Here is a 56,280-nt window from a genome sequence, read left to right on the forward strand (position 1 = left end):
TGTTACCCCTGATCAGCTCGTCGAGCGCATCCCGGGTCTCGATCAGGCGCGCGATGTCGGCGTCGATCCGGTCGCGCTCGCGCGTCATCGTCGCGAACGCCAGCTCGACCACGCCAGGGTCACTGGGGGTCTCCACACACGGCAGGACGGTCGCGATCACCCGGCTGGACATGCCCGCGTCGAACAGCCGACGGATGAGCGACACGCGCTGGACCTCGGCGTCGGAATAGTGACGCTGCCCAGCGCCGGAGCGGGAGCTGGTCAGCAGGCCCTGCTCTTCGTAGTACCGCAGTGAGCGCGGACTCACGCCCGTGCGCTTGGACAGCTCGCCGATCCGCATTTTGAAAGCCTACGCCCGAATGCTCCACGTCCAGACCGCCGGCAAGTCATGGACGCTCGCGGATCCCGCCACGGCGGCAGGGATGCGTGAAGATGCGTCGTGATACCCAGTCTGGTCGCCATTTTCTTGTAACGGTTCGAAACGGCATCCGGCGGATACGACTTGTCGAGTTCTCCCCTCATACCGACGAAAACGTACGAGTCCTCGCTCCAGGCCACGCCCAGCTCCGCGTACATCGCCTGGCAGCGCCTCTTGTGCTCGCGCAGCAACACGGTCGTTTCCGTGTCGAGCGCGATGCGGCGCATCTGGTGGGTCTTCGTGTCCTTCTCCCTGTCTACGCCGCGCAGCGTCGTGTAGCTGCTGCGCACCTCGACAATGCCTTCGTCCAGATCGACCCGCGACCAGCGCAGCGCGCACACCTCTCCTCGGCGCATTCCGGTCGTCATCACGAGCCACACCAGCGTGCCCCACGCCTCATCCAGCTCGAACGCCTTCTCGACCAGCTTCGCCGCCTGCGCGGGTGACGGCGGATCGGGCTGCGGAGGTGCCTGCCGTGGCCGCTGCGCGACCTTCGCCGGGTTCGAGCTGTTCCAGTCCCAGCGCATCGCAGCGCCCAGCACACCGCTGATGATCGAGTTGAACCCGGTGCACCGACGACTGTGCCATCGGCTTGCACTCGTGCGGCTTGCACTTCGCCTTCTCGCAGTCGTGCTCGCCCTCGGCCCTGTGCTCGATAAACGGCGAGCCATCGCAGCGCGCGGCAGCCGCGCAGTTCGCCGTACAGCGTTTCGAGATTACGCGCGCTGAGCTTGCTCACCGGAACATCGCCAAGTGCGGGCCGGATCGTGCGGTCGATAACGTGGCGTCCATGGACAGAACCATGGACAAGTGATCTTGAATGGGCGGCCGACGAGATGCTTCGCCTGGTGAGAGGTAGTGGGCCGGGCGGGGCTCGAACCCGCGGCCAAGGGATTATGAGCCGTGTCGATCTTGACCGGCTCGCATATGCCCTGATCAGGGCCGATTCCGCTAGGGAGAGGGCAGGCGCCGCCTGCTGTCCCGTGACTGTCCCGCAGTCCCGAAACCCGCTCCCCTCCCCCACCCCGACAAGAAGCCTCGAACGCGGCCGGTGATGCCGTGTCAAGGGTCGTAGATCGCGCAGCGACGCGCCAGCGCCCTTGACGCGGTGTCACCGGCCGTTGTCACGATTCGGCGTCGGGGTGGAGCCATCGATAACGCGATGCTCACGGTGAGCGACGACGGAGGGTACATAGCTGAGCAAGGAGGCTGGCTCATGTTCCTCCTGGATTGGCGCGCCGCCGCCGAGCGGCGCTACCGGCCCACCACGCGGGCCGCGCCGCCCGGCCGGTGGGCGGAGCGGAGCGGCAGCCCGCCGTGCCGGGATGGATGCCGCCACGTACGCGACGGGACGGGCCGGGCGCGCCGCCGACGGCGGCGCGCCTTGATCCCATAGAGGCAAATTCGGCAACTGCAGCGCCACATCACACGAAAGCGGTGCACGCATATCGCACCTGCACCTCTCACTTTACGAGTGGATCTTTGATATGCGTAGCGCAATGAAACGAAGACGACAACGCCCGGAAGGTCGCACCATGTCGAATCTAGACAAGGGAACTTGGCTCGTAACACAACTCGATCAAATAATTGCAACCTTCCACTTGCCACTCGTGGAACCCTTGGGTTTGCCCGCCGGTCAGCCAATAGAGTCATATATAAATCTAAACAGTGACATGGTGCGTATCCTGGAAGAGGCACCATACGAACTAGCATATCAATCACTCGACAACAATCGGGGCCAAGTCATCCTGCAAAGCGAGAAGGCGCGCAAAAAACTTCGACGAAAAAAACGTAGGCAGGTCTGGTTTAACAAGAAGTCTTTATCTAGCTCTCTTTTGGTCCACCACGTAACAGCTGACCCAGTCTCCCGCTCAGGAATCGATACCGCAGCAGTTGTGGCAGAAATTGCATCAGGTGAACGGTTTCATGTTGATGCAGACACAAGATTTACAACCGGCAATTCTCTACCGGACCACATCCAGGAACGAATTCGCGAGGCAGCAGAATCGGGCATTGGAGAGGTAACAGTTATCGAAGCGGCCGTACCACTCAGATTGATCGGCGAAGTATCAACTATCGAGGAATTAATTAGCGATGACGCATATCTCGAAGGAAATGCAGATACAGATCTAAACATCGAACTATGGCCATTAGTCGAGTATGATCCAGATACGTTGAAGCGGAGACTATATTCCGCACTTGAAGTCGCCTTAAAAGACGTCAGAAACGTGCAGAAGTCCTACTATGCTATAACTAGACACCCAATCACTTTAGTGAACAAGGAACGCCTTCCTCACGGCTTGCCAATCACGCTACGACAACTTCGAGACGTGGGAGTTCCAGACAGAACGCGACAAGTTGTCATGGAGGTCAATCGAAATCTTTGGTCGCTAATGCGTCCTCGAACTCTTTCGCAAGAGCAAATCAGAGATATGGTCCGTATGCGAGGTCGGGTGGATCGCGGCACCTTTAGTTCCCATCTGGATCTGTACCGAGAGGCTGATGTCGCACTCTATCGCCAAGGGGACACCAGATCCGGCGTACTATTCTGGGCGCTTTCGGCAGAATCGTTACTAGACGAGCTGTTGTTCCACCTTTACTGGGAAGAGAAAATGACGCCGGAGACAGCGGCAGATCGATGGATCAACGGCCTTGAAACTCGCGTAAAGCGCGAGTATGCCAGTCGACTCGGAGGATCGTGGGACTTAACAACGAACGGACCATTAATGCAATGGAATAAAGGCGTTGCCGAGGTGCGGCATCGGATCGTTCACGCTGGCTATGTTCCCACTCTTCAAGAAGCTCAAGGTGCACGTCATGCCATTAATTCGCTTTGCGATTTTGTATGCAATCGACTCACTACATCTAGCACACTTGCGCGGTATCCCCGCACCGCTATCTCTCTAGTCGGGCGAGCAGGCCTTAAGTCTCGAGGTGTCTACTCCCGACGACTGCGAGAACTTCTGAAAGATGCCGACGAGCCAAGCTGGGATGACACCTTTGCTCGTTGGCGACAAGCAATGTCGCGATTGCGAACCGAACAGGTTGGTCAACGTCGCCAACCTGACGCGGAACGTTCGTCACTACTCGCAGTGTTTCATCCAGATGGCAACATCAAGTGGTGCCTCCATGACTATGAGGCGAATCTTGCTACTCCCATCGTCTTTGACGTGTCCAAACTCCCCATTGCACAGCAGCGAAACATAAAGAAGTTGCACGCAGAGTACATCGAAAACGGCAAGAAAATGCCGGAGTCGCTTGCAATTTACGGTTTCGATACGACCACTATTTCCATCAATAACGACTGGAGAGAAGAGTACCACTATGTTCCCCTGGCGGAAGTAATGGTCGACAGATCCGATTTTCAACAGACATAAAATAGCGGACTAGCTAAAGTGGCGGCCGGTGCGTTCGGGTCGTGGTAGTAGTCCCTGCGGGCCATGCTGCCTCCTAATAGGTGGCCAACCTCTATGCCTCGCTGTCGGGCCTGTTACTCGTTCAGGAGAGGACTTAGCTGGGTCCAGATGTGTTCGTTGACCGCGATGGTCTCTGTAGATCGTCTGGAGTGAGGCTGTCCTGCTGCGTCGGTCACCTGCGCTCCGCTTTCTCGTGCCACCACTGTCCCGGCTGCCATGTCCCAGGGTTTGTTGCTGAGGATGATGCAGGCGTCGGTGCGGCCTTCGGCTACCCAGGCGAGGTCGAGGGAGGCTGCGCCGATCATGCGGATGCGTTCGACGTTCTCGGCCAACTTCTTTGTGACGGCGAAGCGGCGTTGGTTCTTTTCTTCGGCTCCGGGGCCGGTGGCGTAGTCGCCGATGGTGACGATGGCGCGGTTGAGGTCGGTGGTGTTGCTGGCGTGGATGGGTTGGCCGTTGCAGTAGGCACCCCCGTCTTTGATTGCGTGGTAGCGCTGGTTGAGGAAGGGTGCGGTGATGACGCCGATGATGGGTTGGCCTCGGTGGACGAGGGCGAGTGAGGTGGCGCAGAGCGGGATGCCGTGGGCGAAGTTGGAGGTGCCGTCGATGGGGTCGAGCGCCCATACGTAGTCGGTAGTTTCATCGATCGCCCCGCCGCCTTCTTCTTCGCCGAGGAAGTCGAAATCGGGGGTCGCTTGGTGGAGGTGGTCGCGGATTTCGTGCTGTATCTGTAGGTCGAGGTCGCTGACGTAGTCGCGGTCGCCTTTCGCGCGCACGACTCCGGGGGCTGAGGTGGTCATCAGCTTGGCCCCGATTTCGACGGCTTCCTGGGCGACGCCGAGCAGGTGGTTGAGGTCGTTCACGCGGTGATCTCCTTGCTGCGCGCCCACATGGTGTCGAACACCTGGGAGAACGTGTCGAACAGTCCCGGCACGCCGGGTTTGCGTTCGGCGACGAGGGTGGGTGACTCGACTCCGCGTGCGTCGGGGAGGTAGGGCTGGATGACGCAGGTGGTGTCGTCGATGACGGTGATGTTGAACCGCACCGGCTCGTCGTAGGTGCGCAGCCGCAGGTTCCCGCGTGCCTCGGGGGAGAGTTTGCCGTGCAGGCGTTGCAGGGTCTGGATGTTGAGTGTGGTGAGGGTGGAGAGCACCCCGGCCGGGTGGGACTCTTCGCGCTCGCGTTCGGCGATGTTGTGCCCGTGCGGGTCGAGGAACAGGCACTCGACCACCGTGCCGGTTTCCAGCAGGTCCAGTAGCGACTTGTCGGGGTAGCTCTGGCACAGCATGTTCAGCGACAGCCCGACCATGCTGATCTTCTCGGCGTTGTCGAACAGCTTGTGCGGCGGGATCTCGTGGGAGAACGCGGGGCGGCTGGGGAACACGGCGGTCACGTCGGCCATGCCCTGCGTGCTTGGCAACGCCGGTTGCGCGGGCGGGGTGGCGGTGCCCTTCGCTGGGGGCTCGGGCACGAACTCGATACCGCCGGTGTGTTCCTGGAAGAGCTGTTCGGCGGTCCAGCCGGGGAACATCGCTTCCAAGATCCGGCAGTGGTGCGCGTACGGCAGCCCTTGCAGGTCCCGGGCCAGCCACCGGTAGAACTGCGCCTTGCTCGGCCAGCTCCCCACCAGCTCGGCGTCGATTTGCTTGGCGAGCTTGTCGTACTCCCGGCAGAACGTCCGGTGCCCCTGAAGATGCCGTTGCCGCAGCAACACCTTCAACACGATCGGCTTGTCGGCCATCCCTGTCGTCTCCCCCGGTTGCGGTCGGTCGGGAGACGACCCTACCACCAAGACGAGACACAGACGAGACTCGATGAGTACGGGAAGTTCGAGATGCGACACGCACGGTGTCGTGACTGGACAGCCATCCGACCGATTGTGGGGGTGTGCCGCCGCACAGGGCGGACAACAGGAGAAGAACCCACAGGAAAGGTCAACAACGATGGCGATCCCCAAGGGGTACCGGTTCCCGATCGAATTCGATGAGGCGTTCCCGCAGGGCTTGGTGATGGTGGGCGAAGTGTCGCCGGACACGGAGTACCAGTCCCGTGAGGACAAGGCGATGGGCAAGCCCGCCCGGCAGCGGGTGGACGAGGCCACCGGTAAGCGGCAGTGGAAGGTCACGGTCACCGACCCGGACCAGACCAACGCCAAGCGCGCCTCGTACGAGGTCACGTTCCTCGCGGATGTGCAGCCGGTGCCGACCACGGAGGAAGCGTTGCCGGGTATGCGGCCGATCGAGCTGGAGGGGCTGACGGCTGAGCCGAAGGTGGCGGGCAACGGCGAGTTCAAGTACCAGTCCTACGTCTTCCGCGCGACCGGGTTCAAGGCCCCGGCCAGTGCTGGCGGGCGCTCGACTCCCTCCGGCAAGTCTTCTGCCGCGTCCGGTGCGGGTGAGTCCACGGCCAAGGCCGCATGACGGCCGCCGAGTTGGACGCGGAGACGTCGTGATGGCAACCAAGAAGCAGGTCCGGGCCTGGGAAGAGGCTTACCGCCACTATGGCGCGACCTCGGAACTCGTGGCCCGGACCCGGCAGGTAGACGCGGCGACGGCTCAGGACATGGCTTCGGCCTCCTGGGCCGTCGCGGCCTCCTGGCGCGCCATCGCCGGGAACCCGGAGCTGCCGTGGTGGATGCTCGCCGCGCTCGAATCCGCCGCACAGGCCTTCGAGGAACAGGCCCGTCACTGGCAAGCCCGCTCCACCGACGGCATTTGCGGTGTCGCGTCGGTCCGATCCGGCACCCGGCGGCGCGCATGACCCTCACACACCGGAAGGGAGGTGACACGGTGAACCAGGACAAGTGGCGGGAGGCCCGGCAAGCCCGCACGTTGATGCAGGCCCACGACGCACTCAGCGCGCTACGCCCGAGCGAGGACGCGGCCCCGGCCGTGTGGCGGGAGTACTACCTGCGCAGCGCCCGCGTGTATGCCGAGATCGCGGAAGTCGACCGGGGCCACCACCACGAGGCGCTGTACTGGGCCGACCGTGAGCGACAGAAAGCCATGAAACCGCCGCCACAGAAGTAGCCCAAACAACAAGAGTCCACTGTAGATAGTCAACGCACGCTAGGTCGTGCGGCGATGAAGCACGTCCAGTTTCAGTGATTCAACGTCAGGCGCAGAAGCGGACCGGCGACCAACCTTGCCGCTCCTGCGCTGTCCACACCAGACGGAGTAGACAAGTGGCAACGATAGACAACGACAAGCGCTCAGCGCTAGAGGGGGTCCCCCGGACGCGCTGTGCCACGTGTAAGAAGTTCGCGCGCCTGCTGCCGGGCGACACCGAGTGCGCCACCTGCGCGGGACGTCTCGACCTGCCCCTTTCGCCTCGGCGTGCGGGTGGTGGTCGCTGATGCGGACCACGACGAATGGTTCCCGTTGGGTTGACCCGGCTCCGTTGGAGGTGGCCCGGCCTCGGCTGCCGTGGTGGACGATGCTGCCCACCTGGGTCAAGTGGATCGCGGCCCCGTTCGCGCTGGTGTGGGTGACCTGCTGGTTGCTGTTCCACCTGGTGCGGGTCATCTACCGCTACCCCCTGGTCATCATCACGGCCGTGCTCGTCGGCTGGCTCGACTGGAAGGCCGGACACTGGACACTCGCCTTCGTCCTGGCGGGCGTCGCCCTCGTCCTGCTGCTGTGGTGGCGGCTGCACCGCTCCTCGTTCGAGCGGTTCGCCCTGCCCGAGGCACGTACGGAGTACCGGCGCATGTCGGTCTACGCCTGCCAGTGGCGCACCGTCATGCGCCTGTCTGACTTGGCGAAGACCAGCCGGGGCAAGGAGTACCGGCCCAAGCTCGGACGCGTACGCTCGGAAGGCTGGCGCGACCGCGTCCGCGTGACGATGATCAAAGGTCAGGCACCCGAGCAGTGGGAACGCCACGCCTCCGGCCTCGCACACTCCTTCAAGGCCCAATCCTGCCGCGTCCGGGTCCGTCGCCCCGGCCGTCTTGAACTCGACCTCGTCCACCGTGACCCGCTCGTCCGCCCGTTCGGAGTCCCTGCGCTCACTGAGGACGCGACGGCGGTGGACCTCAAGCGCTTGACTGTCGGCCGCACCGAAACCGGCCGTCCCTGGCGCATCAAGCTACTGGGAACACACCTGCTGACCGTGGGTGCGACAGGTGCGGGCAAGGGCTCGCTGCTGTGGTCGATCATCTGGGCCCTGGCTCCCCTCGTGCGCTCGGGCGCTGTCCGTCTGGTGGGCATCGATCCCAAGGGCGGCATGGAACTCGGCCAAGCACCCGAGGTCTTCCAGCGGGTCGTCTATGACAACGGCCCGGATGCCGTGGCGCTGTTGGAAGAGATCGCCGCCACCGTCAAGGAACGGGCGTCCCGCTACCGGGGTCGGTTGCGGTCCTGGACCCCGGCGACCGGTGACCCGTTCATCCTGCTGGTGGTCGATGAGCTGGCCGACGTGATCGCCTACCAAAGCGACAAGCAGCTTCGGGAGCGTGCCTCTCGGGCGGTGCAGGCCATCACCAGCCAGGGCCGCGCACCCGGTGTCTGTGTCCTCGGGTTGTTGCAGGACCCGCGCAAGGAAGTGGTGTCGTTCCGGCACTTGTTCTCGACCCGTATCGCAATGCGTCTGGATGAGAAGGCGCAGGTGGACATGGTCCTTGGTGACGGTGTGCGGGAACGGGGTGCGACGGCGCAGGAGATTTCGGAGAACACACCGGGTGTGGCGTGGGTGAAGGAAGACGGTCGACGCGAACCCGTCCGCGCTCGTGCGTTCCACGTGACTGATGGGGACTTGGACGAGCTGGTCACCTATGTGACCGGTGTGCCGACACAGCGGGCGGACGTCCTGGCCTTTCCTGACCGTCGCGAGAACGAGCGGGAGGGAGGTGAGGTCGCATGACTGACCAGCACAACCAGACCCCGGCCCCCACCCCAACCGCCGGCACGCGGGCGGAGCGGATGCGGATGCCGCTGTCCACGGAGGTCATGAAGGCCACGGCCGAGAAGCACGGGGTATGTGTGCGGCCGTTCACCATGGAAGTGGGCGACCCCGACACCGGAGAGCTGCGGTATGTCGCGGTGCCGTGCGGCTCGACGGTCGAGTCGGTGTGTCTGCCGTGTGCGAAGAAGGCCAAAGCGCTCCGGCAGGCCCAGTGCCGTGAGGGCTGGCATATGGAGGAAGAACCGGACTTCACCCCGAAACCTCCGACCGATGAGCAGACGGAACTGCCGGCGTTCCGGGCGGATCTGGTAGCGGCGTATCGGGAGACGGCTGCTGTCGGGGATGAGGGCCAGGCCGACGAGCTACGGGAAGAGATCCGCTCGGTCGATGACGAGCTACGCGCCTCCGGCATGCGCGGACGACTCCCCTCCGTCGAACTGCCCGCGAAGAAGCCGACGAAGCGGTCCACGAAGCGACGTCAGGATGCCCCGAACCTCCCCCGGCGGCGGGTGGAGAAGCGCACTGTGGGACGTGAATACGCGGGCAAGTTCCGGCCCTCGATGTTCGTCACGCTGACCTGTGACACCTACGGCCGTGTCCGCGACGACGGGACGCCGGTTGACCCCTCGTCGTATGACTACCGCAGGGCAGCACGGGACGCGGTCCACTTCTCCGCGCTCATCGATCGGTGGTGGCAGAACCTGCGCCGGGTCGTCGGGTGAGACGTGCAGTACTTCGCCACGGTCGAACCGCAGAAGCGGGCCGCACCCCACCTGCACACCGCGATCCGTGGATCTGTGCCGCACGAGGTGATCCGGCAGGTCACCGCGGCTACCTATCACCAGGTCTGGTGGCCTGCCCATGACCAGCTCGTTTACGACGGGGATGCGGTGCCGGTGTGGGACATGCGCACTCGGGGCTTCGTTGACCCCGACACCCGCCAACCTCTGAGCACCTGGGATGACGCGGTGGAGGACGTGGACGAACCGGCGCACGTGGTGACCTTCGGACGTCAGGTGCACTCCAAAGGCATCCTCGGCGGCTCGGAAGAAGCCGGACGGCACATCGGCTACCTGACCAAATACCTCACCAAATCCACCGGTGAAGTCGTGGAAGCCAACTCCAACCGGCAACGGGACCACCACGACCGCCTGCACGCCGAGCTGGCCATTACCCCATGCTCGCCTCGCTGCGCGGTCTGGCTCCTGTACGGAGTCCAGCCACAAGGCGCGAACTCCAAGATGACTCCGGGCCACTGCAAGGGCCGTGCTCATCGGCGGGCCACCTTGGGGTTGCCGGGTCGGCGGGTGCTGGTGTCGCGGAAGTGGTCCGGCAAGTCCCTGGCCGATCACAAGGCGGATCGCAAGACGTTCGTGCGGGACATGCTCGCCGGGGTCGGCATCGAGAAACCGGAACGGGACACGTCACGGTTGATCTGGCGCAAGGTCGAATCCGGCGACCCCCACGTCCCACCCCGCGCACACCTGCTCATGCACGCCATATCGGAGCGGATCGCTTGGAAGGCCGAATACGACCGCGCACTACTCGCGGCGGCCGGACCGCCAGGCGGCCCAGAAACTTCGGCAATTGAGCAAGCGGCGGCCTGATGGGGAGGGGCGCAATGGCTGACAGAAAGACGGTGCGGCAGCTCGTGGAGCTGATGACGGTGCCCGAGATCCTGGACGCGCTGGGTATCTCGCGGGACACGTTCTACAAGTGGCGGCAGACCGGGAAGGGGCCGCGTTGCTTCCCGCTGCCCAACGGCGAGTTGCGGTGCAAGCGGAGTGACTTCCTGGACTGGCTGGATCGGATCTCGGAGGACGCGGCGTGAGCACCACGTTCAACGTGCGGTTCTGGGAGATTCAGAAGAAGGCGAAGCGGCGGCGGCCGTACGGGGTGCGGTGGGTGACCGACACGCAGGAGCATTCCGAGTGGTTCGCGAACAAGGCGCAGGCGAACTCCCGGCGTTCGGAGTTGATGCGTGCGGCCCGCACCGGTGAGCCGTTCGAGGTGCGCTCAGGTCTCCCACTCTCGGAGGTCAAGCGGCGTGACTCGTTATCGTTCCTGGAATTCGCACAGTCCTATATGGATATGAAGTGGCCTGCCGCTGCCGCGACCAGTCGGGCGGGCATCGTGGATGGGCTCTCGTCGGCCGGGGCTGCGTTCGTGAAGGACGGTCCCGGCCGACCGAGTGTGCGGGAGTTGCGGCGGGTGCTGTCGTGGTACCTGCTGCCTCCCCCGGCACGTGCCGCCGAGGTGCCCGAGCAGGACGCCGAGATCGTCTCGTGGTTGGTCCGCAACTCCCGGCCGCTGTACGAGCTGACCGAGACCCCGGTGATCCGGGACGTGCTCGACGCGCTCACGGTCAAGCTCGACGGCTCGCCGGTGTCGGAGAAGCTGTACCGGCGCAAGCGGTCGGCTCTGTACAACCTGCTGTCCTACGCGGTGGAACGGGAGTTGATCCCGGACAACCCGATCGTCCGCGTGAAGCACTCCGTGGCCAAAGGTGTCGATCAGGTGGACCCCGGTGTCGTGGCGAAACCGCGCCAAGTTCGGGAACTGCTGACGGCACTGACCTACGTGGGCGAGCGTGACCCGGATCGGGGTCGGCGGCTGGTCGCCTTCTTCGCCACGATCTACTACGCGGGCGCCAGACCGGGCGAGGTGATGGGCCTGCGCGATACCGACTGCACGCTTCCCGACGACGGACGGTGGGGCGAACTCGTGCTCGGTGAGACTCGGCCCGCTGCGGGCAAACGGTGGACGGATTCGGGTGAGGCACACGATCAGCGCGGGCTCAAGCACCGCTCCCCCAAGGAACGACGGCACGTCCCGATCCCGCCCGCGCTCGTCGCGATCCTGCGGCGGCACATCGACACCTACGGCACGTCCGAGGACGGTCGGTTGTTTCGATCGCCGCGCGGAGCTGCCGTGCAATCGTCCACTTACGGGCGGGTCTGGCAGGAAGCTCGGTTGTACGCGCTGACCGATGCGCAGCGGCGCTCCATGCTCGCGGCCGTGCCCTACGACCTGCGGCACGCCTGCGTCTCGCTCTGGCTGAACTCCGGCCTACCCGCGACCGAGGTCGCCGCCCGTGCGGGACACTCGGTGGACGTGCTGCTCAAGGTCTACGCCAAGTGCATCGACGGTCAGCGGGAGCGGATGAATTCCCTGATCGAGACCGCTTTGGAGGACCACTGATCTGTCCCGTGACTGTCCCGTGGAGGGTGGCAAACGGGGGCAAACGGCGGCAGAGCACAGCAGAAGCCATGATCGGAAATTATCGGCGTTTTGCCTGGTCAAGGGCCAGAAATGCAGGTGTGGCGGTGTGGGCCGGGCGGGGCTCGAACCCGCGGCCAAGGGATTATGAGTCCCCTGCTCTGACCAACTGAGCTACCGGCCCGGGAATCGTGGTGCCATCCGTCCGGCGGGCCCCGCGCTCCCTCCCTGGAGCTTAGCCAGCGACTTCGCGGCGACCGGCCGACCCCCAGTGAGGTGGAACTATAGCCGGTGGCGTGGGAGTAGTCTCCACCACGCCAGTCCACCGCCCGGGGAGCCCAGCCGATGACCGATGTCCTGCACTACGCCGCGTTCACCGACGATCCCGCGGGCGGCAACCCGGCGGGCGTGGTGCTGGACGCGGGCGCGCTCGGCGAGGCCGACATGCTGCGCATCGCCGCCGACGTGGGTTACTCGGAGACCGCCTTCGTCACCGCCGGGGACGACGAGACACGGCGGTACGACCTGCGGTACTTCACGCCCCGCATCGAGGTGGCCTTCTGCGGGCACGCGACGGTCGCCACGGCCGTGGCGCTCGCGCGGCGGCACGGGCCCGGCGCGCTGGTGTTCACGACCCCGGCCGGGGAGATCCCGCTGGACGTCACCGAGGACGGCGGCACGCTCCGGGCCACCCTGACCAGCGTCGCCACCCGCACGCGCCCGGCCGAGCCCGCGGAGCTGGCCGCCGCGCTGAAGGTGCTGCGCTGGGCCGACGACGACCTCGACCCCGCGTTCCCGCCGCACGTCGCCTTCGCGGGCAACGACCACCTGATGCTGGCCGCGCGCTCCCGCGAGCGGCTCGCCGACCTCGACTACGACTTCGACGGCCTCGCCGGGGTGATGCGCGAGCGCGGCTGGACGACCGTGCACCTGTTCTGGCGCGAGGACGACACGACCTTCCACGCGCGGGACCCGTTCCCGAACGGCGGTCTCGTCGAGGACCCCGCCACCGGCGCCGCGGCGGCCGCGTTCGGCGGCTACCTGCGCGCGCTGGGGCTCGCCCGGGCGGACCGGATCACCGTGCGCCAGGGCGAGGACATGGGCAGGCCCAGCCGGTTGCTGGTGACCCTCTCCGGGAACGACGACCGGGTGCGCGTCAGCGGGCAGGCGGTCGAGATCCCGCCGTCACCGCGCTGAACCGACCCCCCGCAGCAGCCCGGTGCGGGGGTGGCAGCCGAGGTACTCGAACCGCTGCTCCGCGGCCGCGGCGACGACCACCTCGTGGTGCAGCCGCAGCCGGGCACCGGCTCCGAGCGCGGACAGGTACCTCATCGCCTGGCCGAAGATCGCCTGGTGCGTGGGATGGTCCCTCGCCCACCGGTCGAGGTGGCCGAGGCTGCGCCACCAGCTCATCCCGAAGGTCTTGTCGACCGGCTCACCGTCCTCCCCGAGCAGCCGCGCGTACCGGTTCGCGTAGCAGCCCACGGCCTGGCCTTCGTCGCGCAGGAAGTCCATGCCCGCGCGCAGGACCGGCTCCACCTCGTCCAGGTACCTGCGTCGCTCGTCGCCGTCGGTGTCGGTCCAGTCCTGCCCGGACCGGATGAGGCAGAGATTGTGTTGTCCCCGCACCACCCGCAGGCCGCCGTCCCGCACGAGCGTGGGTGGCGCGCCCGGTTCGAGCGGATCGGTCTGCGCGACCGGCAGCCTGTCCCGGGCGCCGCCCCAGTAGCCGTGCTCGGCGATCTCCCCGCTGAGGCCGTCCGCCAGGCAGGCCACACCTTCGCGGCGGTCGTTCGACAAGAGCGTCTCGAACCGCGACACCGAGGGCCGCAGCGCCTCCACGAAGAACCCGGTGTCGCCGCCGGAGCGGCGCTCACCGAGCCACCGTGGCCGGAACCGGGCGAACCAGCGGTCGTACCGCCCGGGGTCGTCCCAGTAGCCGAGGCCGAGCACCGTCCGGTAGCCGGCCTCGTCGACGTACGCCGCGCGGTCCAGCCTGCCGGGGCCGTCGGGGTCCGCGCTCGCCTCGGCCAGTTCGGCGAGTGCGGCCCGCACGTCGGCCGGTTCGCTCGCGGTCCGGTGCTGCACGCCGAAACACACGATCGCCACGCTGGTCACCGCCGGTGCGAACCGGGCAACGTAGGACGGGTACGGCGGGCTCCAGCCGGGTTCCCGCCGGGCAGGCCGCGTCCGCGTGGTCGCCAGGTGCGCCGGGATCGCCGATTCCCGCACCGTCCCTCCTCACGCCGGGGCGGCGGCGGGCGCGGTCTCGGGGAACACCGGCTGCTCCTCGGGCGGCGCCTCCACCACCCGCGGCGTGCCGTTGCGGTTGACGAGCAGCCGCAGCACGTCGGGACGCGAGTAGTGGCCCACCGGGTCGGCGGCCGACTTGGCGATCGCGATGAGATCCGGGTCCAGGTCGGCGTAGAGGATGCCCTCCTCGGTCTCCGGCAGCGGTTCCGCCAGCGGCGATCCCTCCGGCCCGTAGATGCGCGCGAACCCGCCACCCGGGCGCAGCAGCTGCCGCTTGACCTCGCTGTCGCAGAACAGCTCCCGCGCGGCGGGACCGATGACCGCGCAGGGCGCGACCACGAACGTCTGCCCCTCCACCGCGTAGATCATGCTCGCCGCGGTGTTGACCTCGGGGCCGAGCGCGCGGGCGGCGCCGCGGTAGACCGAGAAGCTGGGCCACGACGCGACGTGGATCTCCTCCCCCAGGCTGTACAGCGCGTACTTGGTCAGCGGCTGCAGGTGCTCCCAGCAGTTCAGCGCCCCGAGCCTGCCCAGCGCGGTGTCGTGGACTTGCAGGTCGCTGCCGTCGCCCTCGCCGAACACGGAGCGTTCGACGTGTGTCGGCTTGAGCTTGCGGCGCACGGAGACGAGCTCGCCGGTGTCGGAGACGAAGGCCTGCGCCATGTAGAGGCTGCCGCCCGCCCGTTCGCTGAAGCCGAGCACGACGTGGATGCCGTGCCGCGCGGCCGCCTCCCGGATCCGGCGCATCTCGGCACCGTCGCGGGTCATCGAGTTGGCCGCGTACCGGGGAACGTAGGCCATGCCCGCCGCGGGCGAGTCGAGCCAGATCCACCACGGGTAGCCGGGCAGGAACGTCTCCGGGAACGCGACGAGCCGCGCGCCGCCCGCCGCGGCCTGCCCGATCAGGTCGAGGGTCCTGTCGACGCCGGCGACGAGATCGAGCCAGGCAGGCTCCGCCTGGACCGCCGCCGCGCGAACCGTGCCTTCCATGGTGACCTCCGGAACGGATCGTGGATGCCAGTGGTGACCACTCACCCTGCGGCGGGCGGGGCCGGTGCGGCTGACCGGCCGTGCCACGGTCACTGCCCGGTCGTGCCGTCCCGGTGCGCGCGGCGGTACTCGGCGGGCGCGTGGCCGGTGGCGGCGCGGAACGCACGGTGGAACCCGGATTCGCTGGCGAAGCCGCAGGCGGCCGCCACGCTGCCCACCGGCCGTCCGGGGTCGGCCAGCAGCAGCGCCCTGGCGCGTTCGATGCGCATCCGGCGGAGCTGCCCGGCGACCCCGTCGGCGCCGACGATCCGGTACAGCGTGCGCCGGGACACCGCGCAGGCCCCGGCCACGGTGTCGGCGTCCAGCGCGGGGTCGGCCAGGTTCCGCCGGAGGAACTCGAGGACACGCTCGCGTGCCCACGCCTCGGCGGCCGGTGGCGCCGGCGCGCTCCGGGCCGCGTGGGACGCCGCCGCGGACAGCAGGCCGACCGCGTGCGGCACCAGGCCGGTCAGTCCCTCGGTGCCGGACCTCGCGGTGTCCGACAGCGAACGGAAGAACGCCGACACGACGCCGCCCGGGGTGCCGCGGCCGAGCGTCCGAGCCGTCAGGCCCCGGCTGTCGCGGACCAGGAGCTCCCGCTTGGGCAGCTGCACGACGAGCTGATGGAACGGCTCGTCGAAGTGGAGTGTGTAGGGCCGGGTGCTGTCGTAGAAGGCCATGTCTCCCGCGGCGAGCGGCGCGACCCTGCCGTCCTGCTCGACCCGTCCGCGCCCCCGCAGCTGGATGCTGGCGAGCAGGAACTCGTCGGTGTCGCGGGCGATGAGGTCGCGCGTGCGGCGGACGTGCTGGCCGCCCGCGACGACGGTGGAGAGTTCGACGTCGCCCACCGGCACGTGTTCGATCCGGCCGCTGAACGAGCCCCCGGAGACGGGCTCGGCGGCGAGCCGCACGAACGTCGCGCAGATCATCTCCCGCCAGTAGGCGAACGCCTCCCGCGCCGCCACCTCGGCGGTGCTGAGCTGTGCGTACGCGTGGCGGTCGACGCTGGGCACGGGCGGAGTATCACCCCGGCGTCCCGGCCTGTCCAGCCCGGTTCCCCGCGGACGTAACGCCGAGCATGATCCACACGAATCGGGCATACGTGGAGATCAAGCGAAGGTCCCCGGCCGGTGCCGTGGTCGTGGCGGCGGTGATCGGTGTGCTCACCCCGATGCTCGGCGCCTGCGGCAGCCCGGACACCACCACCCCGGCGGCCGCGGAGCCGCCTGCCCTGACGCGGACCACGGCGCCCTCGCCCGCTCCCGTCTCCGACGACGGCTACCTCGACGCGCTCGCGGGCTCCGGCCAGTTCCCCGCCGACGTCGCCACCGGCGCGCGGGACCTCTGGCTCCAGACCGGCCGGATGGCCTGTGACCTGCTCGAAAGCACCAACGGCGACATCATCGCGACCCGCCGCGGGGTCGGTGAGTCGCTCATCAAGAACAGCGACGAGAGCTGGGCCACCCAGAACCTCACCGAGCGGTCGGAGACCATCGTCGAGGCCGCGAAGCGGCACCTGTGCCCGGAGTGGTCCGCACCGTAGCGGAACGGGCCACCAAACACGAAACCCCAGGCCGCCTGACCTGGGGTGATGCTCCCCCAGCTGGACTCGAACCAGCAACCCTTCGGTCGGGTGCCCAAGTCGGCCGAGATTTCCAACTCTTCGGCCCTGTCCGCCCGCATCGAGGTGACCGAGCGGTACCCGAGGATCGCCGGGTCAGTGGGGAGCACCGTTACCCTGGGAACCGATCCGCCTCAGTGGGGACCCGCTCACCGTGACCGTACACCCGCAAGCCGAGCATTAACGGAGGAGTCGCCGCGAAGCGCGGGGCCAGTGTTCAGCCCGGCTTTGATTTCGCACAGATCGTGTTTCCGCCATGATCCGCCAATCGTGAGCACTGTTCATACTTCTGCAGGATGGCGCCATGCTTAGCACGGATGGCGACGCGGTGTGCAGAACCGTACAGAAGGCCCTCACACGGTCGGAGGGCCCACATCATCCGCATGGAGGTATCATCGTTGTAATCTTCCCTGCAAATCTGTCTGCATGAGAGCTGCGACCAAGCGGAGAATTGGGCAGCTGTGGGGGTACCTGCTCTTGGGGGTTGTAGCCTACGGCTGGTTTGGTGCCAACTTCACACCAGTTTGGATAGCCAGCTTGTCCACGCTGGTTCTTATTTATACGCTGTTCCAGGCACCCATGTGGTGTTGTGCGGTCACACGTAATGAAGAACCGTGCAGAAACAACGCGCATGGGCTTCTTCTTGGATGCCACCTGCGTCAGCACAAGTGGCAAAAGCTCAATATGTCCATGCAGTTCAGCATGTGGGGCAAACTTACTGTTCGCGTACTGTCCAGCATCGGTGGCGTAGCGGCATCAATTTCTGCGGTCGCGGCTAGCGCGTCGGCCATAATCGCATTGGGCGCCTTGGTGATGAAATAGAACAAGCCCGGATGGCGAGGTCATCAGACTCGCGGAGCCTGTGAGCGACGCTTGCCGTGCGCACGCCAGAAAGCCATCGAACACACGCTTGATCGGCCATAGGCGGCATCGACCGCCAGCACCGGCTCTCGGGAGGCGTTGGCAGAGAAGCAATGGTGGCCAACACGTTAGCCAGGATCGTGCACCGAGACAGCGGCACCAGCCGCGTCGCGCGCGACGCCCTCAGTGGCGATCTGGTCCAGCGATGGATCCGCACGCCCGGGAGCGTCATCTCGAGTGCCTTTCGCACCTGCCTGCTCCCAGCTCCCCGCGGCGGTCACTTCTCCACCCAGAGGTGTGGCTGCTCACCTCGGCTGGGCGACCTCGCACGTATTCCGCAAGACGGGCGGCTTCCGTGCTGGCCGAGGCGGACCTGCCGCTGAGTGCGATCGCGGACCAGCTCGGCGGCACGCCCATCGTCACCGGGAAGCACTACCGGACGCGAGGTAGCCGACCAGGCCTCGGCGGAGGCGCTGGGAGGCATGTTCAGCGAGGACACCGGAGCGTGAAAGTGGCGGGCTTTCCGGCGGGCCGACCCGACCCGGGGCCACAAAACACGAACCCCAGGCCGCCTGACCTGGGGTGATGCTCCCCCAGCTGGACTCGAACCAGCAACCCTTCGGTTAACAGCCGAATGCTCTGCCAATTGAGCTATGGGGGAATGCTCGGTGTGCCCGGGCGGTGTTCCCGGCCAACGAGAGAGAACTCTAACGCATCGTTGATCGACGCCGCGCAGCACCCCCGCCCACCGCGTCCCGAGCGCCCCGCGCGTCGCTGGGGGACAATGGGGCGCAGCGACAGCCAGCCGGGAGGAGGCGAGACGAGCATGAAGACGTTCCTGCTTGGCGCGGCCGTGGGGTACGTGCTCGGGGCGCGGGCCGGGCGGGCGCGCTACGAGCAGATCGTGCGGACCTACCGCCGGATCGCCGACCACCCCGCGGTCCAGGGCGCCGCGGGGGTGGCGCGGGCGAAGGTGGGCGAGAAGCTCGGCGAGCGGGTGCCCGCGGTGGGGCGCCGGGTGGCCCCGTCGTACACCAGCGACGGGCAGGTGCGCTCGGCGTCCGAGCCGAGGACCCCTCAGGCCTGACCGACCCGGGCGACCGCGAACACCCTGCGGAACGGCAACCACGTCGTGCCGTCGGCGCGCCGCGGGTAGGCCCCGGCCAGCAGCGGGGCCAGTTGCGCGCGGAACCGCTGCCAGCCGCCCTCGTCCAGCCGGTCGCGGACCGGCCGCAGCGCCGTACCCGTGACCCAGTCGAGCACCGCGTCCTGGCCGGTCAGCCGCTGCACATAGGTCGTCTCCCACGCCTCCACCGCGCAGCCGGCATCGGCGAGCAGCTCGGCGTACCCGATCGGGTCGTCCACGGTGTCCCTGCCGCGCAGCACGCCGCCCAGCAGCGGCGCCCACTCCGCGCTCTCGGCGAGCTCGCGGATCAGCGTGTGTGACGGTGCGCCGAAGTTGCCCGGCAGCTGCACCGCCAGCCACGCGCCCTCGGGCAGGTCCGCGGCCCACCGCCGGAGCAGATCCCGGTGCCCGGGGACCCAGTGCAGGACGGCGTTGGACACCACCACGTCGGTGTCGGGTTCCGGCCGCCAGTTCCCGACGTCCGCCACGCGCGCGTCGATCCCGGCTTCCCGCGCGGCGGCCACCATGTCCGGCGAGCTGTCGATCGCCTCCAGCATCGCCCCGGGCCAGCGCCGCGCGAGCGCGGCCGTCAGGTTGCCCGGCCCGCACCCGAGGTCGGCGACCCGGCGGGGCGCCTCCGCGTCGATGCGCGCGACGAGCTCGAAGAACGGCCTGGCCCGCAGGTCGCCGAAGGCCAGGTAGCGCGCCGGATCCCACTTCACAGTACGATCGTACTGCTACAATTCGGGGTCCGCCAGTTTCCGCGCGGCCTCCTCGGCGATGGCCGCGACGACACCGGCGTCGGTGCCCGGATCGGGCCGCACCTGCAGCACCGAGCGGTCCTCCCCGGGGATCTTGCGCACGACGAACCACGCCCCGCCGCCGGACAGCTCCTTGCGGTACCGGTCCCGGATCGACCCCTCGACCCGCAGGCGCACCGTGTGCGGGATCCGGCCGGGCCGCGGCAGCACGAACCGCGCGGGCCGCCGGTCGGCGAGCAGCTCGGCCTGCCCGGCGTGCCCGGTGACCTCGGCCTCGACGACGGTGAGCACGTCACCCGCCCAGGTGGCCTTGCTGATCCGGTGCCAGCCGACGCGCCGCACGCCCTGGCCGCCGGGCACCCACAGCCCGAGAGCGGTGACCGCGACGTGTCCCCCGGTGCCGACCGGTCCGGACGCCACCACCTCCTCGCCGGGGTCGAGCGCACTCGCGATCGGCTCGGGCACGCCCCGGCCCAGCAGCCTGTGCAGCCAGTCCATCAGTCCATTCCGCTCACGGCCTGCTCCCGCAGCGCCTTCCGGTACTGCTCCAGCGCCACGAGGTCCCCGAACAGCGCACGGTAGTCGTCGGCGGCGTCGACCGGCGACAGCCGCTGCAGCTTCGACTTCAGCTCGCCGATCTGCCGCCCGACCAGGTGTTCCTGCACGGCGGCGAGCACGCTGGAGATGTAGCGGGTGTCCACCTCGCCCTTGGCCCGCAGCGGCTCGACCGCCAGCTCGGACAGCAGCGACCGCACCGTGCCCTCCGGGGTGTGCTGCGCGGTCGCGTCGATCAGCGCGGGACCGGCGAGCCCGGAACCCGTTCCCCCGGCGGCGAGCACCGCCCGGTGCACCGCGACGTACGCGGGATGGGTGAACGCGTCCTCGGGCAGCGCGTCGTACTCGGGTCCGGTGAGCGCCGGCTCCTGCAGAGCCGCCTTGAGCACCTCCCGCTGGGCGCGCAGCGCCGGGTGCCGGGGATCCGGCCGCTCCACGGTGTCCCGCGGCGCCGAACCGTTGGCGGAGCCGTTGCCGTTCTGCGTCCCCCGGCGCCTGCCACTCGCCTGCACCGGCACGCCGGAGCTCTCCCGCACCCGGCGGACCACCATGGCCTCGTCCTGCCAGCCGACCCACCACGCCAGCTTGGTGGCGTAACCGTCCCGCTTGGCCCGGTCCTTGATCTGCGCGACGAGCGGCACGGTGCGCTGCAGCGCGGCCACCTGGCCGTCCACCGAGTCCAGGTCGTAGTCGCGCAGGATGCTGCGGATGGCGAACTCGAACAGCGGGATCCGCCGCGCGACGAGGTCGCGCACGGCCGCGTCCCCCTTGGCCAGGCGCAGCTCGCACGGGTCCATCCCGTCCGGGGCGACGGCGATGTAGGTCTGGCCGGCGAAGGTCTGGTCCCCCTCGAACGCCTTGAGCGCGGCCTTCTGCCCGGCCTCGTCGCCGTCGAAGGTGAAGATCACCTCGCCACGGAAGGCGTCGTCGTCCATCATGAGCTGCCGCAGCACGCGCATGTGCTCGTCGCCGAAGGCGGTGCCCGAGGACGCGACGGCCGTCGGCACGCCCGCTTCGTGCATGGCCATCACGTCGGTGTAGCCCTCCACCACCACCACCTGGTGCCTGCGCGCGATCTCCCGCTTGGCCAGGTCCAGCCCGAACAGCACCTGCGACTTCTTGTAGATCTGGCTCTCGCTGGTGTTGAGGTACTTCGCCTGGATGGGGTCGTCGTCGAAGATGCGGCGCGCGCCGAAGCCGACGATGTCCCCGCCGCGGTCCTTGATCGGCCACACGAGGCGCCGGTGGAACCGGTCGATGGGGCCCTGCCTGCCCTCCTTGGAGATCTGCGACTTGTACAGCTCGGTCAGCTCGAAGCCCTTGTTGAGCAGGTACTTGGTGAGCCGGTCCCAGCCGGAGGGCGCGAACCCGCAGCCGAACTTCGCGGCGACGGCCTCGTCGAAGCCGCGCGCGGTGAGGAACTCGCGGGCCTGCTGGGCCTCGGGGGTGCGCAGCTGCTCGGCGTAGAACTGCTGGGCGACGCGGTGCACCTCCACGAGCCGGGCGCGGGTGCCGCGGTCGCGCTGCACGCTGCCCCCGCCGCCCTCGTAGGTCAGCTGCAGGCCGACCCGGTCGGCGAGCCGCTCGACCGACTCGACGAAGCCGAGGTGCTCGATCTGCATGACGAACTTGATGACGTCGCCGCCCTCGCCACAGCCGAAGCAGTGGAACGTGCCGTGGGTGGGGCGCACGTTGAACGACGGGGTCTTCTCCTCGTGGAAGGGACACAGCCCCTTCAGCGCACCGCCGCCTGCCCGGCGCAGCGCCACGTAGTCACCGACGACCTCGTCGATCCGATTGCGCTCACGCACCTGCGCGATGTCGCTCTCCCGGATCCGTCCCGCCACGGGGTTCACTGTAGGCCACCGGCTGTCACCGGGTTCGGCCATACTCTGCCCATGGCGTCGACCGACGAGGCACTGGCCGGGCTGTTCGCCGAGCACCGCACGCACCTGGTGGGGGTGGCGTACCGGCTGACCGGGTCCCTGGCCGACTCGGAGGACGCGGTGCAGGAGGCGTGGCTGCGGCTGGCCGGCCTGCCCGCGGCCGACCGGGAGCGGATCAGGGACGTGCGCGCGTGGCTGACCACGGTCGTGGGGCGGATCTGCCTCGACCGGCTGCGCTCGGCCGCCGTCCGCAGGGAGCGGTACGTCGGCGAGTGGCTGCCGGAGCCGATCGTCACGCCCGCCGACGGTGCGCCCGGCGAGGACCCGCTGGACGCCGTCGTGCGCGACGACGGCGTGCGGATGGCGGCGATGGTGGTGCTGGAGCGGCTCACCCCCGAGCAGCGGGTGGCGTTCGTGCTGCACGACGCGTTCGCGGTGCCCTTCGGCGAGATCGCGGCCACCCTGGGCTGCTCGGCGGCGGCCGCCCGCCAGCACGCGTCCCGGGGCAGGCGCGCGGTGGCCGACGCCGACCCGCCGCCGAGGGCCGACCTGGCCGCGCAGCGGGAGGTGCTGGAGCGGTTCGCCGCCGCGGTGCTGTCGGGCGACGTGCGGGCGGTGGCGGAGGCGCTGCACCCGGACGTGGTGCTGATCGGCGACTCCGACGGCAAGGGCCGCACGGCGCGGCGGGTCATCGCCGGCGCCGACAAGCTGGTGCGGTTCTTCCAGGGCCTGCTGCGCACGTACCGGCCGGGCGCGTTCGCCACGGCCCGGCCGGTACTGGTCAACGGCGACCTCGGGCTCTACGTCCCGGCCGCGCCCGGCGGCGACGGCTACCGCGACCTGGACACGCACGTGCAGACGCTGGCCCTCCGCGACGGCAGGGTGGTCGCGGTGTACGACGTGGTGAACCCCGACAAGCTCACCCGGCTACCCGCGTCCGTCGTGAGTGAGAAACGTGGTTAGAACCACGGGGAACACTCACGAGTCGACGTCGGATGGCACCGGGACCCGGCAGGCGTCGCCCGAGGTGAAGCCCTGGTCGGTGATGTCGAGCGCGCTGTTGATCCGCGCCCGCATGTTCTCCAGCCCGATCTGGTAGGTCAGCTCCACCACACCGGCCCGGCCGAACTCCGCCACCAGCTCCGCGACCTGCTCGTCGGTCACGGCCACCGGGGTCTCCGTCATGGCGTCGGCGTAGGCGAGCGCGAGGCGCTCCGGCCGGGAGAACTCCGGCGACGTGGCGTAGTCGTCGATGGCCTTCAGCCGCTCGATGTCGAGGCCCTCGTGCTTCTGCAGCATCGTGCCGAAGTCGACACACCACGAGCACCCCAGCCGCACCGCCGTGCGGTAGACGGCGAGCTCGCGGACGTTCGCGGGCAACGTGCGGCAGGCGCGCTCGGCCAGCAGCTCGTGCGCCGCCGAGGCCCGCAGCAGCCGCGGATGATGGGCGACCACGGTGAACGGCTCGGGCACCGCCCCGTAACGGCGGCGGGCGAAACGGTAGGCGAGCCGGACGAGCGGACCGGCGGCCTTGGTCGGAACTCCTGTGATACGTGGCATGACAGGGGGACGGGACAGCCGCGCGCGGTGTGACAGCGACCGGCTCACGCGCCGGTCAGCGCGCGCACGTCCCAGGCCCAGACGCCGCCGGTCAGCTCGCCCCGCCTGCCCAGCAGCAGCTCCACCGTCCGGCGGACCGGTTCCTCGGCCGCCTGCGCCCGCACGACGACGACGTCGGCCCGCCAGAACCGCAGATCCTCGCGCAGCCGCTCCCGGTCCTCCCCGGTCACCGGCGGCACCTCACCGCTGTCGTCCACGTCCTCCAGCAGCCGCGAGGTCGGCCTGCGGACGGCGCCGTAGGTGCCCCGGCCGTCGGTGCCGGGGCCGACGAAGTAGCCCTCGGCGAGCGGGAACGCCAGCCCCGACTCGATCTGCCAGTGCAGTGCCCGCGCGTTGCCGGTGTCCGGCAGCGGGGCCACGACGACCGAACCGCCCGGGTCGACATATCCACGCCAGGTGCCGCGCTCGAAGAACGCGGGCACCGGGTCCCGCTCCGACACCGGCAGCGGGGTGGGCGCGATCGGCAGCAACGCCATCGTGAGCGCGCCGAACCACAGGATGCGGAAGCCCAGCCGCTGTTCGGGGTCCCGGCCGATCCGCAGCGCCCGGTCGGTGGCCATCGCCAGCAGCACGCCGATGCACGGCACGCAGGCGAGCGCGAACCGCGACTCCAGCACCGAGTCGAACAGCGGCCGGTCGAACACGAGCAACCAGGGGCCCGGCACGGACGTGGCCGTGCCGTCGACCATCATCAGCACGCCCGCCGACAGCCACGCCATCGTGACCATGGCCACGGCGGTCGCCCTGGCCACCGGGCTGCGCCACAGCCAGGCGGTCACCAGCACCATGAGCACGACCAGCGGCCAGCCGAAGAACGCGTTCTCCTCCGTCCGATTCAGCGACAGCTCCCGCGCCGCCTCCGGGTCGCCCGCGAACGACTCGGTGGAGAACGCGGTGAACGCGGCCAGGTCGTTGCCGACGAAGCCGTGCTCCAGCGACGAGTAGCTCTGCGGGCCGAAGAACTGCCACCACAGCGGGTACGCCACGATCGCCAGCGTCACGGCGGCGGCCACCCCGACGCCCGCGGCGAGCGGGCGGGCCCGCTCCAGCGCGTCCTCCGGGTTCGCCAGCGCGTAGGCGATGCCGAACACCAGCAGCGTGATCGCCGCGATGAACAGCGGCTCCTCGCCGAGGAAGACCTGGAAGGCCAGCAGCAGGCCCAGCACCAGCCCGCCGCGCAGCGGCCGCTCGCCGTGCGCGAGCCGGATCAGCCACAGCACGATGAACGGCAGCACGAACAGCGCGGTGAAGTTCGGGTGCGCGTTGGCGTGCGACATGATCGGCGGCGCGAACGCGCACACGGCCCCGCCGGCCGCCGCGCCGGCACGGCTGCCGACGACGTGCCGGGACAGCACCCAGTACCAGCCCGCCGCGGTGCCGGCGAGGCCGCCGGTGAGGACGAGCGCCCACGTGACGGTCGGGCCGAAGGCCAGCGTGACCGGTGCCAGCGGCACCCCGATGCCCAGCATGACCGTGTTGGACATGAGGTTGACGCCGAGCGGGTAGTTCTGCAGGTCGCTGAACAGCGGGTTCTCCAGGCCCGCGACGGCCTTCGCCGTAACCGCGAAGAACCACTCCCACATGCGCTGGTCCTGCCCGCTGAACGTGAGGTACCCACGCTCGAGGTCCAGCCACAGTGGACGGTAGAGGAGGAACGCGGCGAGCGCGTAGCCGAGCAGGACCGCCACGTCGACGAGGTGGCGGCCACGACCCGCGGTGCCGCGCGGTGCGCCGGGAGCGGGCCGGGCGGCGGGCGCGCTCACCACCGGAGCGGGGCTCACGGCTCGACGATCCGGGCCAGGAAGTACACCGCTCCGGTGCCGCGGTGACGGACGAGGAACAGGAACGGCCGGTCCAGCTCCACGGTGACCGGCTCACCCGCGGGCATGGACACGAGCCGCATCATGGCGGCGGTGGCCGCCGCACCCTCCAGCCCGCTCTCGCCGACGCGGAGCACGGCCTGGTGCAGCACGCCGGAGACGAACATCCGGGCGTCCTCGGTGAGCGCGCCGAAGTCGGCGGCGCGGGTGAACATCGTCTCGACGCCGAGCGAGCGCAGCGCGCGGGTGAGCTCGCTGCGCACGTCCAGGGAGAACCGTGGCATCGCCAGGTCCACCTGGGTGGTGCGGCGGGCCGAGAGCAGCTCCCGCAGCAGGTCGGCGTCCAGTGTGGACTCCTGGTCGGCCAGCTCGCCCTCGGGCAGCAGCGCGACGGCCTCCACGTCGCCCTCGGCGGCGAGGCTCACCAGCCGCCAGCCGTGGCCCGCGGCGTAGCCGAGCTGCTCGGACTGCCGCATCATCGGCACCCGCCGGGTGCCCGACGGCGGGTGGAAGTCCGCCGGGGCGGTGTCGTCCTCGCGGAACGGGAACAGCCAGCCGGCCCGCAGGTAGAGGGCGTTGACCAGGCTCGCCACCGTGTCGTCGGCGACGTCGCCCGGCGAGAGCAGCTCGGGGATCAGGTCGCGGGTGGCCTTCGCGACATCGGCGTTGATCATGCCGCGCGCGGCCTCGGGGTCGCTGACGAACGGCGCGGTGGCCAGCGTGCCCCCTGGCCAGCGCGCGAGCTCGCCGGTGAACTCGTGCGCGATCCGCAGCTCCTCCCAGGCCCACAGCGTGTTGGACACGGCGAGCACGGCCCCGTCCTGGCCCTCGCTCGCGCCGGGCAGGGCGGCGGCCTCGCGGAGCAGCCGCGCCTGCTCGGGCACCCCGTCGGCCGAGCCGGCGAGCAGGGTCGCGACCTCGTCGCCGGTGGCGCCGCGGCCCGCGGTCGCGACCAGGCCGAGCGCGCTGGCGACCGAGTACGGCGAGTAGCAGGAGTCCCCCGAGCGCCCCGCGACCGCGCGGTGCACAGCGAGGGCGAACCGCAGGTGGGCTCGTTCGGTTGCGCTGGCAGCCATTCCCCGACGCTACCGTGAGCGGAGTTCGCGGACACTAGCGAGTGGTGACAAATCCCCGGCCCCCGGTGTGCCAGGCGTGCCACGCCTGCGCCTGCGCGTCGGTGAGGGAGGCGATCTGGTCGACGACGACGCGGGTGCGCGCCGCGTCGTCGGCCGCCCGCTCCCACGCCGGGCGGAACGTCGGGTCGAGGGCGTCCGGGGCGCGGCGGCCGAGCAGGTCGGCCAGCTCGGCGAGCAGCTGCCGCTGGCCCTCCTGTACCGCGAGGCGGCGCCGGTCGCTCATCACGTAGCGCAGGGCCAGCGCCTTGAGCAGCGCCACCTCGGCCGCGGCCTGCTCGGGCACGGCGAGGTCGGCGGCGTAGCGGGTGAGCGGACCCTCCCCGTGCGTGGCCCGCGTCCCGGTGACCGCGGCCGCCGCGAACCGGCCCACCAGCTCGCTGGTGAGCCGCTTCAGGGCGACGAGGGCACCCAGCGACGAGTCGTGGTCCGGCCGCGCCAGCTCGGCCACCACGGGCAGGTCCAGCAGCTCCCCCGCCGCGTCCTCCAATGTGGACACCGGTTTGGCCGAGAAGTGCTTGGCGGCGAGCTCGGCGACGGCGGCTCGCTCCTCGGCGTCGCGTAGCACGGACAGCGAGATCCGCCCGGCGAGCACCCCGTCCTCGACATCGTGCACCGAGTAGGCCACGTCGTCGGCCCAGTCCATGATCTGCGCCTCCAGGCACGGGCGGCGCGGCGGCGCGCCTGCACGCAGCCACGTGAAGGCCGGGACGTCGTCGGCGTAGACGCCGAACTTGGCGGTGCCCGCCTCCCGGGGCCACGGGTACTTGGTGGCCGCGTCGAGGCAGGCCCGGGTGAGGTTGAGGCCGAAGCTGGTGCCGTCGTCACCCAGCACCTTGGGTTCGAGCCGGGTGAGGATCCGCAAGGTCTGCGCGTTGCCCTCGAAACCGCCGCAGTCGCGGGCGACCTCGGCCAGCGCGCGCTCGCCGTTGTGCCCGAACGGCGGGTGCCCGATGTCGTGGGCGAGGCCCGCGGTGTCCACCAGGTCCGGGTCGGCGCCGAGGTCCTCGGCGATGCCGCGGCCGATCTGGGCCACCTCCAGGGAGTGCGTGAGGCGGGTACGCGGGACACCGCTGACCTCCGTACCCTCCCCCGGCCCGACGACCTGCGTCTTCCCGGCGAGCCTGCGCAGCGCGGCCGAGTGCAGCACGCGGGCCCGGTCGCGCGCGAACGGCGTCCTGGCATCCGCGCGGGAGCCGGGCAGCGCGGATCCCTTCGGCGGCTCGGGCAGCCTGCGTTCCCGGTCGTGCTCGCGGTACGGCGGCGGGACGGTCACCTTCGCCACCTTAGCCACCTCTGCCACCTTTGCCCGCCGCCCGGCGCGGAGCCGGAACTGCCCTGAGTGACCCGTTACCGGCGAAGAACGTCAGTAACGGGTCGCTCAGGGCATCCGGAGGTTCCGGGGCCGGACCGGGGTCAGCCGAGCCCGGTGCCGCCGATGTCGTCGGCGGGGTTCTTGGACAGCCGGTAGTACAGCAGGGCAGCGGTCTCCCGCAGGATGTAGCGGGCCTGCGTCTCGCGCGTCTGCACGACCGGCCCGCTGTGGGTGGGTGAGGTCCACGCGGTCAGCCCGATGTCCCTGGCCATCGTCGCCGCCCGCAGCGAGTGCCACGGGTCGCTGACGAGCACGGCGGTGTCCCAGCCGCGGGCGTGCACCTCGGCCGACACCGCGCGCAGTGTGCGCAGCGTGTCGCTGCCCTCGCCGACGGCGACCGTGGCCTCGGCGGGCACGCCGTTCTCCCGGAGCCAGTGGGCGCCTGCCTCCGCCTCGGTGTAGGTGTCGCCGACCTGGCCGCCGCCCGAGGTGACGATGCGCCGGGCCACCCCGGCGTCGTAGAGATCCCTGGCGTGCTCGAGCCGGGCCGCGAAGATCTTCGACGGGGTCCCGTTGTACTGGGCGGCGCCGAGCACCACGATCACGTCGGCGGGCGTGCGGTCGTCCCCGCGGGCGACGTACCAGACACGGAACGCCGTCCCGGCGACAATGAGCGCGCCGATGACCACCACGCCGACCACGGCACGGCCGAGCCAGCGCGCCAAACCCGTTCCCATACCGATCATTGTTCCAGGGCGGCGCCGACCCCGGGTCAGCAGCCGATGAGGCGCGCGGCGAGGTAGGACTCGAGCTTGTCGATGGCGATGCGCTCCTGCGCCATCGAGTCCCGCTCGCGCACGGTCACCGCGTGGTCGTCGAGCGAGTCGAAGTCGACGGTGACGCAGAACGGCGTGCCGATCTCCTCCTGGCGACGGTAGCGCTTGCCGATGGAACCCGCGTCGTCGAACTCGACGTTCCAGTGCTTGCGCAGCGCGGCCGCGATGTCGCGCGCCTTCGGCGTGAGGTCCGCGTTGCGGGACAGCGGCAGCACCGCCACCTTGTACGGCGCGAGCCGGTAGTCCAGCTTGAGCACGGTGCGCTTGTCCGTGCCGCCCTTGGCGTTGGGCACCTCGTCCTCGGTGTAGGCGTCCAGCAGGAACGCCATGAGCGGCCTGCCGACCCCGGCCGCGGGCTCGATCACGAACGGCCGGTAGCGCTGCCCGGTCGACTGGTCGAAGTAGGACAGGTCCACGCCGGAGTGGTTGGAGTGCGTGGTGAGGTCGAAGTCGGTGCGGTTGGCGATGCCCTCCAGCTCACCCCACTCCTGGCCGGAGGAGAAGCCGAAGCGGTACTCGATGTCCACGGTCCGCTTCGAGTAGTGGGACAGCTTCTCCTTCGGGTGCTCGTAGTGGCGCAGGTTCTCCCGCTTGATGCCGAGGTCGGTGTACCAGTCGGTGCGGACGTCGATCCAGTACTGGTGCCACTTCTCGTCCTCGCCCGGCTCGACGAAGTACTCCATCTCCATCTGCTCGAACTCGCGCGTGCGGAAGATGAAGTTGCCGGGCGTGATCTCGTTGCGGAACGACTTGCCGATCTGGCCGATGCCGAACGGCGGCTTCTTGCGCGAGGTCGTCTGCACGTTGAGGAAGTTGACGAAGATGCCCTGCGCCGTCTCCGGCCGCAGGTAGTGCAGGCCCTCGTCCGACTCGACCGGGCCGAGGTAGGTCTTGAGCAGCCCGTTGAACTCGCGCGGCTCGGTGTACTGGCCCCGGGTGCCGCAGTTGGGGCACGGCACCTCGGACAGGTCGGGGTTGTCGCCGTCCGGCGCGCCCTTGCCGGTGCGCTCGGCGTAGTCCTCGGCGAGCTGGTCGGCCCGGAACCGGCGGTGGCAGGACAGGCACTCCACGAGCGGGTCGACGAACGCGTCGACGTGCCCGGAGGCCACCCACACCTGGCGCGGCAGGATCACCGACGAGTCGAGGCCGACCACGTCGTCGCGGTTCTGCACCATGGTCTTCCACCACTGGCGCTTGATGTTGTCCTTGAGCTCGACGCCCAGGGGCCCGTAGTCCCACGCCGACCGGGTACCGCCGTAGATCTCCCCGCTCGGAAAGACGAAGCCACGACGCTTGCACAGGCTGACAACGGTCTCAATGGTGTTGGCGGGCACTCCACGCTCCGGGGCGAGTTGTTTATGACTATACCCGCCAGCCTATCCGGCAACTCTGAGATCACGGCCGCGGGGATGGCTGTTCACGGACGGGTGACCAGCTCCGCCGTGACGATCCGGTTGTCCTCGTAGCCATCGGTGCCGCCGACGTAGTCGCCGCCGCACGTGACCAGCACCAGCCGGTGCGGGCCGGTCGGCGAGAACAGCCGCTGCGCGTGCCGGGGCAGCTCGGTCTTGTGCAGGGTCACCACCTCGGTGACGCGGTAGACCCACTCGCCGCCCGCCGTGTCGACCACGCGGACCCGCTGGCCGGGACGGGAGCGCCACAGCTCGGCGAACGGTCCGCTGCGGCCCGCCCAGTTGACGTGCCCGGACAGCAACGCGGCGCCGCGCGGGGCGCCGAGTCGCGCGCCCCACCAGGTGGCCTCGTCCAGCCCGTCCGGGATGGGCAGCGTGCCGTCGGGGGTGAGCTCGCGGCGGACCAGCGTCGCCGTGCCGCCCTCGGGCAGGCGGACGGTGCCGGGTGGCTGCCCCGCCTGCCGTGCCGCCACCGTCGGTGTGGCCGGGCCGGTCGCCGCCGGGGACGACCCGGTCGCGGCCAGGGCGGGCCCGGTCGTGGCGGGCGGCCGGGTGGGCGCGGCATCCGGCGGTGTGCCCGCTCCGGAGGTCAGGACGAGCACCCCGGCGAGGACCGCGGCGGCGGCGAGCACGCCGAGCGCGGCCGCGACGAGAGGGCGCCGCACGGCGCTAGTCCCCGGCCGGGACCCGGCGGCGCAGGGCGACGGTGACGGCGGCCGCGCCGAGCAGGACACCGCCGCCGAGCAGCCCGAGGCCCCACGCGACCGAGTCGTCCTGCGCGGGCGCCGCGCCGGCGGGGATCTTGACCGGCACGGTGGGCGCGGGGCCGCTCCCGCCACCCGAGTCCACGGGCACGAAGTCACTCGGCAGCGAGCAGCTGACCCCGCCGAGCACGATCGTGGTGGTCACCGGCTCGGCGGCCGGGGTGACCGCCTTCGGCGCGGGGCCAGTGGCGTCGGCGGGCTCGGAGCTTCCGGTGGTCTCGGTGCTCTCGGTCGTCGCGGTGCGGTTCTGCGAGGTTCCGGTGGCCGCGCCTTCGGTGTTCCCGGCGTCCCCGGCGTCCCCGGCGTCCCCGGTGCCCTCGGTGGTGTCGGTGGTGTCGGTCCGCTCCGCCGGGCCGGTGTCCCCGGCGACGGGCTGGGTGACGACCTCGATCTTCCAGCCGGCGGCGACCGTGACGTCGCCGGAGCGCCACTGCTGCTGCCGCAGCAGCTCGTCGAACGACTCGATCCTGCTGATGGTCACGGTCGCGGTGCCCGAGTGGTCGCCGCGCGGGAAGCTCAGCTCCGGGATCTCCCGGCGCACCGGCTCGTCCCCCGTGGGGAGCGCGACCTCCTGCAGGCCGCCGCCCTGGCGCACCCGGAGACGGTCGGCGGTCGCGGTACCGGTCAGCTCGCCGGGTGCGGGGCACTCGGCGCTGGTCCTGGCGCCCTCGAGCACGAGGACGGTCCGGCCGGACCGGGTGTCCCACAGGGCGTAGTTCGCCTCGGCACTCGCGCGGGGCACGTGGTCGGCGGCGAGCTCGGCGACGATGCGGTGCGTCCGGCTCGGCACCCCGTCCGGGAAGGGGTTGCTCCCGGTCCGGGCGTGGTTGCCGAGGTGGACCTCGTAGTTACCGCCCGTGGCGCTGCGTTCGCTCCGCGTGCCGGGCACCGTCACGCGGTCCTGCGCCAGCCGGGACTCACCGGGCCGCAGCGGGGACCGCTGCGTCTCGCTGATGACCGAACCGCCGGAGCCGTTCTCCCCGACGCTGAGCGCGGCGGCATTGGCGTAGGCGACCGGCCCGGTCGCCTCGTCGACGGCGTCGACGGCGGAGTCCTGCGCGGCCGCCGCGCCGGGAACGGCGGCGAGCGCGAGTGCGGCGGTACCGGCGGCCAGCTTCGTCGCGAGACGCGTCATGATCCCCTCAGTTCACCCGGATGGCGCAGGGCCGGTCGGTGCCGCGAGGCGTGACGACCAGGCTCACTGCCGCCGGAACACTAGGATGGTAGGGCATCCCCCAGCAACACCCACACGAACGCGGGAGATCGACATGCCGACGGTGAGCCCCGGCGCGGCTCCCTCCGGGCTGCCCGGGGAGACCGACCAGCAGGTGCACTCGCCGGGGTCGCGGCCGGCACCCCGCACCCCGCCACCGGCGCCGGGTACGCTCGCCGACGCCGGTGAGCTGCTGCGCGCGCTCGCCGCCCCCGTCCGCATCGCGATCGTGCTGCAGCTGCGGGAGGGCGACCGGTGCGTGCACGAGCTGGTCGACGCCCTCGACGTGGCCCAGCCGCTGATCAGCCAGCACCTGCGGGTGCTCAAGGCAGCGGGTGTGGTACACGGGGAACGGCGTGGGCGCGAGGTGGCCTACCGTCTCGTGGACGACCACCTGGCGCACATCGTCGTGGACGCGGTGGCACACGTGCAGGAGGAGGCGCACGGATGAGTTCAGCCGACACCCGCAGCCGAGCACCGCTGCCCGGGCGCAGGGCCACGCGGCAGCGCGCGGCCGTCGTGGAGCTGCTGAACGACGTGGACGACTTCCGGTCCGCCCAGGAGCTGCACGACGAGCTGCGCAGGCGCGGCGAGGGCATCGGCCTGACCACGGTGTACCGGACGTTGCAGTCGCTGTCCGAGGCGGGCGAGATCGACGTGCTGCGCACCGACTCGGGCGAGGCGATCTACCGGCGGTGCTCGTCGCACCACCATCACCATCTGGTGTGCCGCCACTGCGGGTACACCGTGGAGATCGAGGGCCCCACCGTGGAGCGGTGGGCGGAGAAGATCGCCTCCGGCAACGGGTTCTCCGACATCAGCCACACCGTCGAGATCGTCGGCACGTGCTCCGCCTGCGCCCGCAACGGTCGTGAGTGAGAAACGTCGTTCTAACCACGGTCGTCACTCACGAGCCGGTCAGTACTCGTATGGGTCCTTCGGGGTGGGGATCGGCTCCAGGGCGGTGACGGCCAGCTCGGGGACGTAGCCGGGGCCGGTGGCGCGCGGCCCGGGCACCACCTGCCCGGTCACGCGCAGCCAGGTGTCGCTGGGCTGCCCGGCCGCGCCGCCGCCGGACAGGCGCACGGTCACCGGGAACGCGTCGGCGGCGCAGCAGCCGATCACCATCCTGGCCAGCAGCACCCCCTTCTCGTCGGGCACGACGAACCCGGTCAGCGCCACGGTGCGGCCGCGCAGCGTTCCGTTCGCGTCCCAGCCCGCGCGGCTGGCGAACTCCGACAGCGACAGCGGCACCACCCTTCCCGGCGGCAACGGCGGGAACTCCGCCTTCCTGCTCCACGCCGGGTCCAGCTGCCGGTCCTCCGCCCGGGTCACCGAGTCGGCGCCGAGCGCGGGCGGAGCCACCAGGAACACCGCCAGCACCGGCGCCAGCAGCAGCCACGCCGACCGCGCCGGGTGCTCGTGACAGGCTTCCCCGCCGTTGTCCGGGGCGGGCCGCCGCGCCGCACGCACGTCCCGCACCGCGGCGATCCCGGCCAGCAGCACCAGCACCACGCCCGCGCCGAACATCCACGGCAGCTGCGACGGCTTGACGTAGCGCAGGTAGTCGCCGTTGAGCGAGATCTTCAGCAGCGCCCCGCCGAGCAGGAGCAGCAGGATGTTCTGGGTTTCCCGCCTCATCGCGCACCGCCGAGGAACACGAGCCCGGCCACCACGGCGCAGCCGATCGCGACGACGAAGGTGACGGGCGCGAACCGCAGCGCGAACGCCCTGCCGAACGTCCCGGCCTGCAACGCGAACAGCTTGGCGTCGATCGCGGGCCCGACGACGAGGAACACCAGCCGGGGCAGCAGCGGCAACGCGGACAGGGACGCGGCGACGAACGCGTCGGCCTCGCTGCACAGCGACAGCACGACGGCGAGCACCGCGAGCACGAGCACGCCGAGCACGATCTGGTCGGCCAGCGCGCCGAACCACTCCCCGGGCACGAGCACCCCCAGCGCGGCGGACACGAGCGCGCCGAGCACGAGGAAACCGCCCGCGTCCACCAGGTCCGACCGTGCCGTCTCGGCGAACGCGGCCCACCGGCCGCGCCCGGTCACCTCGGGCAGCCTGCGGCGGGCGCGCTCGGCGATCCACTCCAGCTTCCCCCACCGGATCCACAGCCAGCCCATGATCATGGCCGTGGCCAGGGACGCGACGAACCGGGCGAGCACCATGCCGGGTTCGCCGGGGAACGCGACGGCCGTGGCGACGAGCACGACCGGGTTCACGGCGGGCGCGGCGAGCAGGAACGTCAGCGCCGCCGCCGGCGCCACGCCCTGCCCGATGAGCCTGCGCGCGACCGGCACCGAGGCGCATTCGCAGCCGGGCAGCGCGACGCCGGACAGCCCGGCGACGCCGACCGCCGCGGACTGCCTGCGCGGCAGCACCCGCTCCAGCACGCGGGCGGGCACGAACGCGGCGATGGCGCCGCTGACCAGCACGCCCAGCACCAGGAACGGCAGCGCCTGCACACACACGGCCACGAACACGGTCGACGCGGTCCGCAGCGCGGGGACATCGAACACCGACTGCAGCCACGACTGCCCGAGCAGCGCCAGCACGAGCACGGCGCACAGCACCTCGACCGAGGTGATCCGGCCGCGGCGCGGCCGCGCGGTGCCGCGGGAGGCCTCGGAAACGGTTGCCATTTTCCCGATGATGCCAGGGGCGGGCGAGCGCTCAGCCGGTGGATCCGAGCAGGTCGGCGCGGACCTGCGAGGCGGTGGACACCACCAGCATCAGCAGGGTGCCCAACGGGGTGGCGTCCAGCCCCTGCGCCGGGAACGCGTACCGCAGGGTGAGGTCCATGCCCCGCTCGGTGTGCACGACGCCGAGCGTGCCGAACAGGCCCTGGCCCGCCCGCTCGGCCACCGAGGCGGCGACCTCGCTCTGGTCCGGCAGGTCCCACGCGACCACGCAGGTCAGGCTGAGCACGGTCAGCCCCTCGGCGAGCCGGGTGGCCTGCACGACGCACGGCACGTCGGCGTGGGAGAACGTGAGCGCCCCGTCGTCGTCGACGTGCACCTCGAGGTAGCGCTCCAGCGCCTCCTTCGCCGACGTCAGCAGCGCGGCGGTGTCGGCGGCCTCGGACGTCACGGGGATTCCTCCGCGCCTGCCGGGGCCGCCGCGGCGGCCTCGTTCGCCGCCTGGTCGACGGCCGCGCCGAAGCGGCGGTCGCGACGGGCGTACTCCAGGCAGGCGTCCCACAGCTTCGTCCGGTCGAAGTCGGGGAACAGGGTGTCCTGGAACACGAACTCGGCATAGGCCGACTGCCACAGCAGGAAGTTGGACGTGCGCAGCTCGCCGGAGGGTCGCAGGAACAGGTCCACGTCGGGCATCTCCGGCTGGTAGAGGTACTTGGCGATCGTGCGCTCGTCGACCTTCTCGGGGTCGATCCGGCCCTCGGCGGCGAGCCGGGCGATCTGCCGGGCGGCGTCGCCGATCTCGGCACGGCCGCCGTAGTTGACGCACATGGTCATGTTGAGCCTGGTGTTGTGCCTGGTCTTCTCCTCCGCGGCCTGCAGCTCCTTGATGACGCTGCGCCACAGCCGGGGCCTGCGGCCCGCCCAGCGGATCCGCACCCCGATCGAACCGAGGTAGTCGACCTGCCTGCGGATGGTGTCGCGATTGAAGCCCATGAGGAAGCGCACCTCGTCGGGGCTGCGCTTCCAGTTCTCCGTCGAGAACGCGTACACCGACAGCCACTTGACGCCGAGCTCGACCGCGCCGCTGGCGACGTCGATCATCACCGACTCGCCGCGCTTGTGCCCCTCGATGCGGGGCAGCCCGCGCTGGTTGGCCCAGCGGCCGTTGCCGTCCATGACGAGCGCGACGTGCCGTGGCAGCAGCTCCGGCGGGATGTTCGGCGGGCGGGCGCCGTACGGGTGCGGCTCAGGTGGCCGTGGCGTCGTGTGTGACGCCACGTTCTCGCGTCCCCTGCGTCGCACCTGGCACCTCCGGATCGGTGGATGTCCCGTCCGACCCTAACTGGTGCGCGATCGGCGACTCACGGGCACGGCGTTCCACGAACGGCAACGACCGCAGCTGCCGCTCCAGATGCCACTGCAGGTGAGCCGCGACCAGCCCGCTGACGTCGCGGCGGACGGCCTGGGTCGTGGCCTCCGCCACCGGCCAGTCACCGTGCAGCAGCGCCTCCAGCAGCAGGAACACCTCGGCGGGCGGGTGCACCGCGCCCGCGCTCCGGCAGCGGCCGCACTGCGCACCCCCCGACTGCACGCTGAACGAGCGGTGCGGGCCTGGCTCGCCGCAGCGGGCGCACTCGGTGATCGCGGGCGCCCAGCCCGCGAACGCCATCGCGCGCAGGAAGAACGCGTCCAGCACCAGCGAGGGGTCGCGCCCGCCCTCGGCGAGCGCCCGCAGCGCGCCGGTCACCAGCAGGTACAGCCGCAACGCGGGCTCCCCCTCGTCGAGCGTGAGCCGGTCGGCGGTCTCGGTGATCGCGCTCGCCGCGGTGTAGCGCTGGTAGTCGCCGACGATGGGCAGCGCGAACGCGTCCACGGTCTCCACCTGCGTGATCACGTCGAGCGTGCGGCCGGTGTAGAACTGGGCGTCCACGTGCCCGAACGGTTCGAGCCGCGCCCCGAACCGGGACGTGGTGCGGCGGACGCCCTTGGCGACCGCGCGCACCTTGCCGTGCCGCCGCGTGAGCAGGGTGATGATGCGGTCGGCCTCGCCCAGCTTGTGCGCGCGCAGCACCACTCCGGTGTCCCGGTACAGACTCACCGGACCATGCTAAACGGCTCGTGCGCGCGCGACGCCGCGAGAACGACGTGTCCCGCCCACGAGCCGCCGCGCGTCAGTAGTTGTAGCTGTTGAGCGTGTCCACGGCCTCGTTGGCGGCCACGATCGCCACGATGATCATGATGACGGCGATGGCCCAGCTGATCGCGCCGATGATCGTCGCGATGAGGCACAGCGTCCTCGTCTGCCGGGACGCGTCCTGCGCGGCCGCGAGGTTGCCCTGCATCTTGTAGGTGTTGACCTCGTTGGACTTCATGATCGCGAAGATGGCGAGGATCCAGAACAGGAAGATGCAGCCGATCGCCCAGCCCTTGTAGTCCGGGATGTCCTGCCCCACGGCGCCCGGCTGCCCGTAGGGCTGGCCGAACGGCGCCTGCTGCCCGTACTGGGGGTACTGTGGCTGGCCCGGCTGACCCGGCTGGACCGGCTGGCCGTACGGCGCCGCGGGCATCCCGCCCGACGGGGTGCCGTAGGGCTGCTGCGGCTGGCCGAACTGCGGTGGCTGGCCGAACTGCTGCGGCTGCTGACCGTAGGGCTGTTGTTGTTGCTGCCCGTACGGGTTCGTCATGGGGCCCTCCCCTGGCTTCGCGAACACGTGTGCCGCGGGAGCGTACCTTCACGACGGTCGCGGTGTCCCCGGAAGTCGCCGGTTGCGGCCGGGATGTCACACCGCCAGCGCGGTGAACGGTGCGAAGGGCAGGTTCCGGAGCACGAACCAGGCCACGAACACCACCCCGAACGCCACGGGGGTCCAGCGCAGGTGCAGCCAGGTGCGGACCCAGCGGCCACGCCACCGGCCGACCGTCCACGCGGCGAAGCTCCACAGGCACAGCGCGAGGAGCACCACCGTGACCGCGTTGAAGTGCAGTGCGGCCGCGAGGTCGCCGTGCAGCAGGCTGTACAGCATCCGCATGCCGCCGCAGCCGGGGCAGGTGAGCCCGAACAGCGCCTTCGTGGGGCACACGGGCAGCGGGCCGCCCGGTGTGGTCGGATCGCCCCACCACACGACGGCGCAGGCCACGGCCGCCGCCCCCGCCGCCGCCGCGGGCGGCGCCAGCCTGCGCACCCGCTCCCGCACGGTCGCGGCGGGCGCTCCGGTGTAGACGGTGCCGGTCATGGTCAGGTGGGGGTGAGTTCGGTGGCCGCGAAGCCGAACACGACGATCATCACGATGAGGAACACGACGTAGAGGCCCACGAGGATGCCCATGGTGGCGGCCGACCAGATCGCCCACTTCTTGGCGTCGTCGGCGGCCTGCCGCGCCTCCGCGTGCAGGCCCTGCGCCCACAGGCTCGCGACCTGGTTGGACTTCACGATGGACACGATGCCCAGCGGCATGCAGCACAGGACGGTGGTGAGGATGGCCCAGACCAGGTGGTTGTCCGGCGGCGGGCCGTAGTTCGCCGGCCCGTACCCGTACTGCGGATACGGGGGACCCGGCGGCGGGCCCTGCTGCCCCGGGTACCGCGGCTGCTCGGGGTACTGGGGGAACTGGGGATACTGCTGGTCGCTCACGCCGCCTCCTGTGCCATGCGGGACACCCGCACCCGGTCGGCTCGCGTGCGCCGAGCTCCGCACGCTCCGCGATGATCGCTCACGCCGCCTCCTGTGTCATGCGGGACACCCGCACCCGGTCGGCTCGCGTGCGCGAAGCTCCGCACGCTCCGCGATGATCGCTCACGCCGCCTCCGTGTCTAGAACCCCAGCTTCCGCAGCTGCTTGGGATCGCGCTGCCAGTCCTTGGCCACCTTCACGTGCAGGTCGAGGTAGACCTTAGTGCCGAGCAGCGCCTCGATGTGGCGGCGGGCCGTGGCTCCGACCTCCTTCAACCGCGCCCCCCGGTGGCCCAGGACGATCCCCTTCTGGCTCGGCCGCTCCACGTAGAGCAGCGCGTGCACGTCGACGAGGTCGGCGCGGCCCTCGCGGGGGATCATCTCCTCGACGGTCACCGCGATCGAGTGCGGCAGCTCGTCCCGCACGCCCTCCAGCGCCGCCTCCCGGATCAGCTCCGCGACGAGCTGCTGCTCGGGCTCGTCGGTGAGGTCGCCCTCCGGGTAGAGCGGCGGGCCCTCCGGCAGGCGCGCCACGAGCACGTCGGCCACCACCCCCACCTGGTAGCCGCTCTGCGCCGACACGGGCACGAGGTCGGCGAAGTCCATGAGGTCCTGCAACGCGAGCAGCTGCTTGGCGATGCGGTCGGGCGGCACGAGGTCGGTCTTGGTGACGACGCCGATCACCGGGGTGCGCCGGGCCACCTTGGCCAGCTCGGCGGCGATGAACCGGTCGCCGGGGCCGATCTTCTCGTCGGCGGGGACGCAGAAGCCGATGACGTCCACTTCGGACCATGTCGAGTGGACGATGTCGTTGAGCCGCTGCCCGAGCAGGGTGCGCGGGCGGTGCAGGCCCGGCGTGTCGATGATGACCAGCTGCGCGTCCTCGCGGTGGACGATCCCGCGGATGGCGTGCCGGGTGGTCTGCGGCTTGCTCGACGTGATCGCGACCTTGCTGCCGACGAGCGCGTTGGTGAGGGTGGACTTGCCCGCGTTGGGGCGTCCGACGAAGCAGGCGAAACCGGAACGGTAGGGCTCGGTCATCGGCTCAGCGCAGCGTCTCGCGCACGGTGCCCGCGGGATCGGCCCGCAGGATCGGCGCGCCCGGCGCGAGGTCGCGCACGGCCCGCACGGAGGCGTCGGCGACCGTGTCGTCGCCGGTGACCACGGCGGCCGCCTCGAGACCCTCCGCGCCGCTGGACACGGCCGCGGCGACGGCCGCCTGCAGCGCGGTCAGCCGCAGCGAGGGCAGGTCGACGGTGGCGGCGGCGTAGGTGCGCCCGTCGGTGTCCCGTACCGCCGCGCCCTCGGCGGCCTGGATCCGGGCGCGCGTCGACCGGGCCAGGGTCAGGATCTTCTCGTCCTCGGGGTCAAGCTCAGGCATGTTCGACACTCCTATCACGCTCGTCGGGCTCGTCGGGCCTGACCGGCAGCCTGCGGCCGGCGATCCGGTCGTCGACAGCCCGCACGACGACCGTGGTGATCCGCATTCTGCCTCGCCGGTCCTTGCCGCCCTCGGCGCGCAGGCGCAAGCCCTCCACCTCCGCCTCGGCACCGGGCAGCGGGACCCGGCCCAGCCGCTGCGCGAGCAGGCCGCCGACGGTCTCGACGTCGTAGTCGGAGAGGTCCAGTGCGAACAGTTCGGCCAGGTCGTCCACGCCGAGCCGGGCCGACACGCGGATCGCGTTGTCCTCCAGGTACTCGACCGGGGGCCGCTCGCCGGTGTCCGACTCGTCGGTGATCTCGCCGACGATCTCCTCCAGGATGTCCTCGATGGTGAGCAGGCCTGCGGTGCCGCCGTACTCGTCGACGGCGATGGCCATGTGGTTGCGGGAGACCTGCATCTCCTGGAGCAGGTTGTCGAGCCGCTTGGAGTCGGGTACGAAGCTGGCCGGCTTCATCAGCTCGCTGACCCCGCGCGCGTTGCCGTTCTCGGCCAGGGAGGCGCGCACGAGGTCCTTCAGGTGGACGACGCCGACGATGTCGTCGACCGACTCGCCGATCACCGGCAGCCGGGAGAACCCGGTGCGCAGGGACAGCGCGAGCGCCTGCCGGACCGTTTTGGCCTGCTCGATCCAGACGATCTCGGTACGCGGCACCATGACCTCGCGGGCGACCGTGTCGCCGAGCTCGAACACCGAGTGGATCATCTCCCGCTCGGAGGCCTCCACCACCCCGCGCTCCTCGGCGAGGTCGACCAGTTCGCGCAGCTCGACCTCGGTGGTGAACGGGCCCTCGCGGAAGCCCTTGCCCGGGGTGATGGCGTTGCCGACCACGATGAGCAGCTTGCTCAGCGGGCCGAGCACGGACCCGAGGACCCGGACAGGCCCGGCCACGACCAGGCCCACGCGGTAGGGGTGCTGCCTGCCGATGGTGCGCGGGCCGACGCCGACCAGGACGTAGCTGACGAGCACCATCACGCCGCCCGCGGCCACGATCGCGAGCCACACCGGCTCGATCCAGCGCAGGCTCACCACCGTGACCAGCACGGTGGAGGTGAGCTCGCAGCCCATCCGCAGCAGCAACAGCAGGTTGATGTGCCGCCTGCGCTCCCGCAGGACGGCGACGAGCTGGCGCGCGCCGACACGGCCCATGCGCACGAGTCCGTCGGCGCGGGCCTGCGACATGGTGCTGATGGCGGCGTCCGCCGCGGCGAACACGCCGCCGAGCAATACCAGCAGGACGGCGATGACCAGCATGGTGGCCGAACCGGTCACGACTGCTCCGCTTCGGACCCTCCGTCGGTGCCCTGGAGACCGGCCGCGCCGAGCAGCCGGTCGTCGGCACTGCGGCGGGCGTCCCGGCGCTGGGCGGCCAGCCGCGCGGCGGTGAAGTCGGCGAGGATGCGGTTCTGCAGCGAGAACATCTCGCGTTCCTCGGCCGGTTCGGCGTGGTCGTAGCCCAGCAGGTGCAGCACGCCGTGCACGGTCAGCAGGTGCAGCTCCTCGGCGAGGGAGTGCCCCGCCGTGCGCGCCTGGTCCCGCGCGAAGGCGGGGCAGAGCACGATGTCACCCAGCAGCGCCGGCGACGCCTCCGCGGCGTCGGGCCTGCGCGTGGCGTCCAGCTCCTCCATGGGGAACGCCATGACGTCGGTGGGACCGGGCAGGTCCATCCACCGCTCGTGCAGGTCCTCCATCACCTCGAGTGTGACCAGGAGGACGGACAGCTCGGCGAGCGGGCTGACCTCCATCCGGTCCAGCGCGAACCGTGCGGCGGAGACGATCGACTCCTCGTCGACCTGCACGCCGGACTCGTTCGCGATCTCGATGCTCATCGCCCGACGGCCTTCCCGCCGGGAGCGTCCTGCGCGGCCTGCCACTTCTCGTAGGCGTCCACGATGTCGCCGACCAGCTTGTGCCGCACCACGTCGTGGCTGGTGAGGTTGGCGAAGTGCAGGTCGTCGACGCCCTCGAGGATCTCCCGCACGATCCGCAGCCCGCTGCGCTGCCCGCCGGGCAGGTCGACCTGGGTGATGTCGCCGGTCACGACGACCTTCGACCCGAAGCCGAGCCGCGTGAGGAACATCTTCATCTGCTCGGGCGTGGTGTTCTGCGCCTCGTCGAGGATGATGAACGCGTCGTTGAGCGTGCGGCCGCGCATGTAGGCCAGCGGCGCGATCTCGATGGTGCCCGCCTGCATGAGCCTGGGGATGGACTCGGGGTCGACCATGTCGTGCAGCGCGTCGTACAGCGGCCGCAGGTACGGGTCGATCTTCTCGTAGAGCGTGCCCGGCAGGTAGCCGAGCCGCTCCCCCGCCTCGACGGCGGGGCGCGTGAGGACGATCCGGGTGACCTGCTTGGCCTGCAGTGCCTGCACGGCCTTGGCCATGGCCAGGTACGTCTTGCCGGTGCCCGCCGGGCCGATGCCGAACACCACGGTGTGCTTGTCGATCGCGTCGACGTACCGCTTCTGGTTCAGCGTCTTCGGCCGGATCGTGCGCCCGCGGCGGGACAGGATGTCCATGCTGAGCACGTCGGCGGGCGACTCCGCGCCTCCTGCCGACAGCATCGCCACGGTGCGCCGGACGGTGTCCGGACCGACTTGCTGCCCACGTCCCGCGAGAATCACCAGTTCCGCGAACACGCGCTCGGCGAACGCCACGTCCGCGGGGGTGCCGGTGAGAGTGACCTCGTTGCCGCGCACGTGCACGTCGGCGGAGAGGAGGTCCTCGGCCGCGCGCAGGTTCTCGTCACGGGAACCGAGCAGGACGAGCACGGCGGCGTCGGGGATCGGGAACTTCGACTGGGCTGCCTGCGGGGCGGCCTCGGAGGGTTGCTGGGGGGCGGATCCGGCCACGTGCGCTCGGGCCTGCTTTCTGCGCTGGTGCGCTGGTCGTCGGTCTGTCGGGTTCGATGCTAACGGCATCGACTTCACGGGGCAGAGACGTTACCCCGCCGGGTCACGAGGACCCACCCGAATAACGCCCGAAAAGACCGAGCTGTTCCCCTCCGAGCACGTGGGCGTGCACGTGGTAGACGGTCTGCCCGGCGTCGTCCCCGGTGTTGAACACGACGCGGTAGCCGCTGCCGGTGAGGCCCTCGAGGCGGGCGACCTCCTCGGCGGTGGTGAGCACGTCGGCGAGCAGCTGCGGGTCGGCGGCGGCCAGCTCGCCGACCGTGCGGTACCGGGTCTTGGGCACCACGAGGACGTGGGTTTTGGCCTGCGGGTTGATGTCCCGGAACGCCAGCGTGGTCTCGGTCTCGTGCACGATCTCCGCCGGGATCTCCCTGGCGATGATCCGCTCGAACAACGTGTCCGCGTCACTCATACGGCAGACCCTATCGACCGCCGTCCCGGTGCGGCACGCGGCGCGCTGGGCGGGCCCCCAATGCCACATCGGGTGCGCTGGACGCACCGGATGCCGCATTGGGTGCACCCGACGCACCGAATGCCACATTGGGTGCACCCGACGCACCGAATGCCACATTGGGTGCACCCGACGCCACATTGGGTGCGGCAGCGGAAGCGGCGCAGCAGCGAACAGGGCGCCGCGGAGGGGTCCGGGGGGCCTGGGGGGCGTCCCCCAGAGAACACAGCGAAACCCCGCCACCGGGAAGCTGCGCGGCAGCGAACAGGGCGCCGCGGAGGGGTGAAGCCTGGGGGTCGCTCCACCGCCTCCGCGGCTCCGCCGGACCGAGGGGGGAGGTGTCCGGCGGGATCGTCGGCGCGCCAGGACGCGCACCGGAAAATCGGATCGTTAACGAGCGTAATGGTTTCCGCGCGGGTGGCGCCAGGAGTCGTTGGGAAATGCCTCCGAACAGCCGCGACGGCCGAAACACCGGCACCCGTTCGGGGGAGGCGCGGCGGCGGACGGTGGGCGAGCGCGGGCGTCGCCGACCGCAGCGGAGCACTCGCCGACCCGAACGCGGCACTCGCCAGCCGGAGCGCAGCACTCGCCGACCCGAACGCGGCACTCGCGGGCCGCGGCGCAGCACTCGCGGGCGGGAGCGGGGGACTCTCGGGTCAGCGCCAGCGGTCGGTGAGGGCGCCGAGCGCGCCGAGCGCGACCGCGCCCGCGGTGGAGGTGCGGAGCACCGACCGGCCGAGGCGCACGCCGAGCGCGCCCGCCGCCGCGAACGCCGCCGCCTCGTCGGCGGTCACGCCGCCCTCGGGGCCGACGACGAGCACGAGCTCGCCCTCGGCGGGCAGGGTCACGTCGGCGAGCCCGCGCGGCGCCTCGGAGTCGAGGACGAGCGCGAGCTCCGCCTCGGCGAGCACGTCGGCGAGCTGGGCGGTGGTGACCGGTTCCCGCACGTCGGGCAGCCTGCCGCGGCGGGCCTGCTTGGCCGCCGCGCGGGCGGTCGCCCGCCAGCGGGCGAGCGCTTTCGCCCCGCGCGGACCGTCGTCCCACCGGGCGACGGACCGCGCGGCCCGCCACGGCAGCACGGCGTCGACCCCGGCCTCCGTCGCGAGCTCCACCGCGAGCTCGCCCCGGTCGCCCTTCGCGAGCGCCTGGGCGAGGGTCACGCGCAGCGCGGGCGCCGGCTCGTGGCGCCGGTCGAGGAGCCGCAGTCCGAGCCGGGGCTCGCGGCCGGGGTGCACCGACTCCACCACGCAGTCCGCGATGCCGCCCGCGCCGTCGGAGAGGGTGAGCCGTTCCCCCGGCCTGGTCCGGCGGACCGTGACGGCGTGCCGGGCCTCCTCGCCGTCGAGCACGGCCTCCTCCCCGCCGGGGAGCCGGTCGACCAGGAACACCGGCGGGGTGCTGTCGCCTTCGGCCACGGGAGCGTCAGCGGCTCTTGGCGCGCAGCTTGGAGAACAGGCCGCCGCCGTGCTTGCTGCCGTTGCCGGACAGCGTCGACGCCTCCTCGCCGCGCAGCCGCGCCAGCTCCCGCAGCAGGTCGCTCTGCTCGTCGTCGAGCTTGCTGGGCACCGCGACGTCGATGTGCACGTGCAGGTCGCCGCGCCCGTCGACCCGGCCCGAGGAGCGCAGCCTCGGCATGCCCTTGCCCTGCAGCACCAGTTCGGTGTTGGGCTGCGTGCCCGGCTCGATGTCGATCTCGTGCTCGCCGTCGATCAGCGTCTCCAGCGGCACGGTCGCGCCGAGCGCGGCGGTGGTCATCGGGATCCGGAAGTTGCAGTGCAGATCGTGCCCCTCGCGGACGAAGACCTCGTGCGGCGCCTCGTCGACCTCGACGTACAGGTCGCCCGCGGGACCGCCGCCGGGACCGACCTCGCCCTGGCCGGACAGCCGGATGCGCATGCCGTCGCCGACGCCGGGCGGGATCTTGGCCACCACGTCGCGCCGTGCGCGGACCCGGCCGTCGCCGCCGCACTGCTGGCACGGGTCGGTGATGACCTCGCCGAATCCGCGGCACACCGGGCACGGGCGCGCGGTGACGACCTGCCCGAGGAACGACCGCTGCACCGACTGGATCTCGCCCTGCCCGCCGCAGGTGTCGCAGGTCTTGACCGTGGCGCCCTCCGCCGTGCCGGCGCCGCGGCACAGGTCGCACAGCACCGCGGTGTCGACGGTGATCTCCTTGTCGACACCGGTCGCGCACTCCTCGAGGGTGAGGGCGATGCGGATCAGCGCGTCGGAGCCGGGCTGCACGCGGCTGCGGGGGCCGCGGCCGCGGCCACCACCGGTGGCGGCGCCGAAGAAGGCGTCCATGATGTCGCCCAGCCCGCCGAAACCGGCGAACGGGTCCCGGGCCCCGCCCGCGCCCGCGCCGTTGTCCAGCGGGTCGCCGCCGAGGTCGACGATCTTGCGCTTCTGGGGGTCGGAGAGGACCTCGTAGGCAGTGGTGACCTCGCTGAACCGCTGCTGGGCGTCCTCGGAGGGATTCACGTCGGGGTGCAGCTCGCGGGCGAGCTTCCGGTAGGCGCGCTTGATCTCCTGATCAGTCGCGTTCTTGGACACCCCGAGGATGCCGTAGTAGTCCCTGGCCACCGTCTTGCCGTCCTCCTACAACGCGCTACTTGCCGGACAGGATCTGACCCACGTAGCTGGCCACAGCACGCACCGCGGCGATCGTGCCCGGGTAGTCCATCCGCGTCGGACCGACCACGCCCATGCCACCCAGCAGCATGTCGTCCATGCCGTACCCGATGGACACCACCGAGGTGCTGCGCATCTGCTCGTCCTCATTCTCCTCGCCGATCCGCACGGCGATGGCACCGGGGTTGCGTGCCGCCGCGAGCAGCTTCAGCACGACCACCTGTTCCTCCAGCGCCTCCAGCACCTGGCGCAGCGAGCCGGGGAAGTCGGCCACGTTGCGGGTCAGGTTCGCCGTGCCGCCGAGCACCAGCCGTTCCTCCGGGTGCTCGACCAGCGACTCCACCAGCACCGTGCAGACCCGGGTGAGCACGTCCCGCAGCTCGGGCGGCGCGTGCTCGGGCAGCTCGGAGACCTTCGCCGCGGCCTCGGGCAGCCGGTCGTCGGCCAGCGTGGCGTTGAGCAGGTCGCGCAGGCGCCCGACGGCGTCGTCGGTGATGACGTCCCCGAGCTCGACCACGCGCTGGTCGACGCGGCCGGTGTCGGTGATGAGCACCAGCATCAGCCGGGCGGACGTGAGCTGCACCACCTCCACGTGACGGACCGTGGACGCGGTCAGCGTCGGGTACTGCACGATCGCCACCTGCCGGGTGAGCTGCGCGAGCAGGCGCACCGACCGGCGCAGCACGTCGTCGAGGTCGACGGCGCCCTCCAGGAAGCCGCGGATCGCCTTGCGCTCGGCCGCCGAGAGCGGCTTGATCTCGGACAGCCGGTCCACGAACAGCCGGTACCCCTTGTCGGTGGGGATCCGCCCCGCGCTCGTGTGCGGCTGGGTGATGTATCCCTCTTCCTCGAGGGCCGCCATGTCGTTGCGCACGGTCGCGCTCGACACGCCGAGGTTGTGTCTGTCCACCAGCGCCTTCGACCCGACCGGCTCCTGGTTCGACACGTAGTCGGCAACGATGGCCCGGAGAACTTCGAAGCGGCGCTCCTCGGAGCTGGCCACCGGCACCTCCTCTCGTCGCCCACCGATGCGTGGTTGACGTCGAGTTTACGTTCTCCGAGGTCCGAAAGGGGGTGCCGGTCGCGAGGCGGCCCCGGGGGGCTACGTGTTACGCGGGAAGCCGAGGTTGACGCCGCCGTGCGACGGGTCGGGCCAGCGGGAGGTGACCACCTTCGTCCTGGTGAAGAAGTGGAAGCCGTCGGGCCCGTAGGCGTGGCTGTCGCCGAACAGCGAGTCCTTCCAGCCGCCGAACGAGTAGTACCCGACCGGCACCGGGATCGGCACGTTGACGCCGACCATGCCGACCTCCACCTCGTTCTGGTACCGGCGGGCGGCGCCGCCGTCGGTGGTGAAGATCGCCGTGCCGTTGCCGTAGGGGTTGGCGTTGACCAGGTCGAGCGCCGCGTCGTAGCTGGGGGTGCGCACGACCGACAGCACCGGGCCGAAGATCTCGTCGGTGTAGATCGTCATGTGCGGCTCGACGCGGTCGAACAGCGTCGGCCCCAGCCAGAAACCGGGCCCCTCGGTGGTGTGGCGGCCGTCGACCACCAGCTCGGCACCGGCCGCCTCCCCCGCGTCGACGTAGGAGCGCACCCGCTCGCGGTGCGCGGCCGAGACGAGCGGGCCCATCTCCGAGTCCGGGTCGCGGCCGTCGCCGACCCGCAGCCTGCCCATGCGCTCGGCGATGCGCCGGACCAGCTCGTCGCCGACCGGGTCCACCGCGACCACCACGGACACGGCCATGCACCGCTCCCCCGCCGAGCCGAACCCCGCGGACACGGCGGCGTCGGCGGCGAGGTCGAGGTCGGCGTCGGGCAGCACCACCATGTGGTTCTTCGCACCACCGAGAGCCTGCACGCGCTTGCCACGGCGGGTGCCGGTCTCGTAGACGTGGCGCGCGACCGGCGTGGAGCCGACGAACGAGACGCCCCGCACGTCCGGGTGCTCCAGCAGCCCGTCGACGGCCACCTTGTCGCCGTGCAGCACGTTCAGCACGCCGGGCGGCAGCCCCGCCTCGGCGAACAGCTCGGCCAGGAACACCGACGCGGACGGGTCCTTCTCGCTCGGCTTGAGCACCACGGTGTTGCCGCACGCGATCGCGTTGGGCACGAACCACAGCGGCACCATGGCGGGGAAGTTGAACGGGGAGATCACCCCGACCACGCCGAGCGGCTGCGCGATCGAGTAGACATCCACCCCACGGGAGGCGTTCTCGCTGAACCCGCCCTTGAGCAGCTGCGGCGCGCCGCAGGCGTACTCGACGTTCTCCAGTGCCCGCTGCACCTCGCCCGCCGCGTCGGAGAGCACCTTGCCGTGCTCGGCGGTGATGATCCGCGCCAGCTCGTCGCGGCGCGCGGCGAGCAGCTCGCGGAAGGCGAACAGCACCCGCGAGCGCCCGGCGAGGGAGGTCTCGCGCCAGCCGGGCAGGGCGCGCGCGGCGGCGGCGACCGCCTCGGCGACCTCCCCGGCACCGGCGAAGTCCACGTGCGCGCGGACCTCGCCGGTGGCGGGATCGAACACCTCCCCGGTCCGTTCCGGTTCCCCAGCCCACGTCTTGCCGTCGATCCAGTGGCTGATCCGCCTGCCGCCGAACTCGGTCACGCGCGCCGCCTCTCCTCGTCCGCCACGGCGATCGCCTCGCCCAGGATGTCCAGCGCCTCGCCCGCCTCCTCGTCGGTGAGCGTCATGGGCGGCGCCAGCCGGATCACGTTGTTGTGCAGGCCGCCCTTGCCGACGAGCAGGCCACGGGCCTTGGTCTCCTCCAGCACCACCCCGGCCGCGGGCGGGCTCGGTTCGGTGCCGCCCGGCTCGACCAGCTCCACGCCGATCATCAGCCCCTTGCCGCGCACGTCGCCGACCACGCCGTAGCGGTCGCCGAGGTCGCGCAGCCCGGCGATGATCCGGTCGCCGAGCTTGGCGGCGTTGCCCTGCAGGTCGTTGTCGAGCAGGTAGTCCAGCGTGGCCTTGGCGCCCGCCGTGGCGACGGGGTTGCCGCCGAACGTGGAGATCGAGTTCGCCCCGAGGCAGTCCATCACCTCGCCGCGGGCAACGACGCCGCCGATGGCCAGCCCGTTGCCGAGGCCCTTCGCGAACGTCATCACGTCGGGAGTGACGCCGTGCGCCTCGATGCCCCAGAAGTGCTCGCCGGTGCGGCCCCAGCCGGTCTGCACCTCGTCGGAGATCAGCAGGATGCCGTGCTCGTCGAGCACCTCCTTGAACGCGCCGAGCAGCCCGTCCGGCGGGACGTTGAAGCCGCCGACGCCCTGGATCGGCTCGGCGATGAGCGCAGCGACGTCGCCCGAGGTCGTCGTGGCGAGCACGTCGCGCAGGTCGTCGACGCACGCCGCGACGTAGTCGGCGTCGGACAGCCCGGCGAACGGGCCGCGGTAGCGGTAGCCGCCGTGCACGTAGCTGACCTTCACCGGGGACAGCGCGCTGGCCGACCAGCCGCGGTTGCCGGTGACGCCGACGGTGGCGAAGGCCCTGCCGTGGTAGGAGTTCCGCAGGGCCAGGACCTGGTTGCTGCGCCGGTACTGGGTGGCGAGCATCAGCGCGGTCTCGTTGGCCTCGGTGCCGGAGTTGGTGAAGAACACCTTGGCGCCGGGGATGCCGGAGAGCTCGGCGATCCGCTCGGCGAGCTCCACCTGCCTGCGGATGAGGTACAGCGTCGACGTGTGCAGCACCCCGGTGTCGAGCTGGGCGCGGACGGCGTCGGAGATCTCGCGGACATCGTAGCCGATCGCGTTGGTCAGGATGCCCGCGAAGAAGTCGAGGTAGGTGCGGCCCAGCGAGTCGGTGACGCGACGGCCCTGAGCCCGCACGATCTCGATCGGCTCGGAGTAGTACAGCGCCAGCCAGTCCGGCAGCACCGCGCGGTGCCGGCTCAACAGGTCCGAATCCGTCATGCGTCCGAGTCTCGGCCCGCCGCGCGCGGGATCGCCACCGACAATATGTACGGAGTCCCGTCCGCCGCCGTACAGTCTGCATCTTCCGTGGCTCGCGAACGGGAGGAGGGACCGTGTACCCCACCGTGGCGGAGGTGCTCGCCCTGCCGGTGGTGCGGCACGGCGGACCGAGGGTCGTGGCGGGGGCGGCGGGGCTGGACGCGCGCGTGCGCTGGGTGCACGTCGCCGAGGTCGCCGACATCGCGCACCTGCTCAAGGGCGGCGAGCTGGTGCTGACCACCGGCATCGCGCTGCCGGACGACGACGGCGCGCTCACCAAGTACGTCGGGGAGCTGGCCGGGGTCGGCGTCTCCGGGCTCGTGGTGGAGCTGGTGCGGCACTGGAGTGACCGGCTGCCGCCCGCGCTGGTGCACGCGGCCGACGAGCACGGCCTGCCGCTGGTGACCCTGTCCAGGGAGACCCGGTACGTGACGGTGACCGAGGCGGTCAACGGGCTGATCGTGGACGCGCAGGTGGCGGAGCTGCGGGCCGCGGAGCAGGTGCACGAGACGTTCACGGCGCTGACGGTGTCGGGCGCGGAGCCGGACGTCGTGCTGCGGGAGGTGGCCCGGCTGACCGGGGACGCCGTGGTCCTGGAGACGCTGGCGCACGAGGTGCTCGCCTACGACGCCGCCGGGGCCGACCCGGGCGAGCTGCTCGCCGGCTGGCAGCAGCGCTCCCGTTCCGTGCGGCTGGGCGAGCGGACCGGGTACCACCCGGCGACGGGCTGGCTGGTCACGATCGTCGGGGCGCGGGGGCACGACTGGGGCAGGCTCGTCGTCGTGTGCGCGGAGACGCCGCCGCGGCGGCACGTCGTGGTGGTGGAGCGGGCGGCGTCGGCCCTGGCGGTGCACCACCTGCTCGCGCGGGAGGGCGACGGGCTGGAGCGGCAGGCGCACCGCGCGGTGCTGACCGAACTGCTCGCCTCGCCCGCGCCGTCGGCGGAGCTGGTGGCACGGGCCGCGGCGCTGCGGGTGCCGCTCACCGGGCGCAGGCTGGTCGGCGCGGCGATCCGGCCGCGGCTGGGTGGGGAGGCGAGCCCGGCCCCGGCGGCGTCCACCGGGCCGCTGCTGCGGGAGCTGGCCGAGGTGACGGCGCTGGCGACGCGGCGGGCGAAGGTGACCGCCCTGGTGGCCGCCGTGGACGACACGAGCGTCCGGGCGCTGCTGTCGCTGTCGCCGCAGGCCAGTGCCGACGCCGTGCTGAGCAGGCTGGCCAGGGAGATCCGGCAGGCGCGGCCCTCGGTCGCCGCCGGGTCGACGGTGGTGGCGGCGGGCACCACCGTCGACTCGGCCGCCGAGGCGGGCCGCAGCCTCACCGAGGCGGGGCACGTCGCGGCCGCCGCGCTGCGCAGGGACACCGAGCCCGGCCGCGGCTTCCACCGGCTGGAGGACGTGCGGCTGCGCGGCCTGCTGCACCTGCTGGGCGACGACGACCGGGTGGCGGCGTTCGCGGCGCGGGAGCTGGGCCCGCTGCTGGCCCGGGACGCGGCCACGGGCAGCAGGCTCGTGCAGGCGCTGCGTTACTTCTGCGAGCACGGCGGGAACAAGTCCGCGGCCGCGGCGGCGGCGCACACCTCGCGCACCGCGTACTACCAGCAGCTGGCCCGGATCGAACAGGTGCTCGGGGTGCCGCTGGAGGATCCGGAGTCGATGCTGTCGCTCTACGTCGCCCTGCTCGCCCTCGACGTGCCCACCCGGTCGGGGGATGTCGATCACCCGGCCGAGTAACACAGGTCCCGGGCCGGGCCTGCCGATATCCGAAACATGCCCATGTTCGCCGAATCGCTCGCCGCGTGCGCCGCCACCCTGCTGTGCGCGAGCGGGCCCGCCGTGTCCCCGTCCCCCGACTCCGTCCTCCACCTGACGATGACCCCGCCGAACGGCGCCACGCGCGCGGCCGTGCTGGTGTGCGATCCGGCGGCGGGCACCCACCCGAAGCCGTACGAGGCGTGCTCGGCGATCGAGCGCGCCGACGGCGAGCTCGCCGACCTGCCCCGGCGGAACCAGGCCTGCCCGATGATCTACTCCCCCGTCGTCGCCGAGGCGCACGGCTGGTGGCGCGGCGAGCGCGTCGACTTCCGCGCCTCCTACTCCAACGCCTGCGTCGCCGACGCCGAGTCGAGCGGCCTGTTCGGCTTCTGACCCGCCCCCTCCCGCCCGCGCCCAGCGCACCCGGACGCAGTGAAGGCCACCCTCACCGCCTTGGACGCACACAGGGTGGCCCTCACTGCGTTGATCACACGCAAGGTGGCCTTGGGGGCGGGGCTACAGCGGGGTTGCGCGGGGGTTGCGGGGGTGTTGAGCTGGGCAGGGAAGCACCGGCGGCGGGCGGGCGCAATCGACACTGTGTCTGCCGTCACCCCCATCGGTGAACACTCTGCCAGTCCCTGCGGGCGGCCTCCGGCGAGCACGATGCCGCAATGGAGCCGACCACCGCACAGATCCAGCACCCGGACGGCCGGGTGGAGCTTCGCGATGCGTCGTCACTTCACGGCAGCCGGTTCTTCAACGACGAACTCGCCCCGGTGCCCGTCGAGCGGCGAACCTGGACCACCTACAACTACTTCGCGCTGTGGAACGGCATGGCGCTCAACCTGCCGTCCTACCTGCTCGCGTCCGGCCTGATCGCCATCGGGATGAACTGGGCGCAGGCGTTCCTCACGATCGCCCTCGGCAACCTCATCGTGCTGGCGCCCATGCTGCTGAACAGCCACGCGGGCACCAAGTACGGCATCCCGTTCCCCGTGTTCGCCCGCGCGTTCTTCGGCGTGCGCGGCGCCAACCTGGCCGCGCTGCTGCGCGGTCTCGTCGCGTGTGGCTGGTTCGGCATCCAGACGTGGGTCGGCGGGCAGGCGATGTTCGTCATCATCGGCAAGCTGTTCGGCGACGGCTGGAGCGGGGCGGCCGCCGTCGCGGGCCAGCCGTGGACGCTGTGGCTCTGCTTCGCGGCGTTCTGGGCGCTGCAGATGGTCATCATCTGGCGCGGCATGGAGGCGGTCCGCAAGCTGGAGAGCTGGGCGGCGCCCGCGGTCAGCGTCGGGTTCCTCATCCTGCTGGTCTGGGTGCTGATCAAGGCGGGCGGGTTCGGCCCGATCTTCGCGCAGCCGTCCGAGCTGGGCTGGGGGCCCGAGTTCTGGAAGGTGTTCGCGCCCTCGCTGATGGGCATGATCGCCTTCTGGGCCACGCTGTCGCTGAACATGCCGGACTTCACCCGGTTCGGCCAGGACCAGCGCAGGCAGGCCTGGGGCCAGATCCTCGGCCTGCCCACCACGATGTCGCTCATCGCGATCATGTCCATCATGATCACCTCGGGCGGGATCGTGATCTACGGCGAGGCGATCTGGGACCCGGTGCAGCTGGCCAGCCGGTTCGACTCGCCGATCGTGGTGATCGCGGCGCTGCTCGGCATCGTGCTCGCGACGATCACGACCAACCTCGCCGCGAACGTGGTGAGCCCGTCCTACGACTTCTCCAACGCCTTCCCGCGGAGGATCAGCTTCCGGGTCGGCGGGCTCATCACCGGCGTGATCGGCATCGTCATCATGCCGTGGCGGCTGATCTCCGACCCGAACATCTACATCTTCGCGTGGCTGAACTTCTACGGCGGCGTGCTCGCGGCCATCGCCGGGGTGCTCGTGGCCGGCTACTGGGTGCAGGCCGGGACCCGGCTCGCGCTCGCGGACCTGTTCAGCGAGCGGGGCCGCTACTGGTTCACCGGCGGCTGGAACTGGCGCGCGCTGGTGGCCTCGGGCGTCGGCGCGGTGTTCGCCGTGGGCGGCGCGTACTCCGCGCCGGGCTCGGGGCCGTTCCCCGAGAACGGGCTCATCCCGCTGTTCCAGCCGTTCTACGACTACAGCTGGGTCGTCGGCCTGGTGGCCGCGTTCCTGGTGTACCTCGCGCTGACGCTGCCCGGCTCGCGCGAGGAACCGATTCCCACCGACAAGGAGGACAGCAGTGAACGAAGTGGTCAGGGCAGGCTTGGTTCAGCAGCGGTGGACGGGTGACAAGGAGTCCATGATCGCCACCTCGGTCGAGGCCATCGGCCGGGCCGCCTCGCAGGGGGCGCAGGTGGTGTGCCTGCAGGAGCTGTTCTACGGGCCCTACTTCTGCCAGGTCCAGGACACCGAGTACTTCTCCTACACCGAGGCCGTCCCGGACGGTCCGACCACGCGGCTCATGCAGGAGGTCGCCGAGCGGCACGGCGTGGTGCTGGTGCTGCCGATGTACGAGGAGGAGCAGCCCGGCGTCCTCTACAACACGGCCGCGGTGATCGACGCGGACGGTTCCTACCTCGGCAAGTACCGCAAGAACCACATCCCGCAGGTGAAGGGGTTCTGGGAGAAGTTCTACTTCCGGCCGGGCAACACGGGCTACCCCGTGTTCGACACGGCGGTCGGCCGCATCGGGGTCTACATCTGCTACGACCGGCACTTCCCCGAGGGCTGGCGCGCGTTCGGGCTGGCCGGCGCGAAGATCGTGTTCAACCCGTCCGCCACCAGCAGGGGCCTGTCGCAGTACCTGTGGCGGCTGGAGCAGCCCGCGGCGGCGGTGGCCAACGAGTACTACATCGGCGCGATCAACCGGGTCGGCGTGGAACCGCTGGGCGACAACGACTTCTACGGCCAGTCCTACTTCGTCGACCCCCGTGGCGAGCTCGTCGGCGACGCCGCCTCCGACTCCGAGGACGAGGTGGTGGTGCGCGACCTCGACATGGGCAAGCTGGAGGAGGTGCGCAAGCTGTGGGCCTTCTACCGCGACCGCAGGCCGGACTCGTACGAGTCGCTCGTCAAGCCGTGAGGAGGGTGTCATGCTGCTGGTGATCAAGTCCGGCACGGTGCTCACGCCGTCCGGGCCGATCGAGGCGAACGTCGTGGTGGAGGGTGAGCGGGTCGTCGCGCTCACCGAGCACTCCAGCACCGCGTTCGACGAGCGCGCCGACCGCATCCTGTCCGCCGAGGGCAAGTACGTGCTGCCCGGCGGCATCGACGCGCACACGCACATGGAGATGCCCTTCGGCGGCACGTTCTCCGCGGACACGTTCGAGACGGGGACGAGGGCCGCGGCCTGGGGCGGCACGACGACCATCATCGACTTCGCCGTGCAACAGAAGGGCACGTCGCTGCTGTCCACACTCGACAAGTGGCACGAGAAGGCCGACGGTGACTGCGCGATCGACTACGGCTTCCACATGATCGTCTCCGACGTCAACGACGCCACGTTGAAGGAGATGGAGTCCTGTGTGGACGCCGGGGTCAGCAGCTTCAAGATGTTCATGGCCTATCCCGGCGTGTTCTACTCCACCGACGGCGAGATCCTGCGCGCCATGCAGAAGGCGCGGGAGACCGGGTCGACGATCATGATGCACGCCGAGAACGGCATCGCGATCGACCAGCTGGTGGCGCAGTCGCTCGCCGAGGGCAGGGGCGAGCCGGTCCAGCACGGGCTGACCCGGCCGCCGGAGCTGGAGGGTGAGGCCACCTCTCGCGCGATCACGCTGGCCGGGGTGACCGGGGCGCCGCTGTACATCGTGCACCTGTCGGCCGCGCAGGCGCTGGCGGCCGTGGCGGAGGCGCGGAACACCGGGCAGAACGTGTTCGCCGAGACCTGCCCGCAGTACCTGTACCTGTCCATCGAGGACCTGGCGAAGCCGGACTTCGAGGGCGCGAAGTACGTGGCCTCTCCCCCGCTGCGGGAGAAGCACCACCAGACCGACCTGTGGCGGGGGCTGCGCACCAACGACCTCTCCGTGGTGTCCACCGACCACTGCCCGTTCTGCTTCAAGGACCAGAAGGAGCTGGGCCGGGGCGACTTCTCCAAGATCCCCAACGGGATGCCCGGCGTCGAGCACCGGATGGACCTGCTGCACCAGGGTGTGGTGGCCGGAGAGATCTCGCTGGCGCGCTGGGTGGAGACCTGCTCGACGACGCCGGCACGCATGTTCGGCCTCTACCCCCGCAAGGGGGTGCTCGCACCCGGCTCCGACGCCGACATCGTGATCTACGACCCGGCCGCCGAGCAGACGATCTCCGCGGAGACCCACCACATGAACGTCGACTACTCGGCGTATGAGGGCATGCGGCTGCGTGGCCGCGTCGACACCGTGCTGTCCCGGGGCAGGGTACTGGTCGAGAACGGCGAGTACCACGGTTCCCCCGGCCACGGCCGGTTCCTGTCGCGGGACCTCTGCCAGTACCTGAACTGAGGAAGGACGCCGTCATGGACTTCGGGGTGGTGCTGCAGGCCGACCCGCCGGGGAGCGAGGTGGTGCGGCTGCTGCGGGAGGCGGAGCAGCGCGGTTTCGGCTACGGCTGGACATTCGACTCGTGCGTGCTGTGGCAGGAGCCGTTCGTGCTCTACTCACAGGTGCTCGCGGCGACGTCGTCGATGGTGGTGGGCCCGATGGTGACCAGCCCGG

Annotated in this window: 56 protein-coding genes, 2 tRNA genes and 1 pseudogene (2 of these 59 only partly in view); 20 read left to right on the top strand and 39 right to left on the bottom strand. The window is 70.7% G+C overall.

Annotated features, from left to right (window positions below):
- Positions 1-340: the 5' portion of a MerR family transcriptional regulator gene (locus B0I33_RS16110; RefSeq protein ID WP_106179600.1), read on the bottom strand. The gene continues 56 nt to the left of window position 1, outside the view; 340 of the gene's 396 nt are visible here — the first part of the coding sequence; it begins with the start codon at positions 338-340; the stop codon falls past the left edge of the window.
- On the bottom strand, positions 304-960 hold the full coding sequence (locus tag B0I33_RS30420) for a site-specific integrase (protein WP_245900744.1): 657 nt from the start codon (positions 958-960) through the stop codon (positions 304-306). The genes B0I33_RS16110 and B0I33_RS30420 overlap by 37 nt, the downstream gene beginning before the upstream one ends.
- Before the next feature lie 1,134 nt (positions 961-2,094).
- Between B0I33_RS30420 and B0I33_RS29675 the strand changes: the two genes are divergently transcribed.
- Positions 2,095-3,795: a hypothetical protein gene (locus tag B0I33_RS29675; protein ID WP_146147510.1), complete on the top strand. Its 1,701-nt coding sequence runs from the start codon at positions 2,095-2,097 to the stop codon at positions 3,793-3,795.
- A gap of 113 nt (positions 3,796-3,908) precedes the next feature.
- On the opposite strand, the gene B0I33_RS16120 is transcribed toward B0I33_RS29675, so the two are convergent.
- Both B0I33_RS16120 and B0I33_RS16125 read right to left on the bottom strand, forming a co-directional pair.
- The gene (locus B0I33_RS16120; RefSeq protein ID WP_106179601.1) at positions 3,909-4,697 is read right to left on the bottom strand and encodes an inositol monophosphatase family protein; all 789 of its coding nucleotides are present in this window, start codon (positions 4,695-4,697) and stop codon (positions 3,909-3,911) included.
- Positions 4,694-5,575, bottom strand: coding sequence for a DUF5919 domain-containing protein (locus B0I33_RS16125; RefSeq protein ID WP_106179602.1), 882 nt, complete (start codon positions 5,573-5,575; stop codon positions 4,694-4,696). The genes B0I33_RS16120 and B0I33_RS16125 overlap by 4 nt, the downstream gene beginning before the upstream one ends.
- Before the next feature lie 202 nt (positions 5,576-5,777).
- Here B0I33_RS16125 and B0I33_RS16130 point away from each other — a divergent pair, with 202 nt between their 5' ends.
- The 7 genes and pseudogenes from B0I33_RS16130 (at position 5,778) to B0I33_RS30425 (ending at position 11,937) form a co-directional block, all read left to right on the top strand.
- Positions 5,778-6,254, top strand: a complete 477-nt coding sequence (locus B0I33_RS16130) for a hypothetical protein (protein WP_106179603.1) — start codon at positions 5,778-5,780, stop codon at positions 6,252-6,254.
- Between the two features lie 31 nt (positions 6,255-6,285).
- Positions 6,286-6,594 carry a hypothetical protein gene (locus B0I33_RS16135; RefSeq protein WP_146147511.1) on the top strand — a complete coding sequence of 103 codons (309 nt, stop codon included), beginning with the start codon at positions 6,286-6,288 and terminating at the stop codon, positions 6,592-6,594.
- A gap of 29 nt (positions 6,595-6,623) precedes the next feature.
- Positions 6,624-6,863, top strand: a complete 240-nt coding sequence (locus B0I33_RS16140; RefSeq protein WP_281259422.1) for an AMED_5909 family protein — start codon at positions 6,624-6,626, stop codon at positions 6,861-6,863.
- A gap of 406 nt (positions 6,864-7,269) precedes the next feature.
- The gene (locus B0I33_RS16145; RefSeq protein ID WP_245900746.1) at positions 7,270-8,694 is read left to right on the top strand and encodes an FtsK/SpoIIIE domain-containing protein; all 1,425 of its coding nucleotides are present in this window, start codon (positions 7,270-7,272) and stop codon (positions 8,692-8,694) included.
- Positions 8,691-10,343 (top strand): annotated as a pseudogene (locus B0I33_RS16150) (replication initiator). The gene B0I33_RS16145 and the pseudogene B0I33_RS16150 overlap by 4 nt, the downstream one beginning before the upstream one ends.
- Before the next feature lie 14 nt (positions 10,344-10,357).
- Positions 10,358-10,567, top strand: coding sequence for a helix-turn-helix transcriptional regulator (locus B0I33_RS16155; RefSeq protein WP_106179606.1), 210 nt, complete (start codon positions 10,358-10,360; stop codon positions 10,565-10,567).
- Complete coding sequence (locus B0I33_RS30425) at positions 10,564-11,937, top strand: tyrosine-type recombinase/integrase (RefSeq protein ID WP_106179607.1); 1,374 nt, start codon at positions 10,564-10,566, stop codon at positions 11,935-11,937. The genes B0I33_RS16155 and B0I33_RS30425 overlap by 4 nt, the downstream gene beginning before the upstream one ends.
- A gap of 128 nt (positions 11,938-12,065) precedes the next feature.
- Here the strand turns inward: B0I33_RS30425 and B0I33_RS16165 are convergent.
- Positions 12,066-12,139: transfer RNA gene (locus B0I33_RS16165), tRNA-Ile, on the bottom strand.
- 161 nt (positions 12,140-12,300) lie between these two features.
- Between B0I33_RS16165 and B0I33_RS16170 the strand changes: the two genes are divergently transcribed.
- Entirely contained in the window at positions 12,301-13,152 is an 852-nt protein-coding gene (locus B0I33_RS16170; RefSeq protein WP_106179608.1) for a PhzF family phenazine biosynthesis isomerase, read from the top strand.
- On the opposite strand, the gene B0I33_RS16175 is transcribed toward B0I33_RS16170, so the two are convergent.
- The 3 genes from B0I33_RS16175 to B0I33_RS16185 all read right to left on the bottom strand — a co-directional run bounded on the left by B0I33_RS16175 (position 13,141) and on the right by B0I33_RS16185 (position 16,250).
- Positions 13,141-14,187 carry a phenylacetaldoxime dehydratase family protein gene (locus B0I33_RS16175; RefSeq protein ID WP_106179609.1) on the bottom strand — a complete coding sequence of 349 codons (1,047 nt, stop codon included), beginning with the start codon at positions 14,185-14,187 and terminating at the stop codon, positions 13,141-13,143. The two genes, B0I33_RS16170 and B0I33_RS16175, sit on opposite strands and share 12 nt — an antisense overlap.
- A gap of 9 nt (positions 14,188-14,196) precedes the next feature.
- Positions 14,197-15,198, bottom strand: coding sequence for a carbon-nitrogen hydrolase family protein (locus B0I33_RS16180; RefSeq protein WP_106179610.1), 1,002 nt, complete (start codon positions 15,196-15,198; stop codon positions 14,197-14,199).
- An 89-nt stretch (positions 15,199-15,287) separates the two neighbouring features.
- Positions 15,288-16,250, bottom strand: coding sequence for an AraC-like ligand-binding domain-containing protein (locus B0I33_RS16185; RefSeq protein WP_181193325.1), 963 nt, complete (start codon positions 16,248-16,250; stop codon positions 15,288-15,290).
- A 65-nt stretch (positions 16,251-16,315) separates the two neighbouring features.
- Here B0I33_RS16185 and B0I33_RS16190 point away from each other — a divergent pair, with 65 nt between their 5' ends.
- Positions 16,316-16,780: a DUF732 domain-containing protein gene (locus B0I33_RS16190; RefSeq protein ID WP_181193326.1), complete on the top strand. Its 465-nt coding sequence runs from the start codon at positions 16,316-16,318 to the stop codon at positions 16,778-16,780.
- A gap of 1,527 nt (positions 16,781-18,307) precedes the next feature.
- Here B0I33_RS16190 and B0I33_RS16200 read toward each other — a convergent pair.
- A tRNA-Asn gene (locus B0I33_RS16200) sits at positions 18,308-18,380 on the bottom strand.
- A gap of 165 nt (positions 18,381-18,545) precedes the next feature.
- Between B0I33_RS16200 and B0I33_RS16205 the strand changes: the two genes are divergently transcribed.
- Entirely contained in the window at positions 18,546-18,806 is a 261-nt protein-coding gene (locus B0I33_RS16205) for a hypothetical protein (RefSeq protein WP_106179613.1), read from the top strand.
- Here the strand turns inward: B0I33_RS16205 and B0I33_RS16210 are convergent.
- From B0I33_RS16210 to dnaG, 3 genes are read right to left on the bottom strand one after another with little or no spacing between them, the layout of a single operon-like run.
- A complete protein-coding gene (locus B0I33_RS16210) occupies positions 18,797-19,567 on the bottom strand; it encodes a trans-aconitate 2-methyltransferase (protein WP_106179614.1) in 771 nt (256 codons plus the stop codon). The two genes, B0I33_RS16205 and B0I33_RS16210, sit on opposite strands and share 10 nt — an antisense overlap.
- Before the next feature lie 15 nt (positions 19,568-19,582).
- A complete protein-coding gene (locus B0I33_RS16215) occupies positions 19,583-20,104 on the bottom strand; it encodes a hypothetical protein (protein WP_106179615.1) in 522 nt (173 codons plus the stop codon).
- Complete coding sequence (gene dnaG / locus B0I33_RS16220) at positions 20,104-22,050, bottom strand: DNA primase (RefSeq protein ID WP_106179616.1); 1,947 nt, start codon at positions 22,048-22,050, stop codon at positions 20,104-20,106. The genes B0I33_RS16215 and dnaG overlap by 1 nt, the downstream gene beginning before the upstream one ends.
- A 9-nt stretch (positions 22,051-22,059) precedes the next feature.
- Here dnaG and B0I33_RS16225 point away from each other — a divergent pair, with 9 nt between their 5' ends.
- Positions 22,060-23,010 (top strand): sigma-70 family RNA polymerase sigma factor, encoded by a 951-nt coding sequence (locus B0I33_RS16225; protein WP_106179617.1) that lies wholly within the window; start codon positions 22,060-22,062, stop codon positions 23,008-23,010.
- 15 nt (positions 23,011-23,025) lie between these two features.
- Here the strand turns inward: B0I33_RS16225 and B0I33_RS16230 are convergent, their stop codons facing one another.
- The 8 genes from B0I33_RS16230 to B0I33_RS16265 all read right to left on the bottom strand — a co-directional run bounded on the left by B0I33_RS16230 (position 23,026) and on the right by B0I33_RS16265 (position 32,082).
- Entirely contained in the window at positions 23,026-23,607 is a 582-nt protein-coding gene (locus tag B0I33_RS16230) for a carboxymuconolactone decarboxylase family protein (protein ID WP_106179618.1), read from the bottom strand.
- A gap of 44 nt (positions 23,608-23,651) precedes the next feature.
- Positions 23,652-25,448, bottom strand: coding sequence for a glycosyl transferase (locus tag B0I33_RS16235; protein WP_425440483.1), 1,797 nt, complete (start codon positions 25,446-25,448; stop codon positions 23,652-23,654).
- A complete protein-coding gene (locus B0I33_RS16240; protein WP_106179619.1) occupies positions 25,445-26,563 on the bottom strand; it encodes a serpin family protein in 1,119 nt (372 codons plus the stop codon). Before B0I33_RS16240 ends, B0I33_RS16235 begins: the two co-directional genes overlap by 4 nt.
- Before the next feature lie 34 nt (positions 26,564-26,597).
- Positions 26,598-27,905 (bottom strand): deoxyguanosinetriphosphate triphosphohydrolase, encoded by a 1,308-nt coding sequence (locus B0I33_RS16245; RefSeq protein WP_245900761.1) that lies wholly within the window; start codon positions 27,903-27,905, stop codon positions 26,598-26,600.
- Between the two features lie 131 nt (positions 27,906-28,036).
- Complete coding sequence (locus B0I33_RS16250; RefSeq protein WP_106179620.1) at positions 28,037-28,672, bottom strand: YdcF family protein; 636 nt, start codon at positions 28,670-28,672, stop codon at positions 28,037-28,039.
- Positions 28,673-28,707: 35 nt separating this feature from the next.
- Complete coding sequence (locus tag B0I33_RS16255) at positions 28,708-30,105, bottom strand: glycine--tRNA ligase (RefSeq protein ID WP_106179621.1); 1,398 nt, start codon at positions 30,103-30,105, stop codon at positions 28,708-28,710.
- 83 nt (positions 30,106-30,188) lie between these two features.
- Entirely contained in the window at positions 30,189-30,848 is a 660-nt protein-coding gene (locus tag B0I33_RS16260; protein ID WP_106179622.1) for a class F sortase, read from the bottom strand.
- A 4-nt stretch (positions 30,849-30,852) separates the two neighbouring features.
- Positions 30,853-32,082: a hypothetical protein gene (locus B0I33_RS16265; RefSeq protein ID WP_106179623.1), complete on the bottom strand. Its 1,230-nt coding sequence runs from the start codon at positions 32,080-32,082 to the stop codon at positions 30,853-30,855.
- Positions 32,083-32,215: 133 nt separating this feature from the next.
- Here B0I33_RS16265 and B0I33_RS16270 point away from each other — a divergent pair, with 133 nt between their 5' ends.
- The gene (locus B0I33_RS16270) at positions 32,216-32,611 is read left to right on the top strand and encodes an ArsR/SmtB family transcription factor (RefSeq protein WP_106179624.1); all 396 of its coding nucleotides are present in this window, start codon (positions 32,216-32,218) and stop codon (positions 32,609-32,611) included.
- Positions 32,608-33,039 carry a Fur family transcriptional regulator gene (locus B0I33_RS16275; protein WP_106179625.1) on the top strand — a complete coding sequence of 144 codons (432 nt, stop codon included), beginning with the start codon at positions 32,608-32,610 and terminating at the stop codon, positions 33,037-33,039. The genes B0I33_RS16270 and B0I33_RS16275 overlap by 4 nt, the downstream gene beginning before the upstream one ends.
- A 39-nt stretch (positions 33,040-33,078) precedes the next feature.
- Here B0I33_RS16275 and B0I33_RS16280 read toward each other — a convergent pair whose 3' ends face one another.
- The 19 genes from B0I33_RS16280 to B0I33_RS16370 form a co-directional block, all read right to left on the bottom strand.
- Positions 33,079-33,801, bottom strand: a complete 723-nt coding sequence (locus tag B0I33_RS16280) for a TIGR03943 family putative permease subunit (protein ID WP_106179626.1) — start codon at positions 33,799-33,801, stop codon at positions 33,079-33,081.
- Positions 33,798-34,814 carry a permease gene (locus B0I33_RS16285; protein ID WP_106179627.1) on the bottom strand — a complete coding sequence of 339 codons (1,017 nt, stop codon included), beginning with the start codon at positions 34,812-34,814 and terminating at the stop codon, positions 33,798-33,800. Before B0I33_RS16285 ends, B0I33_RS16280 begins: the two co-directional genes overlap by 4 nt.
- 31 nt (positions 34,815-34,845) lie before the next feature.
- Entirely contained in the window at positions 34,846-35,262 is a 417-nt protein-coding gene (locus tag B0I33_RS16290) for a hypothetical protein (RefSeq protein WP_106179628.1), read from the bottom strand.
- Positions 35,259-36,113, bottom strand: coding sequence for an isoprenyl transferase (locus B0I33_RS16295; RefSeq protein ID WP_106179629.1), 855 nt, complete (start codon positions 36,111-36,113; stop codon positions 35,259-35,261). Before B0I33_RS16295 ends, B0I33_RS16290 begins: the two co-directional genes overlap by 4 nt.
- The gene (gene recO / locus B0I33_RS16300; RefSeq protein ID WP_106179630.1) at positions 36,058-36,909 is read right to left on the bottom strand and encodes a DNA repair protein RecO; all 852 of its coding nucleotides are present in this window, start codon (positions 36,907-36,909) and stop codon (positions 36,058-36,060) included. The genes B0I33_RS16295 and recO overlap by 56 nt, the downstream gene beginning before the upstream one ends.
- 73 nt (positions 36,910-36,982) lie before the next feature.
- On the bottom strand, positions 36,983-37,495 hold the full coding sequence (locus B0I33_RS16305) for a CD225/dispanin family protein (protein ID WP_106179631.1): 513 nt from the start codon (positions 37,493-37,495) through the stop codon (positions 36,983-36,985).
- Between the two features lie 96 nt (positions 37,496-37,591).
- Positions 37,592-38,044 carry a DUF2752 domain-containing protein gene (locus B0I33_RS16310; RefSeq protein ID WP_106179632.1) on the bottom strand — a complete coding sequence of 151 codons (453 nt, stop codon included), beginning with the start codon at positions 38,042-38,044 and terminating at the stop codon, positions 37,592-37,594.
- 2 nt (positions 38,045-38,046) lie between these two features.
- Positions 38,047-38,442 (bottom strand): CD225/dispanin family protein, encoded by a 396-nt coding sequence (locus B0I33_RS16315; RefSeq protein ID WP_181193327.1) that lies wholly within the window; start codon positions 38,440-38,442, stop codon positions 38,047-38,049.
- Positions 38,443-38,621: 179 nt separating this feature from the next.
- The gene (gene era, locus B0I33_RS16320; protein ID WP_106179634.1) at positions 38,622-39,521 is read right to left on the bottom strand and encodes a GTPase Era; all 900 of its coding nucleotides are present in this window, start codon (positions 39,519-39,521) and stop codon (positions 38,622-38,624) included.
- 4 nt (positions 39,522-39,525) lie between these two features.
- Positions 39,526-39,861 carry a cytidine deaminase gene (locus B0I33_RS16325; RefSeq protein WP_106179635.1) on the bottom strand — a complete coding sequence of 112 codons (336 nt, stop codon included), beginning with the start codon at positions 39,859-39,861 and terminating at the stop codon, positions 39,526-39,528.
- Positions 39,854-41,194: a hemolysin family protein gene (locus B0I33_RS16330; protein WP_106179636.1), complete on the bottom strand. Its 1,341-nt coding sequence runs from the start codon at positions 41,192-41,194 to the stop codon at positions 39,854-39,856. Before B0I33_RS16330 ends, B0I33_RS16325 begins: the two co-directional genes overlap by 8 nt.
- The gene (gene ybeY, locus B0I33_RS16335) at positions 41,191-41,751 is read right to left on the bottom strand and encodes an rRNA maturation RNase YbeY (RefSeq protein ID WP_106179637.1); all 561 of its coding nucleotides are present in this window, start codon (positions 41,749-41,751) and stop codon (positions 41,191-41,193) included. Before ybeY ends, B0I33_RS16330 begins: the two co-directional genes overlap by 4 nt.
- A complete protein-coding gene (locus B0I33_RS16340; protein WP_106179638.1) occupies positions 41,748-42,773 on the bottom strand; it encodes a PhoH family protein in 1,026 nt (341 codons plus the stop codon). Before B0I33_RS16340 ends, ybeY begins: the two co-directional genes overlap by 4 nt.
- Positions 42,774-42,876: 103 nt before the next feature.
- Positions 42,877-43,245, bottom strand: coding sequence for a histidine triad nucleotide-binding protein (locus B0I33_RS16345; protein ID WP_106179639.1), 369 nt, complete (start codon positions 43,243-43,245; stop codon positions 42,877-42,879).
- A 695-nt stretch (positions 43,246-43,940) separates the two neighbouring features.
- Positions 43,941-44,699, bottom strand: a complete 759-nt coding sequence (locus B0I33_RS16350; protein WP_245900748.1) for a 16S rRNA (uracil(1498)-N(3))-methyltransferase — start codon at positions 44,697-44,699, stop codon at positions 43,941-43,943.
- A gap of 7 nt (positions 44,700-44,706) precedes the next feature.
- On the bottom strand, positions 44,707-45,870 hold the full coding sequence (gene dnaJ / locus B0I33_RS16355; protein ID WP_106179640.1) for a molecular chaperone DnaJ: 1,164 nt from the start codon (positions 45,868-45,870) through the stop codon (positions 44,707-44,709).
- A gap of 25 nt (positions 45,871-45,895) precedes the next feature.
- Positions 45,896-46,921, bottom strand: a complete 1,026-nt coding sequence (hrcA, locus tag B0I33_RS16360) for a heat-inducible transcriptional repressor HrcA (protein ID WP_106179641.1) — start codon at positions 46,919-46,921, stop codon at positions 45,896-45,898.
- Positions 46,922-47,020: 99 nt separating this feature from the next.
- The gene (locus tag B0I33_RS16365; protein WP_106179642.1) at positions 47,021-48,520 is read right to left on the bottom strand and encodes a CoA-acylating methylmalonate-semialdehyde dehydrogenase; all 1,500 of its coding nucleotides are present in this window, start codon (positions 48,518-48,520) and stop codon (positions 47,021-47,023) included.
- Positions 48,517-49,824: an aspartate aminotransferase family protein gene (locus B0I33_RS16370; protein WP_106179643.1), complete on the bottom strand. Its 1,308-nt coding sequence runs from the start codon at positions 49,822-49,824 to the stop codon at positions 48,517-48,519. Before B0I33_RS16370 ends, B0I33_RS16365 begins: the two co-directional genes overlap by 4 nt.
- 113 nt (positions 49,825-49,937) lie before the next feature.
- Between B0I33_RS16370 and B0I33_RS16375 the strand changes: the two genes are divergently transcribed.
- The 6 genes from B0I33_RS16375 to B0I33_RS16400 all read left to right on the top strand — a co-directional run.
- A complete protein-coding gene (locus B0I33_RS16375) occupies positions 49,938-51,593 on the top strand; it encodes a PucR family transcriptional regulator (RefSeq protein ID WP_106179644.1) in 1,656 nt (551 codons plus the stop codon).
- Positions 51,594-51,629: 36 nt separating this feature from the next.
- On the top strand, positions 51,630-52,007 hold the full coding sequence (locus B0I33_RS16380) for an SSI family serine proteinase inhibitor (RefSeq protein WP_106179645.1): 378 nt from the start codon (positions 51,630-51,632) through the stop codon (positions 52,005-52,007).
- A 278-nt stretch (positions 52,008-52,285) separates the two neighbouring features.
- On the top strand, positions 52,286-53,869 hold the full coding sequence (locus tag B0I33_RS16385; protein WP_106179646.1) for an NCS1 family nucleobase:cation symporter-1: 1,584 nt from the start codon (positions 52,286-52,288) through the stop codon (positions 53,867-53,869).
- Positions 53,820-54,662, top strand: a complete 843-nt coding sequence (locus tag B0I33_RS16390) for a nitrilase-related carbon-nitrogen hydrolase (RefSeq protein ID WP_106179647.1) — start codon at positions 53,820-53,822, stop codon at positions 54,660-54,662. Before B0I33_RS16385 ends, B0I33_RS16390 begins: the two co-directional genes overlap by 50 nt.
- A 10-nt stretch (positions 54,663-54,672) precedes the next feature.
- Positions 54,673-56,067, top strand: a complete 1,395-nt coding sequence (hydA, locus tag B0I33_RS16395) for a dihydropyrimidinase (protein ID WP_106179648.1) — start codon at positions 54,673-54,675, stop codon at positions 56,065-56,067.
- Between the two features lie 14 nt (positions 56,068-56,081).
- Positions 56,082-56,280: the 5' portion of a TIGR03842 family LLM class F420-dependent oxidoreductase gene (locus tag B0I33_RS16400; RefSeq protein WP_106179649.1), read on the top strand. It continues 800 nt past the right edge of the window; only the first 199 of its 999 coding nucleotides appear in the window; the start codon lies at positions 56,082-56,084; its stop codon lies off the right edge, out of view.

Source organism: Prauserella shujinwangii (genome assembly GCF_003001955.1).
Classification (GTDB): Bacteria; Actinomycetota; Actinomycetes; order Mycobacteriales; family Pseudonocardiaceae; genus Qaidamihabitans; species Qaidamihabitans shujinwangii.

What these genes read in the sequence shown, in the direction of transcription:
- B0I33_RS16135 (WP_146147511.1), top strand. Translation starts at nt 6,286, where the DNA reads ATGGCAACCAAGAAGCAGGTCCGGGCCTGGGAAGAGGCTTACCGCCAC.
- B0I33_RS16380 (WP_106179645.1), top strand. Translation starts at nt 51,630, where the DNA reads ATGCCCATGTTCGCCGAATCGCTCGCCGCGTGCGCCGCCACCCTGCTG.
- B0I33_RS16325 (WP_106179635.1), bottom strand. Translation starts at nt 39,861, where the DNA reads ATGCCTGAGCTTGACCCCGAGGACGAGAAGATCCTGACCCTGGCCCGG.
- B0I33_RS16205 (WP_106179613.1), top strand. Translation starts at nt 18,546, where the DNA reads ATGAAGACGTTCCTGCTTGGCGCGGCCGTGGGGTACGTGCTCGGGGCG.
- B0I33_RS16265 (WP_106179623.1), bottom strand. Translation starts at nt 32,082, where the DNA reads ATGACGCGTCTCGCGACGAAGCTGGCCGCCGGTACCGCCGCACTCGCG.
- B0I33_RS16310 (WP_106179632.1), bottom strand. Translation starts at nt 38,044, where the DNA reads ATGACCGGCACCGTCTACACCGGAGCGCCCGCCGCGACCGTGCGGGAG.
- B0I33_RS16385 (WP_106179646.1), top strand. Translation starts at nt 52,286, where the DNA reads ATGGAGCCGACCACCGCACAGATCCAGCACCCGGACGGCCGGGTGGAG.
- dnaG (WP_106179616.1), bottom strand. Translation starts at nt 22,050, where the DNA reads ATGGCCGAACCCGGTGACAGCCGGTGGCCTACAGTGAACCCCGTGGCG.
- B0I33_RS16240 (WP_106179619.1), bottom strand. Translation starts at nt 26,563, where the DNA reads ATGGCTGCCAGCGCAACCGAACGAGCCCACCTGCGGTTCGCCCTCGCT.
- B0I33_RS16370 (WP_106179643.1), bottom strand. Translation starts at nt 49,824, where the DNA reads ATGACGGATTCGGACCTGTTGAGCCGGCACCGCGCGGTGCTGCCGGAC.
- B0I33_RS16180 (WP_106179610.1), bottom strand. Translation starts at nt 15,198, where the DNA reads ATGGAAGGCACGGTTCGCGCGGCGGCGGTCCAGGCGGAGCCTGCCTGG.
- B0I33_RS16155 (WP_106179606.1), top strand. Translation starts at nt 10,358, where the DNA reads ATGGCTGACAGAAAGACGGTGCGGCAGCTCGTGGAGCTGATGACGGTG.
- B0I33_RS16275 (WP_106179625.1), top strand. Translation starts at nt 32,608, where the DNA reads ATGAGTTCAGCCGACACCCGCAGCCGAGCACCGCTGCCCGGGCGCAGG.
- B0I33_RS16250 (WP_106179620.1), bottom strand. Translation starts at nt 28,672, where the DNA reads ATGGGAACGGGTTTGGCGCGCTGGCTCGGCCGTGCCGTGGTCGGCGTG.
- B0I33_RS16170 (WP_106179608.1), top strand. Translation starts at nt 12,301, where the DNA reads ATGACCGATGTCCTGCACTACGCCGCGTTCACCGACGATCCCGCGGGC.
- B0I33_RS16145 (WP_245900746.1), top strand. Translation starts at nt 7,270, where the DNA reads ATGCTGCCCACCTGGGTCAAGTGGATCGCGGCCCCGTTCGCGCTGGTG.
- B0I33_RS16305 (WP_106179631.1), bottom strand. Translation starts at nt 37,495, where the DNA reads ATGACGAACCCGTACGGGCAGCAACAACAACAGCCCTACGGTCAGCAG.
- B0I33_RS16225 (WP_106179617.1), top strand. Translation starts at nt 22,060, where the DNA reads ATGGCGTCGACCGACGAGGCACTGGCCGGGCTGTTCGCCGAGCACCGC.
- era (WP_106179634.1), bottom strand. Translation starts at nt 39,521, where the DNA reads ATGACCGAGCCCTACCGTTCCGGTTTCGCCTGCTTCGTCGGACGCCCC.
- B0I33_RS16230 (WP_106179618.1), bottom strand. Translation starts at nt 23,607, where the DNA reads ATGCCACGTATCACAGGAGTTCCGACCAAGGCCGCCGGTCCGCTCGTC.
- B0I33_RS16190 (WP_181193326.1), top strand. Translation starts at nt 16,316, where the DNA reads ATGATCCACACGAATCGGGCATACGTGGAGATCAAGCGAAGGTCCCCG.
- B0I33_RS16270 (WP_106179624.1), top strand. Translation starts at nt 32,216, where the DNA reads ATGCCGACGGTGAGCCCCGGCGCGGCTCCCTCCGGGCTGCCCGGGGAG.
- B0I33_RS16280 (WP_106179626.1), bottom strand. Translation starts at nt 33,801, where the DNA reads ATGAGGCGGGAAACCCAGAACATCCTGCTGCTCCTGCTCGGCGGGGCG.
- B0I33_RS16125 (WP_106179602.1), bottom strand. Translation starts at nt 5,575, where the DNA reads ATGGCCGACAAGCCGATCGTGTTGAAGGTGTTGCTGCGGCAACGGCAT.
- B0I33_RS16215 (WP_106179615.1), bottom strand. Translation starts at nt 20,104, where the DNA reads ATGGACTGGCTGCACAGGCTGCTGGGCCGGGGCGTGCCCGAGCCGATC.
- hydA (WP_106179648.1), top strand. Translation starts at nt 54,673, where the DNA reads ATGCTGCTGGTGATCAAGTCCGGCACGGTGCTCACGCCGTCCGGGCCG.
- B0I33_RS16345 (WP_106179639.1), bottom strand. Translation starts at nt 43,245, where the DNA reads ATGAGTGACGCGGACACGTTGTTCGAGCGGATCATCGCCAGGGAGATC.
- ybeY (WP_106179637.1), bottom strand. Translation starts at nt 41,751, where the DNA reads ATGAGCATCGAGATCGCGAACGAGTCCGGCGTGCAGGTCGACGAGGAG.
- B0I33_RS16130 (WP_106179603.1), top strand. Translation starts at nt 5,778, where the DNA reads ATGGCGATCCCCAAGGGGTACCGGTTCCCGATCGAATTCGATGAGGCG.
- B0I33_RS16285 (WP_106179627.1), bottom strand. Translation starts at nt 34,814, where the DNA reads ATGGCAACCGTTTCCGAGGCCTCCCGCGGCACCGCGCGGCCGCGCCGC.